Here is a 57,368-nt window from a genome sequence, read left to right as displayed (position 1 = left end):
AAAAGCCAGACCTTGTTCTGGCCGATCACTCAAATAGATCCAAACGAAAATGATCGCGGTCAAGATCTGCGCTAATAATTTCTGCCAGGCCGTTAAACCCATGTTCCGCTTTTTTAGCAGTTTGATACCATCGTCCGCAAAACCGATCGCGCCATAAAGCACGATCACCAGTACAAATAACCAAACTTGCGTCTGCAACTGATGGGTCATGGCTGCGCCCACTAACACGACGATAATGATCGCACTAAGAAAAACCAAGCCACCCATAATTGGCGTGCCGGTTTTCTTCATGTGCCATTTCGGCCCCTCACCACGAATTTGTTGGCCCTCATCGTGATCGCGCTGATAGTGAATAAACATGGGTAAGAACAAGACGGTCAATGCGAATGCACTGAGCGCGCTAAGCAATGGAAATATCATCATTTACTCTCTTCCTATTATGGCTCTGCCAATTTGATAACGATCTGTTGGCCGGCGGTGATCACCGCCCCGGCTTTCAGACTCTGACTAGTGACGTAACCATCACCGGCAAACTTAAAGTCGCCACCAGTTATCTCTGCTAATTTTAACACATCATTTTTAGACCAGCCAACTACATTTGGCATGGTCATCGCTCCCTCGGTCAGAAGCACCACCCGTTGCTTGGCGATCACCTTGGCGCCAGCCACTGGTAACTGCTGAACGATCTTCGAACCATTGCCCACTTTAGTAACGGTCAGACCTTGATCCTGAGCGTTTTTGATCGCGGTTTCGGTGGCCATCCCAGTCAACTTGCCCATCGTGATCGAATTTTCATCAATATCAGCGCTTGTGGTGCGATATTTCAGCGCGCGTTTCATCAGCGGATTGAAGATCTCCGATAAAATCGTTTCCGCTGCCGCTTTGGTAGTATCGGGCTGTTTAGCGGTCACATAAAGAATATATTCTGGATCATCCGCCGGCGCGATCCCCGCTACCGAGTAAATATAATCATTGCTGCCGGTCAAGTAACCACCCTTGCTACTGGCGATCTGAGCCGTCCCTGTTTTGACCGCGATTTGATTCTCGTACCCAGCGATCTGGTAAGCGTGACCGGTCCCATAATCTGCGGTAACGACCTCTTTCATCGCCGCGATCACTTGTTTTGCCGTGTCTGCGCTGATCGGTGTACCCAAGACTTTTTTTTGATAGCGCGTGACTTTACCTTGATTATCAACCAATTTGCTAACGATCTGTGGCTGTAACATCTGGCCTTGATTGGCGATCGCGCTGAGATAAGTCATCATCTGGACCGCAGTCACATTGACAGCCTGACCAAAAGAAGTGATTGCCCGGTCTAAGGCAGTATTGACTTGTAAATTACCACTGGCCTCGTTCGGTAAAAGGATCCCCGTTTTTTGACCGACGCGGAACTTCGTCAAATATTGCTCCCACAGATCGGCGCCTAATAATTGCTCGATGTGGACGGCACCAGTGTTACTTGAACGGGGGATCACTTGTGAGTAAGGGATCGTGCCCCACCCATTGATATTCCAGTCATGGATCGTCGCCCCGCCAACCGTGACCGCGCCTGAGCGATAAGTCGCATTCGGCGTATATTTGCCAGCATCGATCGCCGCCGCTAACAAAAGAACCTTGAAAACTGACCCGGGTTCATAGGTGTCTTCAACCAGACTATCCCGCCATTGCGCGGTCAACCCCTGTTTTGTAGCCGCATTGAAGGTGGGACGTTGTGAGGCAGCAACGATCTCGCCAGTTTTGGCATTCATCAAAATCGCGTTGAGTTCGGTCGGTTTGTATTTATCTTGAGCATCCTGCATCAATTGCTCCAAATAACTTTGTAGCCGCGAGTCCAACGTCAAATAAACATCGGCGCCATCTTGAGCCTTTTTGGTGACCCGCTTAGTCCCTGGTAACTGATAACCATAACTATTCAATTTAGCGACTTGCCGGCCGTTGGTCCCAGTCAATTGCTGATTGAAATATTTTTCGATTCCGATCAGACCGGTCAATTGTTGCGTGCTCTGCTTATCTTTTTGGTCGGTAGTCGTTTTTAGCTGAGCCAAACCAACGATATGTGACGCGAAAGTCCCATTGGGATACAGTCGTGATGGCGTTTCTGTGAAATCGATCCCCGGCAATTTCTCCGCTTCGATCTTTTGTTTCACGTCTAAACTTAAATTGCGACCTGCCGAACCAAATTCAACTTGAAAACCGTCCTTGCTTAGATATTGCTGCAATTGTTCTGTGGTCAATTTAAGATATTTACTGAGTACCTGGGCTGTTTTGGCCTTATCCTTGACGTAGAGTGGCCGCCCTGCTGTGGTGACTTGACTTTGGTCTAAGACCGCGTAGATCGTGTAGACGTTTGAATCTTCCGCAACGACATTACCGTTAATATCATAGATCGTCCCGCGTCGCGCTTTGATCACTTGGTTTTGACTATATTTCTTTTGCGTGCGCTGCGTCAGATCGACTTGGCCCACATGCCCACTACCAGCAATATAACCAAAACGGATAACAAAAAGCAGGAGAACGACTGTCATCAACGCGATCAAGACCAACCCGATCACCACTCGATTATTTTTCGTTCTCCTACTATTCGAATGTCGTTGTCCCCGCCCACTCATTTGGTCATATTCCTAACATTGGCATCATTGAAGCTCAGCCCATTCTTCTTGGCGTAAGCTGCTAAGCGATCAGAACTCCCCAGTTCCCCGATCTCCTGTTGCAGATCAACACTGCTGGTTTTAACTTGACTGATCTTAGTTTGGATATCTTGCAACTGACGCTGGTTGCTAGCGATCCCCACACTAGTGTGGACTAGAAAGATCATCAAGCTCAAGACCGCGGCACAAGCGCACACAGCCAATAACCGCTCCAAAATCGAGAAACGAACTTTGTGCGAGGATTCTGGCGCACTAACAGGCGTTTCGATGGTCGGAGTGGCGCTGGGCATTACTTCTGGTTGTAATTTTTTAACTGTATTATCATTCATTTTTTAAAACCCCAATGTTTTTATTTCAACGAGATGATCAGTTTCACGCTTTAAAAGCGGACCCTTTCGGCGATCCGTAAACGGGCGCTGTGGGCACGATGATTGGCCGCGAGTTCTTCTTGCTGTGGCACGATCGGTTTCCGATTGACTAATTTCAAAGTTGGCTGTAATTCCGGTGGGATCACAGGCAACCCTGCTGGTAACTCGACCTCCGCATATTTTTTCATGGTTTGTTTAACGATGCGATCTTCTAAAGATTGGAACGTGATCACACTCAGACGACCATGGAGATCCAATAATGCGATCGCCTGCTCAAGGCTATCCGTCAATGCCCCTAATTCGTCATTAACAGCGATCCGGATCGCCTGAAAAGTACGTTTAGCGGGATGGCCACCTGTTCGTCGAGTAGCCGCAGGGATCGCGTTTTTGACCAATTCGGCCAATTGAGTCGTAGTGGTGATCGGCGCCAATGCCCGCTCACGTTCGATCGCCCGGGCGATCGGTTTGGCAAACTTTTCATCGCCGTAACGACTGATCACCCGAACCAGATCCTGATAGGGCCATTGATTGATCACGATCGCCGCGGTCAATTCCTGACTCTGATCCATCCGCATATCCAAGGGCGCCGTTTGTTTGTAACTAAAACCCCGTTGGCCTAAATCTAATTGTGGTGATGAGACCCCCAGATCGTAGAGGATCCCGTCAACGTGAGTGATCCCATACTGTACCAGAGCCGCTTGCATTTGCCGAAAATTCGCATGGATCAAGGTGACCCGCTCTGGCTCTTGAAAAGTGGGATCTGTCTTCAAGAGTTCTTGCCCATTTGCTAGCGCCATTTCGTCTTGATCGAAAGCAAAAACGCGGCCACCATGAAACCGACTCAGCAATTCCCGGGTATGACCACCACCACCAAAAGTCGCATCGACATAGATGCCTTGATCATGCGGCGCAACGCCCGTGACGGTCTCCCGCAATAAAACAGTTTGATGTTTAAACACGATCTTCCTCCTATTGTCGATCGACTTTTTTATAGGTCAAAATCCATTAAGTTCTCTGAGATCTCATCGAAGTTTTCGCTTGCTTGTTCATTAAAGGTCGTCCAACGCGCTTCGTCCCAAATCTCGATCCGATCAGAAACACCAACGATCACACAATTCTTGGACAACTGCGCGTAAGCCAGCAGAGGTTTAGCAATGTTGATCCGACCTTGTTTATCAAACTCTTGCTCTGTCGCCGCCGCATAGAAAAAGCGGACAAACGAGCGAGCGTCTTTTTTGGTCAGGGGCAACTGATCCAGTTTGGCCTCAAGAATTTGCCACTTCGCCATTGGATAACCAAACAGACAGCCATCCATGCCGCGGGTCAAAACAAAAGCGTCGCCTAATTCAGCCCGGAATTTTGCAGGCATGATCACGCGCCCTTTGGTATCCAAGTTATGATGAAATTCACCCATCAACATTGCTTCACCCCCGATCTTTCTTAAAGTTTACCACATTCCCCCACTATTAACCACCTGGATCCACCAATCCCCCACATTTTTATGAGCACAAAAAAAGCCCTATTATCAAGGGCTTAGCAAGTTATCCGGCACTTCGTAACCGTTTTTTAATAATTTATTCAGAAACCGGTTTCATAAACCGTGCCATTCCTCGCTTAATGACTCGATACCCAGATCAAAATGAACCCATACCAAATCAAGGCGATCACCAAATAAAAGTCCCAGAGCTTACTGAAAAATTCGCGTAAAACCAAATCGTTTTTAACATAAACCAAATAAACCGCATAAAGTAACGCCCAGGTACATACAGCGATCAAACTATACGCCCAAGTCCGCGGGATCTTGATACTTTCCGCCAATAATTCCGTGGCAATGGTCAATACTGGTGGCAACAAAAAATAAAAGCGCAAACGATGATCGCCCCAGCGGCGCAAGAGGATCATTATCAGTAAACCGAGGATAACGGCGATCCAAGGTAGGGTCAAGCCTAAGGTCATAGCAAGCTTTGCAGTCATTAAAGCGGTCCTTTCGATAAACAGTCATTGAATTTTGCAGCGTTTTTAGGTAGAATAACGTTAATATGTTAGCAAATGGGGTGTCGATTTGAAAGAAAAGAAAAAGACGAGTACGTTTAGCAAAATCACCAAAGTTTTTGTTTGGTTGATGATCATCATTACACTTGCCGGTGCCGTCTTCGGTGCGATCAGCTCATTAGGGATCTTTTAGGCCAGCGGGATCATTGGTTTCATTTTACCGCAAAATCGATTTTTTCGCAGTATAATTCGAATCCCGCCTGTCTCGCTGGAACTAAGAGCGCTTTTCTTCAAGAATAGTCCCGATGGTTGCCGTCAGCGATATTTTGCCGGCGCAATGATCTTTCCCTTAGCCGCGCCACAATCCTGATCGAAAAAATAAAACGACTGCTCATCGCGCCAGCCATAATGGCGGGCAAATGAGCAGTCGTTTTTTTGATGATGCCTGATGATCCGCTCATAGCGATCGATCGGTCTGCCCTAGATCAAGCGACCCTAAAGATTACGCTGAACCAATTGTGGGATCAACCCGATCAGCAACCAGATCACGACCAACCCAAGGATCGCGTTGGCAATAAAACTACCGCCGTTGATCACCAAGGAATAGACCCAAGCTGATTGCCCCTTAGGCGCATATGACCCCCAGAAGAAAACGCCAGAAATGTAATGAACGGTGTATTTAGCGAGATCCCCGATCAAAAAGCCTAGAAAGGCCCAAGCCACCGCCATTTTTCGTTGATCATTTTTGAGGGCGCGATCAACTTGCGGTTTGACTACACCGATCAAGCCAGCCAGCGCAAAGGGGACAGGATAATCCAAAATGATCTGGATCGGGTGGAGCAAGGAACCACTACCACGCAGCCACATGTCTAAAAGCCCCCAGATCAAGCCAGCGATCATCCCAGGAACAACACCGCGGCGGTAACAATAAATCGCGATTGGGATCAGCCCATAGGCAAGTTGGATCGAAGAAACACCCAGATCATGGGGGACATAGGTCAAAGCCATTGCTAAGCCAGCAAAGATCGCCCCTTCGACCATTGTTTTGAGCCGTTCATTTTGTTGCATAAAAAAACTCCTCCTTCGAGACATGACCATCAACAAAGTGGAGTTTTCACTCCATCACAATTCCTACGCGTGTACTGACACAACAGGTTCAAGGGTCTGATCCGAAATCACTCTCAGCTAATTGAAGCTCCCCTTTGTGATGGCATATTCGATTTTTAGTTACTTTATTATTAAAACGGTTTTCCCAGCCATTGTCAAGAATCAAAGTGCGGAGCGAGCCGGGTTGCTTGTGAGCATTAGCCTAACAATTGTTTTGGAAGTGCACCTTACTTCCGGAACAATTGTGTAGCTAAGCGCAACAAGCAGGCTCGCGCAGCACGTTTCGGTCAAAGTGCACAGCACAACGGGTCACGGTTTCTCAACACATTCAGTGTCAGCGATGGTACCGGGGAATTTCTGCCGATCCGCTGCGGTGATCGCCCGCAGAACTCGACAAGGACTTCCCACCGCAACCACATCAGCAGGTAGATCCTTGGTTACCACGCTACCTGCGCCGACCACCGTGTTCGCACCGATCGTGACTCCTGGTAAAACAACCGTATTGGCGCCTAACCAGACATTCTCGCCTAAATGGATCGCCCCGTTATATTGTAACTGGTCGCGCCGTAAACTAGGGTCGATCGGATGGGTCCCGGAGCAAAGGACCACATTGGGCCCCAATAACACATAGTCTTCGATCGTGATCGGAGCATCATCGACCAAGGTCAAATTAAAGTTGGCATAGACATGCTCGCCGACCGTTACATACTTACCACCCCAATTGGCATGAAAAGGGGTCTCAAGGTAACTTGTTGAACCAAAATGGGCAAACATCTGTTGTAACAAAGCGGCTTTTTCAGTCCGCCGGCTCGGTGGTAACTGATTATATTGAAACAACTGGTCCAGACAAACCGCCTGTTCCGCAAGCAGCTGCGGGTCTTCACAAAGATAAAGCTCCCCGCTGGCCATTCGGCGTTTGATTTCCGTTAAATCCATCGTCACTTTTTAAACTCCTGTCTGATTCATCACAGCGGTCAATCGATTTTGATGGCCAGATCTTGTTTGAACCATTTCTCGCTCAAACGACTGATCGTGCCGTTCCGGCTTAGTTTAGCCAGGGCTGCATTGAGCCGTTGCCGTAATTTAGTATCGGATTGACGTAATCCGATCGCAAAAGTCTCAGCCGGATAACCACCACTGATGATCCGATATTGATTAGGATCTTTTTGCTGGCGAATATAATAACCAGCATAGATACTATCTCCGACTATACCTTGAATCCGTCCGGCCTGCAAATCCAAAAAAGCCGTATTGAAATTCTCATAAAGCACGGCGCTATGATCAGCGACGATGTTCTTCAAAACTTGAGGCTGACCATCGAACAGGGTTTGGCCTGAGGAACCATTTTGGACCCCGACTTTCTTATCTTTCATCGCCGTAAAAGTCTTGATTCCCGCCGCTCTTTCTGTCACCAAAACCTGTTGATTACGTAAGTATGGATCTGAAAACGCCACTTCTTTTTCCCGTTGCTTGGTTTTTGTATAACCGTTCCAGATCAAATCGATCGTGCCATTCTTCAATTCAGTTTCTTTCATGTTCCAGTCGATCGCTTGAAACGCTATTTTTTGATCCAATTCGCGCCCAACAGCCTTAGCCAGATCAATGTCGAACCCGGCCAAACTACCATCTTTTTTCTGAAAACCCATTGGCACGAAGGTGTCGTCTAACCCAATGATCAGGGTACTGCCAGCCTGATCGACGGCGTTGAGATCACGAACGGAACTACAACCACTTAGGCTGAGCACTGATCCTAACAGCAGCCCCATTAATAGCAATGATTTCTTCAAACGCATAATTTTCCCTCCTTGATCAAACCTGATATGGCGCTAATTGATAAGTTTGATCGGCGATCTGGCGCGCGAACGCTAGATCATGGGTCACAACGATCTGGGTCATCCCCGATGCCTTCAACTGCAAAATCAAATCGCGCACACTATCGCGTAAATTAGGGTCAAGGGCCGAAGTCGGCTCATCATAACACAAGATCCGCGGTCGTAACGCTAAGGCTCGGGCGATCCCTACCCGTTGTTTCTGGCCCCCCGACAATTGAAACGGATATTGCGCCGCTTGTTGGCTGAGATCGAGTTGCTGCAATAATTTCTGCGCTTGCTGGTCAGCCGCCGCTCCGGTTTGATTTAAGACCAAACGTGGTGCTAAGGCAACGTTTTCTAAAGTCGTTAAGTGAGGAAACAGGCGAAAGTCTTGAAAAACAACGCCGATCAGGCCCCGCTTCAAATTATCGCGGACAGGTACAAAGCGCTGACCATCAAGTTCGATCGTCCCCTGATCAAACGGGGTCAAACCAGCGATCACGCGCAACAAGGTCGTCTTGCCCGCACCACTAGGACCAACGATACAAAGGGTCTGCCCCTCCTCAACAGCTAAAGATACTTGATCGATGATCGTGCGGGCGCCCATTTTCTTAGTGATACCCTTTAATGTTAACATGTGACGTTCCTCCTATTCGTAATACGCGTAATGTTTCTCCGCTCGACGCAACGCCCAGGTCAGCACGGCGGTCAAAGTCAGATAGATCACGGCGACGGCTAGTAAAGGCACTAACGTCACATCGCGGGCCATGGCGATATTACCGGCTCGCAGCAGATCACCTAAACCGATCACATAGACCAGTGAGGAATCCTTGACTAGGTTGATCACCTCATTGCCGATCGCCGGGATCACTTTTTTATTGACTTGCGGCAAAATAATATAGCGGAACGTCTGCCGACTATTCAAGCGCAACATCTGGGCCGCTTCGACTTGCCCCTGATCAACGCTCTGCAATCCCCCACGGAAGATCTCCGCGAAATAGGCGGCATAGTTCAAAACAAAGGCGAACAAAGCCGCCGCGTAACGCTCCAAAACCAAATGGATCAGTGGTAACCCGTAGAAAACAAAAATCAGTTGGAGCAGTAAAGGCGTCCCGCGCATCAACCAAACATAGAAATCAAGTAGACCCCGCAAAGGCTTGAACCGCGACCGCAATCCTAAACTAACCAACAGACCCAGCGGGATCGCCAGTAATAAGGTCAACCCGAAAATACTCAAAGTTACCTTTGTCCCCTTCAATAACGCCGGAAAAATCTCACTTAAATATTGCCAACTCATACTTACTCCACTCCTTTTTTAAATGTGTTCGCTAACCCAGCTCCTTCCGCTTAACTACGCCAGGCTTCATGAGGCATGGATCGCCTCCAAAATCCTGTCTAGGTTAATGCTCGGGAGCTATTCAGGTCGGCCCGCACTCTTTTGAAACGTGTTCGCCGACCTAGCTTCTTCCGCTTAGCTACGCAATTGTTCCGAAAGCAAAGCCCAGCTTTCAAAACAATTGCTAGGCTAATGCTCAGAAGCTGCCCAGGTCGGCTCACACTCTTTGAATACAAAAAACGCCCTCTAAACTATTGCTAGTCTAGAGGGCGTTGATCAACACGGTCCCACCTCTGGTTTCCATTCGCTTTACAACGAATGGCTCATTCAGTCCTTGAACTGAACCAATAACGGCGGCGAACCGGGTCGACTTTGGATTACCTAGGTAAAACTGACATCGATCGCAGAATTGTTGTGCATGACCACTTACCTCTCCTTCACACCGACCAGGAGTTCTCTTAACGTAGCGGTAGTCACCGGGACAATTATTTGCTTAGAATCTATTAATTATTCATTCATACTAATCACATTTAGTAAACTTGTCAAGCTTTTTTTGAATCAAACTATCTTTTTTGGCAAAGCCCGGTCCGCGAAAGTCGCTGGCCTAATCAACGATGGAATAAACGCGCCCAAAAACCCTTGGGCGCTTCCGGCGCTATTGCTGGTTCCGGCGTTTCTTCCTGTAAAGTCATTAGCGGCACACTATCGCCTAACATTCGTCGTGCAATATTCCGATAGCCTTGGCTCGCCGGGTTATCTGGGGTCAGCGTCACTGGCGTTCCCGCATTAGCAGTGGCGATCACTGCATCATCATCAAAAACGATCCCCAGTAGCGGTACCGAAAGATGATCAGTGATCGCTTCGATGCTCATCATGTCGCCCTGATTCATCAGATTTTTGCGGATCCGGTTAATGATCAGCCGTGGCCCAAACTCCAAATGATGTGCCTCAAGGATTCCAACGATCCGATCCGCATCACTGACCGCCGCATTTTCAGGTGTGGTCACCAAAATCGCGCCATCAGCGCCAGCGACTGCGTTCTCAAAGCCTTGCTCGATCCCGGCAGGACAATCCAACAAGACGAAATCAAAACTTGCCTTCAATTGCGTGACGATCTCGCGAACGGCTTGTGGTGTCAAGGCGTTTTTATCCGAACTTTGTGCCGCTGGTAATAAAAACAACTTGTCCGGCAAACGTTCATCCTTGATCAGCGCCTGTTTCAGACTCGCCCGTCCTTGGACCACATCAACGATCGTAAAAATGATGCGATTTTCCAGACCTAGGACCACATCAAGATTTCGCAGACCTAGATCCAAGTCAACTAAACAGACCTTCTTTCCCAAAAGCGCCAAGGAGGTCCCAATATTAGCTGTCGTTGTTGTTTTGCCAACGCCGCCTTTACCTGATGTGATCACTAAAGCTGTTCCCATTACTGTTCCTCCAATTGCTGGAATAGTTTAGGCTTGATTTTCTTCAGATCCGTCAATTTAGCCGTCGCCAAATTATGTAAGTCATTGATATAACTGAATTGTTGCCCGGAGATCTCCGGCCGATCCGCCACGATCTCGACCAGATCACTGATCCGCAATTGAGCCGCTTGTTTCAGATCACCAGCGATGATCGCGTCACTATTATCGGGAAAACCCGCGTGGAGGATCCCCTGCACATTACCGACCACATAGATATTACGTGACGCCATCAAAGTCGCGCCTTGATGAACGCTCCCCAATAAGACCACATCGCCCTCATAAAAAACTTCTTGCCCACTACGAATGACCTGAGGCACGAAATGGAACGCCTTAGTTTTAAGCAACGCTGCGACTGTCTGCTGATCCATGACATCAGCGGTCACTTCCAAGATTTGAAAATGGTCAAAACGACCAACTAGATCGTTTAAACGCTGACGCTGATCGGCGGTCAAGATCCGTTGCCCCGTCCGCACTTTGAAATGGATCTCCCGAGTGCTTTGATCTTCGGCCCGAACCTTTTCTAATAATGTCGCCAGTTCTTGCAAACTCGCTTCAAAATTCCGCTCCGCCGGGATCTCGATCTCGTAGCCATCGTTACGCCCTCTTAAAAAAACATTTTCCATGTGCTTACCTCCCCCGTTTTTGGTGGATAAATTGTAAAAGCCAGCGCGCTGGAACAAAAAATATCGCAAATAAAACGACATTGAGCAGGATCGTTGGCGCCAACGCATCACTGATAAAACCGCCCAAAGACACCGTTGCTAAATTGAAGAAATCCGCTAAAAAGTAGAGGATCACTTGACCGATAAAAACCGCGATCACAAAAGTTCCCAACTGATAGATCGGTTGCTTACCAAAATACGCCAATAACGCCTTCGTCAATAAATAGGTCAAAGGGCCGATCAACGTATAAAGTCCGATCAACCCCGTATAAAACAAATCATAGGCGAGGCCACCGACTAAAGCGTACCAAAAAAGCAAATTTGATGAAGGCATCGCGAAAGTACAGACCACCAGTGCCATCAAAAACAACTGCGGGGCCATTTGGAGATTATTATCATAGAAAAAGTTTGAAAAAGCCAGCGCTAAGCTACCGTCTATGAAAAACCCTAGCAAAATAACTACCGGAAGCAACCAACGATGCTGAAATTTCTCGACTTTCATATTAGTCATCGTCGATCCCCCGATCGATCACTGTAACCACAGTGAAATTATTCAGGTTAGCCGCCGGTTTGACATAGATCGTGCTCGCCAAGCCATAATCATCATCTTTGACTTTGACCACAGTCCCGATCAATAGACCAGCCGGTGTGAGCCCGCCTAGCCCCGAAGTCACGACTTTTTGCCCCTTCTTGACTTTATCAGCCGTGACCAAACGACCCATTTTTAAAGTAGCCGTTTCCGTATCATAACCAGTGATCAAACCACTGACTGGCGTACCACCATCAATACTGACTTCGGCGGCGAAACGATTACTGGAACTGTTGTCGCTAGAGATCAATTCAACTTTAGCATTGGTTTGATTGACTTCAACAATACGCCCGATCAACCCGGAACCACTCATGACCGGCATATTTTTTTTCAAGCCAGCGGCAGAACCCCGATTGATCAATAGATAGTTTTGCCAATTGACTGGAGAGCGACTCATGACCGCCGCGCTGATCTGCGTGTAATCAGTTAAAGTCGCATTCAATTTAAGTTGCTTTTTCAAGGCGCGATTTTCATTCTTTAAAGTTTGGTTCTCAACTTTGGTCTCCGCCAGATCTTGGATCTGCGCTTTCAAGGCCTTGTTCTCATCATAAGTATTGAACAGATCCTGGATATTCGCGCTGACATTACGCACGCCATTGACAGGCGCGGTGATCACTCGACCGACGATCCCCAAAGCGTCGTTGCCAAAGCGTTGCACAAATACTGGCGCCTTACGGTTGTCGCGCAGGCCAATGGAGACAGAGAGCAAGCCAAAAACGGCGATTAAGGTGACCATCACAATGATCAATTTTTTATTGGAAAAAAACTTATTCATTAAATCCTCCACAAATCAAAAAAGCGGGCACGCCCGCATTTTCGGATTTTAATGTTTCCGTTTCATGACTTCAATACTCTTGAGGGATTCCCCAGTACCGATGGCCACACAATCAAGCGGGTCTTGGGCGATGAACACCGGAACTTTAGTGGCATCTGAGATCACTTCAGGCAGGTTCTTTAATAACGCGCCGCCGCCAGTCAAAACGATCCCGTGATCAATGACGTCAGCAGCGATTTCCGGCGAGGTCTCTTCCAAGGTCTCCTTGATCGCGGCAATGATCGCTTCGATCACTTCTTGGATCGCATGGGCGATGTCTGTCGCCGAAACCTCGATCGTCTTAGGCAAACCAGTGATCAGATCACGACCGCGGATCGTCATATCCTCAAGATCAGCAGCCTTATCGACCGATGCCGAACCGATTTGGATCTTGACTTGCTCCGAAGTCCGTTCGCCGATCAACAAGTTGAAGTGCTGGCGAATGTACGACGTGATCGATTCATCGATCTTATCTCCAGCCATCCGGATCGACCGTGAGGAGACGATCCCACCTAAGGAGATCGTCGCCACGTCGGTAGTCCCACCACCAATATCAACGACCATGCTCCCGGTTGGATCCATGATCGGGAGGCCAGCACCGACTGCCGCCGCGAACGGTTCTTCGATCACGTAAGCTTCACGAGCACCAGCCACGCGGGTCGCATCGATGACCGCACGTTTTTCAACTTCGGTCACACCGCTAGGCACACAAACCATCACATAAGGTTTGCCACCACCAACTGTTTTCTCGATAAAATATTTCATCATCGCCGCAGTCGTATCATAATCAGCAATGACCCCATCTTTCATGGGCCGAATCGCTACAATACTTGCAGGAGTTCGGCCAATCATATCACGCGCTTCAGAACCGACCGCAATGATCTCGCCGGTTTTCGAGTTTTTTGCAACGACAGAAGGTTCATTAAGGACAATGCCTTTTCCTTCACTATAAACTAACGTATTGGCAGTACCTAAATCAATACCAATATTCTTCGCACCGAATCCTAGCAATGTTTTCTCTCCTTAAATTCCAAGTTTATACTAATTGGAATTATACCATAATGGCAAAACGTTAAAAAGTATCCACTAAGAAATCTTAAAGAAATGGTCACCGTTTGATTCGGTACGCTGACCTAGACCAAAATAAACTACTTAGCAAGTCCTATTCTAACAGGAAATGACAGAAAGTGCGAACTGACCTGCATTGCTCCTGAGCATTAACCTAGCAATTGTTTTGAAAGTGCTCCTTGCTTTCGGAACAATTGCGTAGTTAGGCACAACAGGTTGACCTCGAGCAGCAATTCAGAAAACAAACACCTATTTCAAAGCAAATTTTCTTCGCGTAACGACAAATAATTATCATGACCGATGATCAAATGATCCAAACAATCGATCCCCATCAATTCGCCACATTGAACCAATCGTTTGGAAAACGCCAGATCATGGCTTGAGGGCGTCAGTTGCCCACTGGGATGATTGTGTAGGCAAATCAATCGCGCAGCTGAGAGTAGCACCGCATAATGATAGATTTCACGAGGATGGGCCACCGAACTATTCAATCCCCCCGTAAAAACGATTCGTTCTTGGATCACCTGATTTTTTGTATCCAAATAAACCACGACCAATTGTTCCTGTTGACAACCGCGAAATTTCTTGACCATTTGCTGACCTAATAACCGTGAGGAAACAACGACCCCTTGGCGCAATTGCATTTGGCGTAATGAGCGGCGACCTAATTCAAAAGCCGCCTGCAATTCGACCGCTTTTGTCGGCCCGATACCCGAAAATTGCGTCAATTCAGTCAAGCCCGCGCGTGACAAAAAAGCCAAGTTGCCAAAATGATGTAATAAAAGACTAGCTAGCTCGGACGTACTACATTTTGCTGTGCCCGTCCGCAAAATGATCTGGAGTAATTCTTGATCCGTTGCCGCCCCGACGCCATGCTGGCAAACTGTTTCCCGCGGTCGCAACGCGATCACATCATCGCTGCGACGTTCACTTTTTAATAATACATTCACTTCTTTTGTCATAAAAAATCACCCTCTCGTCTTTTAAATACGAAAGAGTGCTTTAGTTTACCTTATTGTTTATGGTAAAAATCATCAATCATGGCCATTCTGTGAACGACTAGCCTCGGGCAAGAAAAACTGACGTACTTCGCTGATCAGGTAAAAAGACCCTGCGAACAAGAACACCCCAGTTCCACCTGAATCATGCAACGCATTTTGAAAGGCTGTCTGCCAATCCGGCGCGTAATTAAAATCACCAGGTAATTGCGTAGCCAAACGCGCCTGATCCGCTGCGCGTGGATTGTGAGCAAGTGTCGTCCACGTGATCTGCCACGATGTTTTTGCTAAAAGCGCAGCAACTTCATGAATATCTTTATCTGCCATCATCGCGATCGTCAAATAGACTGGCTGCCCCGGAAAAGTTCGCTGGATCGTCTTGATCAACGCTTGGATCGCCGCGATATTGTGGGCGCCATCAAGCACGATCAGCGGTTCCTGACTAAGCAGTTCCAAGCGTCCAGGCACATGAAAGTCGGCCAAAACTTGACGGACTCGTTTACTGTCCAGATGATCGTGGTGTTGCGCAAGCCAAGCCGCCGTAGCACCCAAAGCTAAACTACAAGCCTGCAACTGCCACTGACTCCAAGCCGGCAATTGTAATTGCCGCAAATGGACCGGTGTGGCTCCTGACCACGACCAATCAAAGCGAACACCTTGCTGGGACCAGCGGACTTTCTCCGTGATCAGATCTTGACCCTCTTGATAACTCAACGCCTGTTCTTGGGCAACGCGTCGGGCCATGATCGTCTGCGTTTCCGCAGGTAATTTTCCCAGAAAAACCGTTTGCTTGGCCTTGATGATCCCCGCTTTTTCCTCAGCGATATCTTGCAGCGTCGGTCCGATCAGATCTTCATGATCTAACCCGATCGAAGTGATCACGCCAACACTGGCATTGATCACATTGGTCCGATCATGGGCGCCGCCGATACCCACTTCGATCACGCCAACATCGACTTTTTGATCGGCAAAATAGCAGAACATCAACAAAGTGACCCATTCAAACTCTGTCAATTCTAAGTGAGCCTGTTGTAAGATCGGCCGCAGACGAGTCACCAGTTTGATCAGCTCCGCATCAGGGATCTGCTGATCATCGATTTGGATCCGTTCATTGAAACGCAAAACGAAAGGTGACGTAAACAATCCCACATGATAGCCCTGCGCTACCAATAGTGAACTGATCAAATGACAAGTCGTGCCCTTACCATTGGTCCCCGTCACGTGGATCGTTGCGAACTTGTCTTGGGGATCATCAAATAACCGCAAGGCTTGACGCATCAGGTCTAATTTATCACTGCGATGCAACCTTGGCCGACTATGCAGAAAAGCCAATACTTCAGCGATCGTTACCATGATCCTCACTCCTTTCTCACCGTTATCCTTGATCTGACCGTACCTTAAAGATGCTTGGCCGCGATCTACTGATTAGCGCGCAATTCCGCGATCCGCTGCTTGACTGCCTCACGCTGGCTGAGATAATCGACCCGTTTAGACCGTTGCTCGTCAACAACATCTGTCGGTGCCTTAGCAACAAACTTTTCATTGCCCAATTTCCGATCGATCCGAACCACTTCTTGATCTAAGCGGTCCGCTTCTTTTCCTAAGCGTTTGATCTCCTGATCAAGATCGATCAGCTCCGCCAATGGTACAAAGATCTCTACTTCGCTAGTCACTTGGGACATTGCCAACTTCGGTGCTTTAACGTGTGGCCCGATCTCCAGTGCCGTCGGATTTAAGAAGCGTTCGATGAACTCCAAATTACCTTGCAAAGTTTCTTCGATCGTTCGGGTTTTTGTACGTAAGAGAATCTCCACCGGCTTGGAGATCGGCGCGTTAGCTTCCGCTCTGATCCCCCGCACACCGCGGATCACGTCGATCAACCCAGTCATTTGTTCCACCGCGACAACATCGTTAAGGTCCGCACTATATTCAGGATAGTGCGCCACCGTCAATGAGCGGCCTTGATGAGGCATGCTTAACCAGATCTTCTCCGTCACAAAAGGCATGATCGGATGCATCAAACGTAAAATTTGATCCAGCACATATAGCAAATTCTGCCGCTTATAACGTTTAGCACTTTCGTCATCGCCATTGAGCACCGCTTTACTCATTTCGATATACCAGTCACAGAAGTCATTCCAAATAAAGTTGTACAGTAAGCGACCGGACTCACCAAACTCGAACTGATCATTCAGGCGCGTCACCGAGCCGATCGTTTCGTTCAAGCGACTGAAGATCCATCGATCCGACAAATCGAAGCGATCACGGTCACGAATCACGCTGCTGGTGGTCGTATCACCTAAATTCATGATGACAAACCGACTGGCGTTCCAGATCTTGTTGATGAAGTTCCACGCGGAATCCATTTTAGTATAGCTGAAACGGGTGTCTTGTCCTGGTGTCGAGCCTGTGGACAAGAACCAGCGCAACGCGTCGGCACCGTACTTCTCGATCACGTCCATGGGGTCGATCCCATTCCCCAATGATTTACTCATCTTCCGACCCTGTTCGTCTCGGATCAAGCCGTGGATCAAGGCGTTTTCAAACGGCCGTTTACCCGTGAATTCCAGGCTTTGGAAAATCATCCGCGAAACCCAGAATGGAATAATATCATAGCCGGTCACTAAAGTGTCGGTTGGGAAGTAACGTTGATAGTCAGCGCTGTCAGTGTTGGGCCAACCCATCGTGGAGAATGGCCACAGAGCGCTGGAGAACCAAGTGTCCAAGACGTCGGTCTCTTGGTGCCAATTTTCCGCATCTGCGGGCGCGGTCATCCCCACATAAACTTCGCCAGTGTCGTTGCGGTACCAAGCGGGAATGCGATGACCCCACCATAATTGCCGGGAAATCACCCAGTCATGGATGTTTTCCATCCATTGGGTAAAGGTCTTCTCAAAACGTTCCGGTACGAAATTGATTTTGTCAGCGGTAGCCTGATTCTTCAAGGCCATTTCAGCCAAGGGTTTCATTTTGACGAACCATTGCGTCGACAGCCGCGGCTCAACTTGGACCCCAGATCGTTCCGAATGACCTACACTGTGGACGATCTTCTCCACGCGCAGTAAATAGCCTTGCGCTTGCAAATCAGCGACGATCGCTTTGCGGGCGGCGAAACGATCCATTCCCGCGTATTTGCCGGCCCGTTCATTCATCGTGCCATTATCATTCATAATATTGATCCGTTCCAGATCATGACGATTGCCGACCTCGAAATCGTTGGGGTCATGGGCGGGCGTGATTTTGACGGCGCCAGTCCCAAAGTCGATGTCCACATAATGGTCTTCGATGATCGGGATCTGGCGATCAGTCAACGGTAATTTGACCATTTTGCCCACCAGCTTGGCATAACGGGGATCGCCGGGATGAACCGCGATCGCCGTGTCACCCAGCATTGTTTCCGGCCGGGTCGTGGCGATCTCGATGTCACCAGAACCATCAGCTAAGGGATAGCGCACATGATAAAAGCCGCCCTCATCATCTTGGTGGAGCACTTCAATATCCGACAACGCTGTTTCCAATTGCGGGTCCCAGTTGATGATGTATTCGCCGCGATAGATCAGGCCCTTTTGATACATTTTGACAAAAACGGTCCGGACCGCCTCGGATAAGCCATCATCCAAGGTGAACCGCTCCCGATCGTAATCTAAAGACAGCCCCAACTTGGCCCATTGCGCCTTGATCGTGGCTGCATATTCGTCTTTCCAAGCCCAGACCTGCTCAACAAACTTCTCACGGCCTAATTGGTGACGATCTTGTCCCTGCGCCCGTAACTTGGCCTCAACTTTGGCTTGGGTCGCGATACCCGCGTGATCCATCCCAGGCAACCACAAGGTATCAAAACCTTGCATCCGCTTTTGGCGAATGATCATATCCTGTAAGGCTGTATCCCAAGCATGACCCAAGTGCAACTTCCCAGTCACATTGGGAGGTGGGATCACGATCGAATAAGGTTTCGCCTTTTTATCCCCACTAGGTTTAAAAACTTTTTCATCTAACCATTCTTGATAACGACCCGTTTCAACGCTTTTCGGATCATATTTCGGTGCCATTTCTGTTGCCATGTCATCCGCTCCTTCAACTAGATCCCGCCAATAAAAAAATCGTCCTAAAAAAATAGGACGATTTCTGATCGCGGTACCACCTAAATTGAGCATCGCTGCTCCAACTCAATGCAATAACGGCTGCTACCGACGCAAACTACTGCTTCACTTGCGCAACTCCCAAGCTACCGCTACTGACTGTCTGGGGGAATTTCACACTTAACATTCCCTCACTGACCAGCCGATCAGTACCGCTCTTGTTCAATGTCATTGGTTTAAATATTAGCCCAAAAATAAGAAATGGTCAAGTCCAAGCGTTAGAATCGATGCGACTGCAGATATCTCTTTTTTAAAATCATCATTACTGATTTACTGGATTCAAAACCTGGCCTAGCCGACCGCTCACGCCGACGCTGCTCCAATAACTAATAGCCCACTTAAGATTTGGCCGCTGCCAATTTACCGTGCTCAGACAGCAATAGAAGATTCAAAACTTCCGAAGTCAGATCCAAGTACCGCATATTAACAAATTCTGGCAAAATAACTGGTTCCGGCGCAAAACTTAAAATCGAGCGAATCCCGTTATCAACTAGCTTTGCGGCAACTTGCTGCAAAGAATGACTGGGGACTGTCGAGATCGCCGTATTGATCTGTAAGCTAGCGATCGTCGCTCCTAGTTCTGTCATTGGCTGGACGATCACTTGGTTGATCTCTTGTCCCACAAGATTAGGGTCAGCATCAAAGGCACAAATGATCGCCATATTAGGATTACGACGAAAATTATTTTTTAAAAGGGCCCGACCCAAATTACCGACGCCCACCAGCGCCAAATATTGTGGTTCATCTACCTCTAGGATCTCACCAAAAATACGGATCAGGTGAGCCACATCATAGCCATAACCACTACGACCTAATTCACCGAAATAAGAAAAATCTCGCCGGATCGTCGTTGGTTCGACCTGCGTCGCTGCCCCTAATTCCGCGGATTTGATCCGCCGGGTCCCCTCATCCGCCAAGTTGCAGAGAGTTCGATAATAAAGCGGTAGCCGCGATAAAGTCATCCGCGGGATCTTAGTCGTTATCTGATTAGTCATCATCATTCGCTCCGTTTTGTTAAGCTCGTCACATTAGTCTAAGCATACCAAAAAAAGAAAGTTCGTGCAAGCGTTAACAAAAAAGTTTTGCCCTAAATTTTCGGTAAACGGTCAAACAAATGGCCGCCCCGATCTTCACTACTACGCGTGTCGCCACAAAGGCAGATAAGGATATTCAAAAAAACCGACCACCGGTTAAGGGGTCGGTCTGAGCGTGATTATAAAATCGATTGGATCTGATCTTGGTCGGTCTGTAAAAAGTCATCATGGCTGTGGATCTCCGTGATCTTGATGCCGGCTAAAGCGCGAGCCATCAAGGTAGCCCCATCTAATTGCGCTTCATAATAACGGGCTTTATCCAAACGTGGTTTCGTTTTCGGACGTGGTGGCGCGAAGATCGTGCAACAATCTTCGAACGGTAAGATCGACAAATCGAAGGTATCGATCTCCTCGGCGATTTTAATGATCTCGTTCTTATCCATCGTTGCCACGGGCCGGATCACAGGCAAAGTGGTCACATCATTGATCGCGACCATGCTCTCTAGGGTCTGCGAGGCCACCTGGCCCACGGATTCACCATTAAAGATCGCCAAAGCCGACCGTTGCTCAGCCAAAGCCGCCGCCAAGCGCAACATGAAGCGCCGCTGGACCGTCATCAAATAACCTTCGGGCACAGACCGTTTGACTTCCTCTTGGATCTCTGTAAAAGGCACTTCGATAAAACTGATCGTCCCGACATAAGGCGCTAACTTTGCAGTCAACGCTTTGGCCTTTGCCAGCGCCCGCTCTGAAGTGTACGGTGGGCTAAAGAAGTGGACCATTTCGATCGCCACGCCACGTTTCATTGCTAAATAACCGGCGACTGGTGAATCGATCCCGCCAGACAGCATCAACATCGCTTTGCCAGCAGTACCCACTGGCAATCCGCCGGCGCCTTTGATCGTCTGTGAGGATAGATAGATCCCATCGCGGCGAACTTCCACTCGCAAAGTCACATCAGGATATTTCATCTGCGCTTTCAATTCCGGTAATTGATCATAGATATAGTCGCCTAACAATAGGTTCAATTGATTGGTATCATATTCAAAATTATGATCGGAACGCCGTGTATTGATCTTAAACGTTTTAGCGGCTGGCAAATGTTCTCGCATCATCGCCAAAGCCGTTTGTTTCAACAACTCGACGTCTTTAGGGATCGTAATACTAGGAGAAAAATTCTGGATCCCAAAAACCTGACCCAACTTAGCCATGACCGCGTCAGAATCAGTGCCATTCAAGGCAATGTGCATCCGATCCCGCTTGGGGTAAATTTTCAAATCTGGAAATTCCCGTAATGTTTTAGTGACATTACCATTGAGTCGCCCAATAAACTCGCGGCGATTCTTACCTTTCGTTGAGAGTTCGCCATAACGAACTGTGATTTCTGTATATTGCATATCAGTATCCTTCCTTAATGACTGCGACCATTCATTCGTTGAAACCGTTGATAGACCTCAGGGAAAATTTGAATGAATCGAGTGACTTCCGCATCTGTATTTTGCGCATCTAAACTGATTCGAACTGCGCTGGTCGCCAACCTTTCGGGAACTTGCATTGCCTTGAGCGTGCCAGATTCAACGCCAGAGCGTGATGAACAAGCGCTGGTCGTCGAAAGATAAATTTCCCGTTCCTCTAGAGCATGGACCATCGTCTCCCCGCGGACCCCACTAAGCGCAAAACACAAAATGTGTGGCGCAGCTGGCGTGGTGCGTGGCGAAAAAATCGTGATATCCGCAAGCGAACTAAGAAAATCAAGTAATTTTTGCCGCATCGCTTGCTCATGGCGGACTTTAGCAGATTCGTCAGATAGCGCTAGACGTAACGCCTTACTCATCGCCGCGATCCCCGGCGTATTCTCAGTGCCACTGCGATGATTCTGCTCTTGTCCACCGCCATCGATCAGATTGGTCAAGACCCGGCCGCGCTTCGCATAAATAAAGCCGACTCCACGGGGACCATGGAATTTATGTGCGGAAAAAGTCGCAAAATCAACGCGCGCTGGTAAAACTTGGTCAAACAAACCTTTGCCGACCGCTTGAACAGCGTCAACATGAAAATGGATCGTCGGTCGATCCGCCAAAATATCAGCGATCTCTTGGATCGGTTGGACCGTGCCGATCTCATTGTTCACCGCCATCACTGAAACCAGCACTGTGTCTTCCCGCAAGGCACGCCGAACGTCGTCAGGACGAACATAGCCTTGATGATCGACAGGCAGATAGGTCACGGACCAACCTAGTTTTTCTAGCGCGGCAGCCGCGTTGAGCACCGCTGGATGTTCGATACTAGAAACGATCAAATGGCGGCCAAAGTCGCGCTTGGCCAGCGCAGTGCCTTTAACGATCCAGTTGTCGCCTTCCGTTCCACCGCTAGTAAAGAAAATTTCATCCGGTTGCCGTTTGATCAAGGTCGCGATCTGCTGTCTGGCTGATTGCACCATCTGTAAAGCCTGATCACCCAAATGATGCAAGCTAGAAGGATTGCCCCAGAACTGTTCGGAAACGGTTTGATAAGTCGCCAGAACGGTTGGATCGATCTTTGTCGTTGCGCTATTGTCAAAATATATCAAAATCTGATCTCCTTTTAATAAAGAAAACACACCAAGCAGGCCAATTACGCGCACATGCGACGTAAAAGGTGACTCAGTGTGTCCCGCGCTTGTTGACACGCATAATCGTGTCAATTATAAATGAGCTTTTGCCAACAAACAAGTTATTTTTCTGTAACGGTCATGACTCGCTCGGTTCAGCAGCATAATAAGTCTGTTCGATCCGTTTAAAGGAACCAGGCTCGATCTGCTCTAAGGCAGTCGCGATCGTGTCCAATGCTTTCTTATACGCAAACTCCTGACCATAGGCATCGCGCGCTTGCGTCGCCGCGTCGGCTAAAGTCGGGTTAGCGTAAGTATAACGATTAGCATATTGCAAAGCCTGTTCCGTCAAGATCGCCGCATCACGCAGGTCCTTAGATTTTTGCGCAAGATTGTTAAGATCCTCTTGCGTCATGATCAATTGTTTGGTGATATCTTCAATATTGATCTGAACTTGATTCAAATTGTTCTCCAATTTGGTGATCTCTTCTTTGACCATATTGAAATAATCCAAATAATCCTGTGGTAGTCCTGGCAGCCGTAAGTGTTCGATCTCACGCTGAATACTTTTTAGATCTAAAACAAACTGACGGACCCCTTGTTTGGCGACCTTTTCACCTTCAAAAAGTGAGGAAACATCATTACTGATCTTGAATTGTTGCTGTTCGATCTCAGTCAAGCGTTGATTGGTTTCTTTAAACAACGCGACTGCTTTAGTGGCGATCACTTTTTTCTCAGCGATCGCTAAAACTTGCGCATCATACTGACGCTGCATCTTCTGGATTGCTGCTTGCATCGCCTGCGCATCTTCCAATTCGTGGTGCATCAGTACATAGCTTTGATTAAGATGATTCAAAGAATCGATCAATTTAGTCGTCTGAGCGCTGGCATGATTGAGAAATTCCAAGGTTGTTTTTTGCAATGGTGCTACTTGCTGCCGTGCCTTCAATTCATCTTCCAAACGTTGATAAAGTTCGTCGATCTGTTGGCTCACTTCTTGATTCCGTTCTTCCACCGTCCCGATCTGGAGTTGCGCCAGCTGTTCATTGATCTGCTGTAATCGCTGCCGTAAAATGATCAGCGTGTCGCCGATATTTGGCTCAGGGAAACAATAGTGGTCGGCCGTCATCTCTTGATAAACCGAATCGATCTCCTTCAATTGATCAGGGAATTCTGTTGCCAGTTCAGTATAACGCGGCGGGATCCGCTTCATTTGATCTTGGATCACCTGCAATCGATCCTGCGCATCCTTTAATTCCTCTTCCGCTTTAAGATGATCGCCTTGCTTAGATAACGCCTTGATCTGATCGAACCGGGTGTCAAAATCAGCCAAGTGATTCTCTAATTGATCAACGGCCGGTCCAAATTCAAAAGATTTTGTCAACAGTAACTTGCGGATCTTGCGGTATGAGGCTAAAAGATCCTTAGTCAGCGCTTGATTCTGCTCATCGCTATTCAGTAATTGCGCTAAAGCCGTCGCGACCTCATCAGTTGCTACTTGCGCGGATTCCAGTTGTTCCTCGGCCGTTTGGATCTTTTTACTCGCGGAAATGACCGCAAATTTCTGATTAGCGGCATCGGCGTCAAACATATTTTGATATAAAGCCGCGTAGACATCATTTAATAAATGATAATATTGCTGATGCCACTGCTCCAAAGAAGCCTGACTTGATCCAGATAACGCCAGATCTTCCAGCTGATCGATCGTCTTATAGATCGGTCGGTTGGTCATTTGTTCAAAACTATCATTCACTTTACCTAAGCGCTTATCATTGCGGCCCCGCTTCAGTGCTGCCAGAAGGATCAAGACAAGAATAACGATAAGAATGGCGAGTACGATTAAAAACCACTTTTGCACGATATTTACACCCCTATGACGAATCGGCTTGCATCCGTTTTCTGAATTCGTTACAATCTTATTAAATTATAGCAGATTTAGCCCGTAGTCCAACATCGAACTGTCTTAAAATTGGAATTTATTTAATTTTTTAATGGATAAAACTCAGGAACCAACAAACTTGTCAAAAAAACGCGCATTTCGTTGGCGACTGCTTTCTGGAGGAAATCATGTCTGATTTATTATTAGCCCAATATCAAGCTCTATTCGCCGATGCGGAATACGCGACCAGTGACCCTATCTCGATCCTTGCCAATTCCAGCGCTTTTATCATGGAAATGGTCCCTGACTTGAATTGGGCTGGCTTTTATTTGTGGGACCGTCAACGCCAACAATTGACAGTTGGCCCCTTTCAAGGCAAGATCGCATGCGCACTGATCGCCAGTGGTACCGGTGTCTGCGGCACTGCATTCGCTCAACAAACTGCACAACGGATCGATGATGTCCACGCTTTCGCGGGACACATTGCCTGTGATAGCGCAACAAATTCAGAAATGGTGCTCCCCTTCGCGATCGCCGGTGAACCCGCAGGTGTCTTGGATCTGGATTCGCCTAAACTAGCCCGCTTTAGTAGGGCCGATCAAGCGATCCTAGAACGATTGCTTCAATTGATCGCGAATAAATTGACCCCACTTAACTGATCCAGACCGATTCAACTCGGTGTGCGCCCTTTTTCCTTTTGATACGTCTCCACAACGTCTTTTGACCGATACCACCAAGAAAATGCACCGCTGCTACCCTTGGTTTCCCTATTTCGTGGTCAAAGTTGCGCCCATTTTTCACTTGACTTTACCCCAACTAATTGCTAGACTATCTGAGTGTGTAAAATATGCAGCACAAGGCGGCAAGCTCGTCAACATTTACCAACGTTTTACAGTTCAATTGTGTAACCCGCGGCTGCACGTGGCGAAGATTGCAATGGTAAATGCACGAATGTTAAACCTTGATCGTATATTTTACTCCAAAAAAACATTTGGAGGATTTTTTATGTCTCGATATACAGGCCCATCATGGAAAGTTTCTCGTCGCTTAGGGATCTCCCTTTCCGGCACTGGCAAGGAATTAGCACGCCGCCCTTACGCTCCTGGCGAACACGGCCCTAACAACCGCCGCAAGTTATCTGAATACGGTACGCAAATGCGTGAAAAGCAAAAATTACGCATGATGTACGGTTTGAACGAACGCCAATTCCGTAACTTGTTCGTTCGCGCCGGCAAGATCAAAGAAGGTAAGCACGGTGTTAACTTCATGATCTTACTGGAACGTCGTTTGGACAACATGGTTTACCGTCTTGGCTTAGCAACGACTCGTGCCCAAGCACGTCAGTTAGTTGCCCATGGTCATATCACGGTTGACGGCAAACGTGTGGATATCCCTTCATACGAAGTTGCTGTTGGTCAAGAGATCTCATTACGCGAACGTTCACGTAACTTGGTCATCGTTAAGAGCGCTTTGGAAAACGCGGTTGGCCGCCCTGCCTTCGTTACTTTCGATGATAATACCTTAACTGGTAAATTGGTTCGTGATCCAGAACGTGAAGAACTGGAACCAGAAATCGACGAATCATTAGTCGTTGAATTCTACAACCAAAAACTGTAATATTCAGTCTCACGAACATTGTTACCGCAATGTTTATCGAACTTGCTCAGACCGGCAGCGGTGTAAAACTGTTGATTCGTCGCACAAGTCCATTGCACGCCCAATTCTGGGCGTGTTTTTTTTGCAGTAAATTTGGGCAGTAAAAAACCGAAAATCCCCAGCGGAGATTCCCGGTTTTTCATTGGTAGCAACCACATGCCATTTTCGCAATACCTCGGTCAAGTGAGAACATTGATTAGGGTTGACTGGCCGTTTTAGTGCTGTTGCTCCCAATCGATCAGGCCGTGCTGGTAGCTTCCCTTCTCCAACAGACGGCTGAGGGGCAACTGCCCCAGTTCCGCGTTAAATGCAGCTTGCGCGCGTTGAAAAGCCTGGGTAGCCACTTCCTGACTTTGGGCGAGATGCGTCCGATCGCCGGGAAATAAGCGCGCCGCTAAATCCAAGTTAGGCAATTCCAATTGATCCGTTTGATCGATCGCCTCGCAAACATCTAATAAACTAATGGTCGCGATCGAACGCTTAAGAGCAAAACCACCGTCCTTACTGGCGCTGGAAACGATCAAGTCAGCGACAACTAATTTGCGCAATATTTTCTTTAAATAAGAATCGGAGACCTCTAAACGCTGACTGATCACGCTACTTTTCAAGGGGCGATGGTCTTGTTGAAGCGCCAACATCAGGAGAACATAAATCCCCTGCTCCACACTACGCTTGATTTTCACTGGCGGCCTCCTGTAAACCCTGTCGTAACGCGGTGATGACTGTTTCGATCCGGACAGGTTTCATTTTCGGCACGAACAGCCCACAAAAACGTAACAGCGGGATCATTTTCGCCAGTTTGTCGTGACGATCCGCGCCGTAAACGATCGTTGGCGCCACCACCGCCAAGGGCACTGAGCTGGTCTTGAGTTCTGTGATCAGGCGCTGCTTGGTAGCCAAGAAAGCGGCCGAGCCTAACCGACCACCAATGAAGCCCATCGCTTGGGCATGACGTTGTTCTGCCAGCTGGCGCATTGTCCGCGCCGGCGCGTCGTTGATTCGCGCGGATAATTGCGGATCTTTTTCCGGGCGGCCCACCAAATCGACGACATAATCGATTTGGTGGGGAACCGCCGCCAAAACCGCGGCCAGATCAGTCACGTCGACCGCGATATTATGACAATTCGCCAATGTGACTGAATTTCTCCCAGAACGGGAAAGAATCCAAAACTCGGCCGTGGGGTCAGCTTGATGCCATTGACGGGTCAACTCCCGCCCCAAATAGCCGTTACCACCAAATAAAACAATTTGCTTATTCATCCGTTTCGCCTCGTATCGTGGATGTCGTTTATCTATGGATATAGAATAACCACGGATATGAAATTTGTCAACAGTTTTCTAACAGCGACAACAAAATTTTGTACTCGCCTAGTTATCAGCAAATTTTAGCAGGAGCCATCGTGAGGTCGTACTATCAAGTTCAGCCACGGATACTCCGCCGTGACGCGCCAGTTTTACTTGCGCGGTGATTTTGAAAGATTATCTTGATGGCGCTGACCACAATCAAAACACGGTGCGCCACACTCGCCTCGATGTAAAAAAGTTGATAGGCCTTGATGAGTAGGCGCAGATTATCAAAGACCGAGTTTTGCCGCTCAGTAACTCAAATAAGCCAACTTCAACGATTTGCGTTGCGGTTGGCTTATTTATTGTCAATCTTAGTGATGGAGCCGTCAGAAAAGCCTTAATCAAGTCAACGTAACCTGCGCTATTATTGTTGACTGAGTGCTAAATTCTTACCGAACTATTACTGGCATCTCGTCACCTTGAGATCGCGAAATCATGAAATCAGTCCAACGCCATCAATTCCCGATACAACGGCGTCAAGGCCTGGATCTGGGCCAAAATCAATTGTTGGATCCGCTCAGGTTCGGTGAAACGTGGATCGGCTGCTAAGACCCAACTGCCCAGAATGAACTCGCCACTTTTGACCTGCTGATAACGGTCCAGCGCGGCTTGCAAAGTCGCTGTGGTCAAAGGCTGCGCGTTAGGACTGGTATGATCCGTGCTGATCTGCGGCACGGCCAATCCAGCTAATTGCGTTTGGTGGGCCACAAGCCACTCTGCCCGCGCGGCGCGTTGCTGCATGTCCGCCAGAAGATCTAACGTCACAAACAACCGATCAGCCCACAAGCCCACCTCGAAATGGGGCAACATTTTGTAACCGCGCTGATAGGTACTGATGGCCAACCAAGTGTCCACCGGCGGATTCTTGTGGCGCCGCAAATGCTTGGCCACGTGTAAATAAAGCGGCGCGGCGACTTGCGGCTGCATTTGCTGTAAGATCAAGCCACCCAGCGTTTCAAAATCAGGGTCGACCTCGGCACGGATCCGTTGCAAACGTCCCGATAGCGTCGGCTCCTCAAAAACAGTAAAACTTGCGCGTGATAACATTTCCCCACTCCTATTCTTGTTCCCTCTAGTGTACCACGATAGCCAATGTCGCCAACAAATTAACTAGGTCGCGCAGACTTGCCCCCCAGGTCTCAGCCAAGTATTGGGCAAAGCCGCCGCTCCCAATTCCTTACCCAAGGAAATCAGTTAGTCAAGAATCCACAAAAAGTGTCCTGACCAAACAACGCTCCCGCCGTCTGACAACTTCCTCGACGGACGAACTCGTTTTGATCAGGGCACTCATAATTTGATAACTATTTGTTACCGAAACTGGGAATGAGATATAACGTTGAGCGGCTGGAACGGAGCGCTGCGGGGTGAGATCGCCGTGAAATTAAATGAGAGCGTGGAACACAACGAGTTGCTTTTGAGCACGACTAGCAATTTCACTGGATTGATTGCATCAATCCAGTGAAATTGCGTATCGGCGCAAAAAGCAGTTGTGTGGAACGCGTTTTGGCGGTTTACCGCTTAGGACAAGGCCTGATTTTGAGACAAGCCGCGCACTTTGCGGATTGGCTCAAAACAGCGCCCACAGCGAGCTCACCCCGCAGCGCGCAGTGCAAGACGCAGTCAAGCTATGCGTTCCACCACCCCAGCCCGACCTGGAGCCCCACCACATCTGCCAACCACCAACGCCCACACCTTTTTAAAAGGTCACAGCTTGACCATTTTCAGTTACCGAATAAGTCAGCCGCTGTAAATCAGCGGTCAATTGCGCTTGCACTGTCCCGGCTTGATTTTCCCGGGTGATCACAATGCTTTGCGGTGTCGGCGTGGTTACCGTGATCGTCCCCGCTAAATCAAAAGCCGGGCTTTGATTGCGGAAAGCAAAGAGAGCCAAGAGCGCCTGGACCACTGGGCGTTGGACCTCAGTGGCAATTTCCGCATCCGTATAATAATGGCGATTGATATTGCGGCCCTCTTTGGTCGCCTCCAACAAGGCCAAATCATTTTTCCCGGCCAGAAGACCGACATAATAAACCTGCGGGATCCCGGGCGCGAACATTTGCAGCAAGCGGCTCAGGAAGTAGCGACGATCATCATCGCCTAACGCGGAATAATAAGTAGTATTCAATTGGTAAATATCCAAATTGTGATAGGCGGCGCTGGAATATTTCCGTTTCACATTGGCGCCAACCTTATACAATTCAGCCACGGTGAAATCGATCTCTGCCGGGGTCAAAATATCGCGAACATCCACAACGCCAATCCCATCATGGGTATCCAAAGTCGTGAACTGCCGCATGGGACTGGCAGCCAGCCAAGCGGCCAAGCGCGTGGTCGTGCCGCTATACAACGCGTGGAGCACCACCATTGGCAAGGCGAAGTCATACGTCCAATAACCATGGTCCGTCAATTTACGTTGGATCGAATAATGTTCGTGGATCTCGGGCAACAGTTCCGCGCCTTGTTCCCGGGCAATCGCGGCAACCTCAGCCAAAAGCATCCAGATCTCAGGCTCCACGAAGAAGTCATTGCTATCCAATTTCTTGATGGCATACGCGAACGCGTCTAACCGGATCATGCCCGAGCCACGCTGGATCAATTCAGTTAGCGTCGTTCGAATGAAGTCCATGGTCACTGGTTGCCGCACATCCAAGTCCAGCTGTTCCGGACCAAACGTGTTCCAGATCGCCGCCGTAGTGCCATCTTGAAAGGTGATCGTTTGTTCTGGCGCCCGATCTTTCCGTTTATAGATCAAGGCCACATCAGCCTCAGTCGGGCGGCCCACCGGCCAAAAGCGATCCCAACGCAAGAACAAATCCCGATAAGCGCTGGCCGCCCCCTTTTGTTGAAAATCTTGAAATTGCGGGGACTGGCGGGATAAGTGATTGATCATGAAGTCGCTCATCAACGGATAGTCCGCCGCCAAAGCAGTCACGGCTGGCCAATCGCCCAACTGGGGATCGACTTGGCGGTAATCGCTAGGCGCAAAGCCCCGATCACCTGTCGAAGGAAAATAAGGCAACAGATGCACGTTTCCGATCGCCGCTTGGAAATATTGGTTCAAATTTCGGTGAACAGCAGCGATATCGCTCCCAAGACTGTCACCATAAGTAATCAACATCACTTGATTTTTCAACTTCATTGTTGGCCTCCTTGTTGGCCTGCCTGCGTTGCAACCCGATCGACGAGTAAGTGGCTGACCGCATCAACTGGCTGGTCGTTATTTGACCGCGCCATTGCTCATCCCGGAAATAATGTTCTTTTGGAAAACCAGATAAACGATCGTGATCGTGATGATCCCGACAACATACGACGCGAAACTTGGTCCGTAATCGTTGAAATACTGGCCGGTGTAGTTGTACTGGAACAAGGGCAAGGTCCATACTTTGGAATCCTTGTTCAGAATCAGTAACGGCAACATGAAATCGTTCCAGAACCACAATGCGTTGATGATCAACGTCGTGGCATGCATTGGTTTCAACATTGGGAAAACGATTTTGAAGTAAGTGGTGAATTTGCCAGCGCCATCTAATTCCGCCGCCTCGTCCAGACTAACAGGGACGTTCATTTTGATGAAGCCAACGTACAGGAACAGTGTTTGCGGGATCGCATAGGTCAAATACAAGATGATCAAGCCCCACATGTTGGCGAGACCTAATTTGTTCATCATGACCGTGATCGGGATCATAATCACTTGGAACGGCACGAAAATCCCTAAAATCAAGAATAAATACATAAAACTGAAAGCCTTGGAACGGCTCATTTTCCGGGCTAAGGCGAAGGCCGCCATTGGAACAAAAGCCATGACCACCAACACGGACAGCACGGTGATCACCGTGGAGTTCCAGAAATAACGACCGATGCCATCGCTTAACAGCCGGGCATAGTTGTCCCAAGTGCCGGGATTAGGAAAGCCGAAGAAATTCTCCATGATGTCTTTGGTTTTCTTGAAAGAGCTGAAGATCGTGACCAATAAGGGAATCAGGATCAGGATCGCACCTGCGATCAGGAGCACGTACTTGCCGATATTATCTTTTTGTTTTGTCTCTTTCATGGTGGATCCCTCCTTAAATCTCATATTTCCGCGATAGTCTGATTTGAACCAAGGACACGATCCCGATCAAAACGAACAGCACTAAGGAAATCGCGTTGGCGTAACCATATTGGTTGTTTTTGAAGGCGTAGTTGTAAACCAACAAACCCAGTGAAGTCGTAGCATCGCTAGGACCGCCGCCAGTCAAGGCAAAGATCTGATCAAAAGCGGTCAAGCCGCCTTTCAACGCCATAATGAAGACCATCGAAATGCTCGGCAGCAAATAAGTCAATTCGATTTTCCAGAAGACTTGCTTGTTATTGGCGCCGTCCATGTGAGCCGCCTCGATGATTTCTTGGGGAATACTCTGTAACCCCGCCAAGAAAATAATGATCGGCATCGCCACACCTTGCCACAACATCACGAAGATCACCGCGATCACCGCGCCTGTGGTTGTCCCTAGCAAGCTGGTCTCCAGCGCCTTGATGCCCAGCATCGTGCCTAGCTTCGGCAAGCCGTAGTTGAAGACCTGCTTGAAGATCAAGGACACGATCAGTCCTGACAAGACTGCTGGGAAGAAGAACCAAGCTCGGAAGAAAGTCCGACCTTTGATTTTCGAATTCAGGGCCCGGGCGATCCAAATGCCCAAACCGATCTCGCCGACGATCATGCAGGCGGTGATAATCAAGGTGAATCCGATCGCCTTCATGAACTTGGGATCACTCATCAAGATTCGATAATTGTTGAGCCCGATAAAATCAAAGTTGTACGTCAGCCCAGTCCAGTTCGTCAGACTGTAGAAGGCACCTTGAAACATAGGAAAATAGAAAAAGATCAATTGTAACAGGACTGGCACGATCAAGAAAAGCCAGGCCCAATTACGGCTACAAAACGCTTTGAATTTCATGATGTTACCCCCTATTTTTTGACGTCGGCTTTCATTGGATTGAAGAAGGTGTTCAAGTCACGGACCAACTCTTGCTTATTGCCCGTGGACAAATAATTGGTCGTGGCGGTGAAGAAGTCATTTTCACTGGTCCAATCTTGCGCCAGCCAAACCATGTGCCGTTTGGTAAACGCTAAGCGCGTCAACCCAGCCAATTCCGTCGCGTTTTTCTTGGTTTTGACCCCTTTGACCGCTACCGGAGAGCCGTCCACGTCGTAATACTTCTGCATCGTGGTTGCCCGCGTGAAATACTCGACGAACTTATTGGCTGCTTTCTTGTGCTTGCTCTTCGCGGAGATCGACATGGCCAGATCGGCGGAACCGACTGTTAATTCTTTACCCGCTTCAGCGGCGGGGAAAGCGAAGGTCCCAATCTCGAATTTCGGCTCTTGTTGTTTGATCACCGGTAAGGCCCAGGAGCCATTCGGCATGATCAACGCGTTCCCTTTGGCGAAAGCCACCACCGCGTCGTTGTAGCCGGCGCCTTGCCAGTTCTTCTGCATCGCTCCAGGGCGGCGCAGGAGATCCAACCGATTGAAGTCCGCTTGCATCGCTTTACTTTTCGCGCTGATGCCATTGACCTTGGAGAAGCGCAGCAACTGGTTCGCCTGTTTGCCGCCGCCCGTGATCGTGGCCAAAGCCAACTGATGATACCCATTCAAGGTCCAGCCTTCCGTCCCCGCGATCGCGAAAGCCGTTTGCTTCTTGGCCTTGATCGTCGACACCAATTGCTCGAATTCAGCCCAAGTTTTTGGCGGTGTCAAGCCTAACTTCTTAAAGGCAGTCTTGTTATAGTAAAAACCATAAACATTGGCGCTCAATGGGACATTGTAGATCTTATCGTTGATGGCGAACTTCTCCGCGTAATTATTCTTGATCCGCTTTAAATATGATTTCTGCGTCAGGTCTTCGAAATAGCCGGCCTTGGCCCATTCTTGAAAATCAATATTTTGGGGATAGAGATTGACCACATCAGGAATATCACCAGCCAACATCCGCGTCTTCAACACGTCTCCCGGATTAGGGACATCCACGACTTTGACATGGATCTTGGGATTTTCCTTTTCGAAATCCGCCGCGATTTCTTTCAGCGTTTTGGACATTTCCTTTTTCTGGTTGAAATACTCGATGGTTTCAACCCCATTTTGGCTGGTTTGATTCTGCTGACCACAACCGACCAAAGCTAAACTTGCGCTCAATACTAGGCCTAAACCAATTTTTTTGACCCATTTCATCTGGGATCACCTCTCCTAACTCCGCTAAAAATCCTACTAAAGTGCCCGAAAATGATAACGCCACGACTGAAAATCACCGCTGGCCACTGGGCGGTACAAGCCTAAATTCATCAGCTCGTCGCCGCCATAGACTTGCCGCGTCGCTTGATCTTGATACTGGCGCTGTGGATCCAGGCCCACAAACTTGATCAACTGAAAGGCTGGTTGGGCCTGACTCAACTCGCTGAACGCAAAGGCCAACATTTCCGAGCGATCCGCCGCCACAAAGGACCAGGCGCAACCCGCTGGCGTTTCAGGTGCGCTCAGCCGATAAAAATCACCTTGTTGCACCAAAGCACGGTATTGTTGATCCGTGGCGATCTGCACTTTGACTGCCTGCTTCTCGGCCGGCGTCAATTTGGTCAGATCCAATTCATAGCCGAACATCCCACTCATCGCCACATCGCCACGCAGCGCCATTGAGGTCGTGCGTCCGGTTTGATGATTAGGGACGGCGGAAACATGGGCGGTCATCAGGGACGGCGGATAAACCAGCGACGTGCCCCACTGGATCGCCAACCGCGCCACCGAGTCAGTATTATCGCTGGTCCAGATCTGCGGCATGTAATAGGCCATGCCGGCATCAAAGCGGCCGCCACCGCCAGAACAGCCTTCCCACAGGATCTGGGGAAAATTCTGAGTCAATCGTTCCAGTAAGGCATACAGGCCCAACATGTAGCGATGACTGACCTCACCTTGACGATCCGCTGGTAAGGCGTCGGAGAACAGATCGGCGAAATGACGATTCATATCCCATTTCACATAGTCGATCTGTCCCGTTGCCAAAATCGCCGCCATTTGTTGGTAGATATTCTCGCGAACTTCCGCCCGGCCCAAGTCTAGGACGAATTGATCGCGACTTGGCGCTGGTTGGCGATCCGGTGCGGCCAACAGATAATCTGGATGGGCGTGGTACAGCGCCGAATCCCGCGAGATCATCTCAGGTTCAAACCACAGGCCGAATTTCAAGCCCTTTTGATGAACATAGTTAGTGAAATGAGTCAGCCCTTGGGGAAATTTGCGTTGGTCCACGACCCAATCGCCTAACGAGGAGCGATCGTTATCGCGATGACCAAACCAACCGTCATCGAGCACGAACATTTCTAAGCCTAATTCGGCGGCTTGATCCACGATCGGCCGCAATTTCGCTTCATCGAAATCGAAGTAAGTCGCTTCCCAATTGTTGACTAGGATCGGCCGCGGTCGATTCTGCCAAGGGCTGCGCACCAATCGCTCCTTGAGCAGATGATGATAAGCTTGACTCAAGCCATTGAGACCTTGATCACTGTAGGCGAGGATCACTTCTGGGGTCTGAAACTGCTCAAGTGGCGCCAATTGCCATGAGAAGTCAGCCTGATTGATCCCGGCCACCAACCGCAATTGGCCCAACTGATCTTGTTCCAATTCTAAGGCGTGATTACCAGAATAAACCAACTCGATACCATAAGCCGCGCCTTGATTTTCCGTCGTTGCCGGTGTGACCAAACTAATGAAGTTACTCATCTGATGACTGGTAGCGCCCCGACGACTGGCAAAACTTTTCACGCCGTAGCCGATTTTCTCCCGTTGGACTTGCCGTTCCCGAACATGGGCGCCAGGCAAGGAGATCACTTCGAGATCAGTCGCCGGAAAATCCAATTGAACCGAAGCGATTTTGTTCAGACGGACAGGCGTTTGACCTTGGTTGCGCACCAAGACCGCACGAGTAATGATCGGTCGCTGTCGATAAATCGTGTAACTTAGATCTAAGGCCACCTGACTGGCCGAATCCACCAAGGTGATCACCAAAGTTGCCGCCTCAGCCTGATCCTGAACAAAGGTCGCGGGCAAGCCGGCTAATTGCGGTTTCCCCGCCAGGATCTGATACCCTTGATAAACAAAGTCCGTCGCCTTACTGCCATTGGCTTGGTAGATCTCTGCGGCGGGGATTCGATAATCACCAGCACCACTACTACTGAATTCTTGGGGCAAGGTATCTGGGGAAAAGCGCCGATCTTCTGCGCCAGGTAAATTCCCGGAAAAGCCGCGATCGCGGCGGGGATAACGGCGTTGACCATGATACTGGGCCACTGCCGGACCAAAGTATAAATGACTGAGGAGGCCAAAATCCTCGATTGCCATTAAGTACGAAATTTGTTGATTGTGTAAGTGGAACAGACCCTGCGTCTCATCAAACTCGATCAAATCGTTCATGTTTATCCTCCAAAATAGCTGTAAGCGTTTCATTCATTGGCTTAAAGATAACATCTTTCCTTGGTCAGACCCATAGCAATTCTTGCTGAAAATATGGCATAATGTAGACAAGACATTTTGCCATGGATTGGAGCTAAAACGTGATGAACATTGATTATCGTCAAATAAATCTTGAACATTTTACCTGCAATATCGACTTTTATGGGCAAGAGCAAACTTTGCCGAATTACGCTTATTCTGGTAATAATATCCGTCAGGATTTTGTTTTACACTATGTCTTGTCTGGTAGTGGCCAATTTGCCAGCGCCGGTCAGCGGACTGTCAAGTTACAGGCTGGCGATATTTTCTTACTTCCGCAAAAGATCCCTTGTTTTTATCAGGCCGCCCCGGAGGACCCCTGGCACTATTTCTGGATCGGTTTCTCTGGCGTCAATGTGGCCGAGATCTTCAGCCAAAGCGGTTTGGCTGACCGTTATTACCTGCGCCAAACGCAAACAACTAACTTTCAAAAATCATTGAACGCCCTTTTTGCGACTTTACATCAGCCCCAATCTTTGAAAAATCGTTTGGCCGCCGAAAGTTTGATGTTCCAAACTTTTTCTGACTTGTTGACCGACTTTCCTAGCAAACAGGCGGCGCTGAAAACCACCGCTTGGCTGAAATTTGGCGCGGCCCGGGACTACATCGACCAAAATTTGGCTCAAGGCTACAATATCACCGATGTTTGCAACGCGCTACACCTATCCCGTAGCTATTTGTACACGCTTTTTCAACAATATTTGACACTCAGTCCGCAGCAATATCTGGTGCAAGCGCGGACCAACGCGGCCAAGAACCTATTATTGACAAGCGACTATTCCTTAGCCTTGATTGCTGAGGCAGTGGGTTATAAAGATCAATTCGTTTTTTCCCGCGCCTTTAAACGGGCGACTGGGCTCAGTCCCCAAAAATTCCGGCAGCAACGACAAACCTGAGGTAACTGGACCGCGCGCAAATCAGTTAGATCGTGGCACGGCGACCGTGCCTCGTTGGATCAATTTAAAAGGCACCAACTCGGATGTGATCACCGTTTTAGTCTGCAGACTGGTGATCATTTTTTGCGCGGCGATCTGACCCATTTGATAGAAAGGTTGCGCCACAGTGCTCAATGCCGGCGTAGCCATCGCCGCGATCGCGGAATTGTCGTAGCCAAGAACAGACAGCTCACGGGGGATCTCGATCCCGGCCTGATAGCAGATGGAGATCACGCCTAAAGCGGTTTCGTCACTGACCGCGAAAACTGCAGTCGGGGCCACTTCAGGTCTCGCAATGATCGCCTGCATCGCCTGCTGACCGGCCGCAAAGGTATAGTCCCCTGTAAAAATCAAATTTCGATCTGGTCGCAACTGCGCTGCCGTGAGCGCCGCTTCATAACCGGCGATCCGCGGTTGCCCGGCGACGAGATCACTAGGATCGACACCGGCCAAGGCAATCCGTTGATGACCTTGCTTGATCAAAAAGCGAGTGGCGGCATAGGCGGCCTGATAGTCATCGACCTTAACATAAGGGAGCTGATCGTCAGGAGCTTGTGCAGACAACAGTAATAATGGCACGGCCAAAGCCTTGATCTGGGTCAAGTCAGTTTGATTTAAATTGATCGAGACCCCGATAATACCTTCAACACGCCGTTCGACCATAAAATTCAGACTTTCCAATAACCGAATATTACTGCTCCCTGCGTGGGTCAAGATCACACTATAACCAGCCTGATAGGCGCTATCTTCAATACCATTGATGATTTGGGCATAAAAAGATGTTGTCACTGTCGGCATGACGATCCCGATCGTTCGGGTCGCTTGTTTGACTAAGCTCACCGCGCTGTCATTGCGACGATAACCGATTGCTTTAGCCACGGCCAAAACTTTTGTCGCGACCTCAGGCCCATAGCCGCCCAATTGGTTAAGTACACGCGAGACCGTAGCGGTAGAAACGCCACTGATCCGGGCAACATCTTTGATCGTTGCGCGCAAATTATCACCTCCACGTAATTGTTTTCGTTAACATGCTTGCCTATCCTAATGGTTTTTAAAACAATTAAGGTAAACGTTTACGTAAAAAGCGTATCACGCTGTTTGCTCCTTGTCAACGATTATTTTAAGCGTTTTCACAGTGGTGCCTATCCTTATTTCATTAAAACCCCGGCAGATTTTCATTCGTGCTCTCGTAAAACAGATAGGTCCTGCTGTCAGCAAACTATTGAAACATGGTATACTAGAAAGCAAGTATTTAACGTGAACTTTTTTGATTGTGAGGTCATTCGATGAGTGAGAGTCAAGATGTCAATCAGCGTCTCAGTGACGCGATCTACGGGACGCCGCAAACTTTGCCAGATCAACGGCGTCAATATATGGGTTCTTTGCGCGAACGTGTTCTGCTCGAGATCAAAGCCAGTGATCTATCAGATGAACGCACTTTGAAACTCTTTCAAACACATTTGGCTGATTTTGCCGATGAGGACACTAGCGCATTGGTCAATGGCAAACTAGATCATCAATTGGTCGGTCCTTATCTGAAAGAGCTGGCCATCGCGAATTTCCCTTTTACCTTGGTCAATAAACCGGAGACCCCTGCCGATGAGAAAAGTGAAGCTGTCTTACTTGTGACTAGGTCCGCAGTCAATCGCGAAACGGTTGATATCCTAGCGCTTTACCCATTAAAGCCGTTCACCCCAACACCCAAGCCAGCAAAACCAACGAAAAAATCTGGTTTTTTCAAGCGCCTTTTTTAAACAGGACCAGCAGTTAACACTGGTCATTTTCAAAGTAGTTACAATTTTGTGACACGGTATTTTAGCAAGGAGGCGAGAACGTGGCGCAACAGCCCCTAGCCTGGCGAATGCGACCTCGTGATCTTAGCGAAGTCGTCGGTCAGCAACATCTGGTGGCTCCAGGCAAGATCATTGCCCGAATGGTCGTCAGTAAACAATTAAGCTCCATGATCCTTTATGGTCCACCGGGAACAGGCAAGACCAGCATCGCCAGCGCGATCGCCGGCAGCACCAAATACGCTTTTCGTAAACTCAATGCGGCGACCGATTCCAAGAAGGAGCTCCAAGCAGTTGCCGCCGAAGGTAAAATGAGCGGTACCGTGATCCTACTTTTGGATGAGATCCATCGTCTGGATAAAACCAAACAGGATTTTTTGTTGCCTGAACTTGAAAGTGGCCGGATCATTTTGATCGGCGCCACGACCGAGAATCCTTATATGACGATCAATCCAGCGATCCGCAGTCGGTGTCAGATCTTCGAAGTCGATCCACTCAGCCCCGATGACATCAAGATCGCCTTAAAACGTGCTTTAACTGATCGGGAGCGGGGACTGGGCGAGTTGCCGCTCAAGATTTCCGAGGCCACCTTGACTTTTGTGGCACAACGAACCAACGGCGATCTCCGCTCAGCTTTGAATGGCTTAGAATTGGCCGCCAAGTCGACGCCAGCCGATCCGAAAACCGGTGTGATCGACCTGACAATGACTGATTTGGAAGAATCGATCCAAAAGAAAAGTTTCTCCCATGATAAAGATGGTGACGCTCATTACGATGTGATCTCCGCTTTTCAAAAATCGATCCGCGGTAGTGATACCGATGCGGCGCTCCACTATTTAGCTCGGTTAGTCACCGCAGGCGATCTACCGATCATCATGCGCCGCTTGATGGTGATCGCTTATGAAGATATCGGGCTTGCTAATCCTGGCGCGGCGGCACGAACGGTCACCGCTTGTCAAGCCGCCGAACGCCTAGGTCTGCCTGAGGCCCGGATCCCACTGGCGGATGCTGTGATCGAGCTCTGTCTTTCACCGAAATCAAATTCCGGGATCACTGCCATCGACGCGGCGATGGCTGATATCGCCGCAGGTAAAGGCGGTCAGGTCCCCCGTCATTTACAAGACGCTCATTATGCCGGCGCCAAAAAGTTGGGCCATGGTGATGGCTACCAGTACCCTCATGACGCACCAAATGATTGGTTGCCCCAACAATATCTACCCGACACTTTAGTCAACGATCAGTATTATCGACCCAAAGCGAACGGCAAGATCGAAACGGCGCTGGGCGAGCAATATTATCGTCTGCGAAAGGCGCAACAGCAAGTCTTGCATGCAATCAAGCCTAAAAAATGAACCGCTTTCTAATTGCATTTACCGCTTAAACATGGTAGTCTTAATTATGGAATTTCTAAGGTGTTCGATTGATTCAACTTTATGTTGACCGATCAAGTAATTAGACATTAAAGCGGCAAATAACTATTCGGTGTGCCGGCCACTTGTTGGTTAGCCTTGACTGTTAGTGCTGCCGCTGACGCGTTACACACGTAGCGGGTTCAACTATTCGAATCAGCCTCCGGCACCACTAGATTTTCTCAAAGTATTGCTTACTTTGTTGGAGACCAGCTCAGCTGGTCTCTTTTTTGTTACAAAAATTTGTCGCCGTTAGCTAGACAACCTGCTATACTACTACTATTGAAGTTATTTTCTAATCATCAGACAGCGTTCAACCGAACCAAGCCGACCGACTGACTGGATTCACTGATTATCAGGTCATTATGGTCGGCCCATGTGCGTGGTGTACGCTGCACTGAACGATCATATTCAAAAAGATCAAGGAGAAATCATGCAAATCGTAATGATCGTGGCAATGGCGATCTTCATCGCCCTGTTACTTGTCTTAGCAATCTATTTATTATCCCATCTCAATAAAGAGTTTTTGATCTATAAGCCAGTAAGCAGTCCCCGGATCCACCAAGCCATGTTGGTCACCGGGATCTTATTACTTTTGATCAGCGCGATCGGTGTTGTGATCCTTTTCGTCGCCAGCGCTAAAACTAATTTGATCACCTTGGTCGCCGCTAGTTTGGTCGTAGCTGGCTTCGCGCTTAGCCTAGCCCTCGGTAACGACTAACTGCTAGTCGGCACCTCACTGCGACGCTGATTCTGTTGAAATAAGTCCGCCGACCTAGTCGCTGCCGCTTCGCCCATAATTTTTTTCAGAAGCGAGATTTTCTTCTGGGTTCTTTGTTACGTTATATCTGAAAGCTGTGCTGATCAGCGCAAAGACCGGTGATTTTAATCAATGCTTTTTTTGGATAAATGCGTTAAACTAGAGTTAACAAGTAAAGTGTCAACGAAGGGAGTGCGGGATCATGTTGCAACAATATCACCGAATCCAAGTCGCAATCGATGGGTCAGCAGAAGCTGAATTGGCTTTCCAAAAAGCGGTCGAGATCGCCAAACGGAATCAAGCCGAGCTCATGTTGGTCCACGTTATTGATACGCGGGCGTTTCAAAATGTATCAAGTTTCGATTCAGCTATGGTTGAAGAAGTTTCAGAAACAGCTAAAAAGACAATGGCGGAATATGTTACCACTGCTCAAGAAAATGGTCTTGAGCAGGTCAAATTCTTCATTGAATACGGTTCACCTAAAACGATCCTAGGTCGTGAATTTCCTAAGCGTGAGCAAGTTGATCTGATCTTGATCGGCGCGACCGGTCTCAACGCTGTTGAGCGGATCCTCTTAGGCTCAGTTACTGAATTTGTGACACGCAATGCTAGCTGTGATGTATTGGTAGTGCGCACCGATTTAAACAATCGGCCCATGGTCACTCCGAAAAAGTAAATCGATCAAATTAAAAAAGCTGGTCATGATCGTGACCGGCTTTTTTGTGTGCTGATTATGATTTGACAACGAGCTCATAAGCTAATCGGGGCGCGTCTGCGGCCACCCAGATCTGACCACAAGCTTGATAACCCATTTTTTTGATCAAGGCGCGCATCGCTTGATTTTGCGCGTGCGTATCGATCCGAATGGATCCTAGTTTTAAGCGCTGAGCTTGGCGCTTGGCAAAGTCAAAACCTGCCGCAGCGACCCCTTGATGCGCCGCTTGTGGGCTCACGGCGATTCGGTGGATCACCAGATAATCATTGGTCGAAGTCAACCAAGCGCCGGCGATCTTTTGATAATGTGGATCTGGTCCTGCTAATAAAGTCAAGGTCAACAATACTTGATCGTCAGCGTTGACGGCGACCCAAGCGGCCTGCTGACGCAGATCCTCACCTAAGACCGTCGCGTCTGGATAACCATCTTGCCACTGCGGGATCCCCTGCTGTCCCAATCGTTGCTGGGCGGCCTGAATGATTGCCAACATCGCGGGTAGATCACTTGTTTGCGCTTGCCGAAATCTAATTGGAGCCCCTGATATTGCCTTCATAAATAACCCCATTCCAATTCATTTTATGAATTTGTTGAGCACATGGCCTATTGTAAAGAACGAACGTATTTGACCAGTTTTTCCGGCGCGTCTGCGACCTGCAATAAACCAGAAAAATAATGGGAACGATTGTACCACTGCGACCAAAAACGGTAATCACCTGAGTCTGGATTTTCTGGTAGCCGTTTTACCCAAGCGTGTAATAGGCCTAGTAGATAGTCTAAATAAAAATTCTCCTTTTCGACCAACGCCACAGTCGCCATCGCAAAACGCTGGTCCTCACCAAAAGCAAAGGGCGCGGCAGCCTCTTGATAGCCCACCAAACAGGCCGTCAACAAGAATAACTTTTGCGCGCGCGTCAGTCGACTATTGGCAGTTTCTGCTAAGACATTGCCCAAATGGGTAAACGCGTGGGCCCATCCTTTTTCAGGTACATAACCCCGGGGATCGTGCTCCAAAAGCGCGTAGGTGGCCACCTGCTGGATCACTTGCCAATATTGTGTCTTCGTCAACACGCCGCCATAGATCCGGTCGGCCACCAACAAAATCGAGATCAACAAAACCGCTAACGAGCGACCAAAGACTGCATCGTTCTCAGGCTCTAAAATATGATTGAATAGGATCTCGTCTTGACTCAAATAAGCCAAGCAATCCCAGATCTGTTCCTTGGCGAATACTTCCCGACTCATTAAGCCGCTAAAGGTGAAAAAGATCCCGCGATCGCGGATCTGTTCATCGAGGATGCCGATATTCTCTAGCATGATCCCCAGTTCTTCATCACCGATCGTGGCATCTTGACCCTGATCGATCACCCGGCTGGTGACCGCCTTGATCGTTTTTTTGATCTCCGCTGGATCGGCATCAGTCTGCAATCGCAACGGGCTACGTCGTTGACGATATTGGACTGAACCTTTCAGATCCAATAACTGATCACCTAACTGCTCGAAATTTAGGCCTTGATTAAATTGTTGAAAAATATCATTTAGGGCCAATTTGACCCGTGCTACTTCTGAAATCGCCACTCATGTCCCCTACTTTTCTTGCGTTTGTGTGACTAATCGTTCAAAATCCAAATATTGCTGGCAAAAACTCGTCAAGCGTGCCAAATCACCGCGGTCAGCATCCTGATCGATCTTTAAGACAGCCGTCGCCCGGAGCGCGCCTAAGTGATTGAAGACCTGATCAAAATAATCCAGCGCACGACCAAAGTGTTGGTGCTTGATCGAGCCAGAACCAGTGACCGCATAAACTTTTCCCCGCAGATCTGCTGTCTGCAATTCATCAAAGAACGTCAGGGCCTCATCTGGGATCTGGCCATCATGAAAAGTGTAACTGATCATGATAAAACCTGATAATTTTTCCAAGTCGCTGATCTGGACCTGTTCCACATTGATCAAGGACACGGTCTGACCTAAAGTGGTAAATTGTTGCTGCAAATATTCCGCGATACGGCGATTATGACCAGTGCGACTAGCGTAGATCAAGCCTATTTTTTCCATACTGACTCCTCCTCGAAATAAGTTATGGGTCGATCGATCAAGATAAACATCGTGAGTCTATTTTAACACGAAGCGCGCGAACATAATAGCGCGGCAACAGTCAATAGGTTGACGCTCAGTGAAAAGAAATTTGGGATGATCAGAAAAAAATCAAATTTGTTCTTCCCTTTTTCTTATTTTCTGGTAGAATAAATAGTGTTGTTGCCGCTGTGGCGGAATTGGCAGACGCGCAGCGTTCAGGTCGCTGTATCCTCACGGGTGTACAGGTTCGACTCCTGCCAGCGGCATTTTCAACGATATTTTAGGTAGATTTAGCAAATCAATTTTTGCTTAAAGCTTATTATATCAGCATTTGTAGGACTTCTAATTAATTTTAGAAGTCCTTTGTTTTTTTCTCAGTTGGACAAAAATTGGACAAATTTCATTTGATGAATTCGCAAACAGAATATTATTTTGAATAAAACAGTCGCCGTCTTACCCTTTGTCTATTAACGATTCTCTCTCAGAGCTTGTTTTTTAAGTAATAAAAAAACATAAGTCGGATTTTCCATGTAACCAGAATTGGACAAAAATAAGCCCACCTCAAAATGAGATGGGCTTTTTTTCGATTAATCGTGGTCAATTACTGGAACCAGACTTGCAGTCGATCTAATGGTTCGCCATAAAGACCGGCATAGTCATTAAGATTTCGAACTGTGTCTAGCCACCCAGAACGCATCGTAGTCTGAGATCGATAGTTCACTGTTTTGCCGTTAGCGCTAATCTGAACGCCATCGATCGCCTTACCAGGCAATCCTGCGCAACCATTGACCGTGTCGTTTTTGTTGCTACCAGTAACCCAAGGGAGCCAGCCACCCCCAAGGATGTGTACACGATATTTGCCACCGGTTGAAAGCTTAAGCGTGAGCAAATCGTGTTGATGATTTGGCAGACCTGCAAAGCCCTCACTGTTGCTATTATTGGCGTTGGTCACGTCTGCCAACCAGCTTCCACCTAGAACATGTAGACTGTATATGGTATTTGACGTCGATGCTGGCTTAGGTGCTGGTTTAGCAGGTACCGTCGGCTTTGCTGCAGTAGACCCTATGCCATTTTTGATATCGGCTGCGAACTGAGCCTGATTGATACCAATACCGGCCAGATATGCGTACGGGTCTTGATGGTCAGTGCCACCATAATTGGCCGAGACCCATTTGTGGGTTTTAATCCCTTTTGTGTTGCCATCGTCCAAGTTAAGTGGAATGTCGTATTTGACCGCGTACTCGCGGATTGCTGAAATATAATTTTTGTAGGCTGCCAACGCTTTAGTCTTATCAGTATATTCAGCGAGCTCGATCTGGAAAGGCGAATACGGATTAGCGTTCACACCGGCGCCCCAGGCAATATAAGGCGGCTCGCCAATAATGTACACACGATCAATATCGGCGATTGCATGTGTATATGCATTGCCGAAGTGACCATGCATATAAATCGCTTCATTTTTACCTGTAGCGTCAGGATTTGCCGTTGAATGTGCAATGATGATTCGTTTGACGGCAAGCCGAGTTGAGCCTTGTCCATTGCCCAACTGGTAAGATCTGTCGTAATTAACCATACTAATTGCCTCCTATAATTGATTTGACGGCGTCATATCCGCCGGCGGCCACCAGTCCGGCAATCATGCCATCTAGCCCTGCAATCCAGACGTTTTCGAAGGCGCCTGGCCACGCAAAACTAACGAAAAGTCCGACAAAAGCACCCACTAACATGGCAATCAGCGGCAACCAACGATTGTCTAGTTTGGTCTGTTTGACTGCCCAAACGATTAGGCCAACCAAAATCGCAATCATGACGATGGCCGAAGCGTTTGCTCCTTGAATTATTTCTATCATTGTTACTCCTTGTCCCCCGGTTTACGCCGGGTTAAATTATTTTTATCATATAAAAACTGGAGCTCGGCATCATGCCGCTCCAAGCGGATGTCATGGCGATCCAGTCGGTCGTCAAAGCGGCTGTGATCAGTCTTGCTAGACTCGTGCAAGCTGTTGATTGACCGGCTGAGATTGCTGAGCTCATCACGTAGCGGCTTGACTGCCACCTTGTAAATCGCCGTGATCAGTGCGCTACCGATGGCGATAATGCCACCCCATTCGGCAATCGTGAAGCCCAAAAACAAATGCAATACTCATCAACTCCTTCCCCAGATATCAATTTCATTATTGAGCTTCAATCAGGTTGTTTTTTTGAGTCTCGGTCATCATTCCTGCCGAAACAAAAATATCTAGCTGATTTTTTTGGTAAAGACCCATCTTATAATACTGTGCAATGTACTGATACATATTAATTGCCCCCTTTTAGTGTTGCCACCTGTAACAACATTTGAGAATTAAACACGGCCTGATCAGACTTGTCCTGCGCTATTTGTGCCAAAACACTCGCATTGATCTGATCTTGCGTGGTTGGATCTGGTGTGGACTCAGGCCGACCATCATTATTTCCAATCCATCCAGAATCCGTCCAAACGTGATTGTAAAAGCCGTCATTCTCCCAACCGTTTTTGTATTCCGCAGTTTCACCAATATCATCAGCGACAAGCTGTGTTTCACCAGTCGGATTCCCGACCTCATCAATTTTGTACTGTAATTTCATTCCTTTTCTCCTTATGCTGTTTGCCAAAAAAAGTTGATTGCAAATTCATCCGCGACAGCATTTGACAATAAAATGATCATCCTAGTTTTATCTTTTTTGATCTGAAACCGACATCTTGTATCAGTTGTCGGCGAAAATGCCGAAAAGAATCGGTATTGACCATCATCCTGAATCGAATACATAGTCGCGGGAATCGTGAAAAAATCAACCGCTTTTGACGGTACGACAGTGGCCGTGAAGTGAACAGTCCCGACAATGTTGACAAGATTGCCAAACTTCCTTGCATACAGGTTTCCAACGGCATTTGTGGTCGATAATTTGACCCAACCTGTGTCCGCTAATGCTGTCTGCTTTCCCGTGTTCAGATTTGCAAAATTGCTGTCGATTGCCTCCGGTCCTTTTTCCATACCCGAAAATATTTTTGTTAATGCCATTTGTTTGCCTCCTCAATTACCCAAAATAAATAGCCTTAGCACCGCTAAACGCGCCAAAACTACCATCTTCTAACTTATTTAACATTGTGCCATCCGCAAAGTTTGCATCGCTGCTCGTCAACTCGACAATGCTACTGCCATTGGCCGATGTAATTACCTTCGCAGATAGATTTTTCTTGTTTCCACCGCCGAACATACCAGCGGGCTCTTTGCCGATTGCCAACAAGCCTAAGCTATACTCTTGATAGCGCAGTGTGATCACCGCGCCAACTGTTAGCATTTGGGGAATCTTGAACTGAATTCCCCGCGTGGTCACAGCTAGACTGACTTTTGGCGATTCACGCACGCCGTTAGACGCGACAACTCCAAAAGTGTAGCTGGTCAGCGGCTTCAGGTCAGTTGCAGTGTAGGTCGCGACGTTACTGACCGTTGCCAGAACTGTTGACCCGTTGTAAATCTTGAATTGCATAGGAACACCTCCTATGCAGTCGTCCAATTAAGCACAATGCTTGTTGTTGTAACCGCACCTTTAGTCAACGTCTTAATCGATTTAAGTGCCTCATAAACCGTAACGGTAATTGCGGTGGATGTGACTGTACCGAGTGTTGCGGTAATCTTGGTTGTCCCAACACCAACAGCAGTTACGGTCTTACCGGAAATGGTAGCCACTTTGGTATCGCTCGAGGCAATGGTAGGCGTACCGCTTGTCTGATTTGTTGGAGTCACAGTCAAGGTCAGCGCACCAGTATCGCCAACTTCCAACGCAGTCTTATCGAGCGACAGAGTAAGACCTGTCACTGGGATAGCAGACGTCGCCACAGTCAATAATGTTGACTTGGCAGACTCACGCAAACCATTCCATGCTGTCACCGAAAAGTAATACGTTGTGTTCGGCTTCAGACCCGTTACTGTATACGTCAATGTATCAGTAACAGTCCCTATTTTCTTGACATCACTATTATCCGATTTTGTAGCTTGATAAATATAATAATCCATAATTTCCTCCTTGCGGTTATGCACCTGTCTGCCAGTCAAGCTGACCTGTTGTCTCAGTTAGTTGTGTAAAAGACACCTCATTTGGGGTGGCGGGTACATCGTTGATGCCGCCACTAGTCGATCCACCTGATGTGTCAGGATTGTCTGTATCAGTCACACCCAAATCAAAGCGTAGTGTCCGATAGCCATCGATGATATACCAACGGTTATCTGCTGGCTGATAAACTGGATCTCCTATCAGCTTAAATCCAATTGGCAAATCAATCTTGACCTTATCGGCATCTGGATAACTCACAGTTGACTCAATTGTCTTGCTGGGTGTTCCACCAAAGGTGCCATCTGGGCCAGTTCCCAAGCCATTTAGCTCAGTGCCTAGAGCGTATTCATAATAAACAACTGTTACGGTCGGATTTCGACCTAAGCCATGATTGATTGTGACTGTATATCCAGCCGGAGCTAATAGTGCCAGTGCCTGTTCGATATTTTCCAACCGTAAATCCAGAACTCCAAATGGGCCATAAATACTTGAGTCACGCGCGTTAATGACTTCGCTGTCCTGAGTAGCTTTAGTAATTACATCGATAAACTGCTTCTCTAGGCCTGTTTGGCGTTTCTCAACGTCGCTTTGCCGTTGTGCGACTGCAGTTTGCTTGCCTGTCAGGTCAATTTTGAAGGCTTGCTGATCATCGCGAAGAAATTCTAGTGCGGCTAAATTAATTTCAACCCAACGCGCCAAAGTTTCGCGCACATCAACGCCGTACATTTTCGAGCGGATAAAGGCCGCTAACTGTTCGGCTAGCGGCTCAATATTACCGGGATCATATTCCTGTTTTTCCGGGATGTGCTCCGGATCGCGATAATCTGCCTGGCCTTTCACCTCTGCCATTTACTCACCTCATTTCTTTAGATATTGTTCTTTAAAGCGTGTACTTGGATTAGTATTCATGTCTAATCCTAACGTTGTAATGCCAGCCAGCTTGCCACGACTCGTATATTGCCACAAGTCATATGGATAGGACGGCTTATAGTTGGTCGGAATATTGCCGTCATTGGCGCCATAAGTTGGCAGCCAAATCGAACCTGCCCGCGAAACATTAAGATTAAAGCTGCTGTATAAGTTGTTGGCGATATACAGGACGATCTTGCTATCCGGTATCCCCAACGCATTGAGCTTGTTCATGTATGCTTCAACGCCGCCCCTCATCAGACTAGCATTGCCACCCATTTCAATAGTTTCGACATCGATGGCATAAAATCGTGGTTGTACTTTCCCAGCAACCGCCTGTTGCGTACGATTATAGAAATTAATTGCCTCTTGTTCAGAATCAGCAATCGATTGACCACGGAAGAAAGCATATACAGCATAATTAATTCCTAAGCTAGTAATGTCAGCCAAATAGGTCTTGTAGTTAGGATCAATGAACGTTGATCCATCTTGCACTCGAACAATTGCCAATGCTAACCCTGCATTTTTGGCGGCCGACCAATCAATTACATCTTGATAATAGCTCACGTCGATAATTGCGCCTTCGTAATAGCCGCCCGTTATTGCGCTAGTGTTTTCAAGAATCTTTATCCTGGCAAGCAAATCTGCTACGGTTTTATTATTACTTGCTTGATATTGCTCGCTCTCACTAGTTATCATCAACAACCTTGCATTTTGTCGTTTTACCACATTTTGAATGTTTGAAAGTGATTTAATGTTGTTGTTTATTGTATTGTTATAATTTTCCTGTCCAACAACACGATCTCCAATAGTTATCGTGTTTTGATCTGGATTATTAAGATTTAACGTTTGTTGGCTAATTCGCCAATTACCCTTAACGGACATGTATGGAATGTCAACCATATACGAATTTCCATACCACAAATCATCGATACCACCATTAGCGAGAGTTAAGTCAATTACCGATAACTGGAGGTGGATTGTTGCAATTTGCTGTGCTAATAAATATTTTTCGCCCAATTTTTTCAACTCACTTGGAGTTTTAGCATCATCAAACTGCTTAGTTTTAACTTGAATACCAAATTGGTCAATCAATCTTTGATTACGCAAATAAAGACTGCCATCATTGACAGAAGAAATATTCATATTTGGTGTGATTTTATCGCCATTCGAGCTATCAATAACTGGTCCAAGTGGCTTAAGAACAGTAAATAATGCCGTAGGGTCGATTGAGCGCGCGGCAGCCAATAAGTTATGATCAATACTGATTATTTGTGAAGAATTCCCACCAAATGACTGCTGTACATCAAGAAAAAGAAAACCATGGTTATTTCGAATCTTTGACTCGAACCCAGACATAACCAATGAGCTTATATTGTTATATGTATCATCGTTCTCATCCGTATAACAATATTCAATAGGTTTGTCCTGACCAAAATCAACATTTCCCAACCTAATATTTTTATAGCTTTCAACCTGATTGTTATGGTTATCAATCAGCGCTTTTAATATCTGTCGCCTTGATTGGTTAGTGAACTCCTGAAAAGGCTGGCTGCTGTCATGCAAAAAAGCCAAATATGACTCGCAAGTAATACTCTTGTACAGCATCCCTGTATTATCCAAACTATCACTTGGTAACAAGACTCGCCCTTCAAAAATGTTAGTTTTTTTATGAGTATTAACAACTCTAATTAGAGTCGTTAAATAATTGAGTTGTCCATATCCAGGATTGAGTGGATAAATATTAAAAGTGAATGTGTTAATGTCTGCAGTATCCAGCGTTACTACAGCCTCACCAAGTTTTAAACTATTTGTTTTAGCGCTGTGAATTAGTTGCTCTTTTCCTGTCCAAGATTGACGAATCCAAACTTGATACACTAAATCACCTCCCGATGCCATCTAATATCAATGTTGGCCTCACCCAAAACGCTAATACTATTTTCACCGGGAACAAGTACAAACTCCGTGTTTTCATTTCTTCCAAGCGTTATTGGGTATTCTTCATCGTTAATTTTGATTGTAGCAGTAGCATCTGAAATAACTTGAAAAACAACATCAGCAACACCGGTATTAATAAGTATCGTTGATGAATGTTTTTTTGATAGATGTGTATTCTGCGCAACGTCAATTTCAAAATTGAATGTATCCCAAACATCATCAAATTCTGCTCTATCTTTAATTCGAAATGGGTAACACTGCCATGCTACTTGTATTGTTGCTTGATGGTAACCTTCTTTAAAGATTGGTGCCTCCTGAACCTCTGCTAAATAATGCCAATCATCCATAACATCATCCCACAATGGTAATTTTGATTTAGGTTGCATCAACCAGTTGATAACCTTTGTCCACATGATGTACTGTCTTTCTGGTGTCCACATCCCAGTATCAACCAAAAAAGTTTTATTAATCACTCTTTCAGAAAATGTCGGACCGTACAAGTTGGAGAGATCAATTATTCTGTTCGATCCAATAGGCGTAAATATTGTTTTATTCTTAGTTGGCATCCCAATTGAATCATCAGTTGATTCAAGTAGTCCAAATTCTGTTGTATGATGTCCATTAAAGGTCATCCCACGATAAGTTCTAGATACTACGTTCAATACTCAGCCCCCTTTCTACTAATCCTTGACGTCTTAATTGTTGAGTGGAGATACCTGGAAGAAGTTTTGCAATTAGTTGTTGAACGTTGATTTCATCGCCTTTTCCGGCTAACGCTTGCAAAATTGCAGTCGTATTTCCAACCAGATTACCCACCAGACCAATTAATTGGCTCACTTGGTTTTCAAGTTCAGTATCATGGTCATTACCACTAACGTTAATCTGGCTCTGATTTTGCCGATTGATATGGTTCACTGCCTGACCCAACAGTTGCCATGATCGTGATGCCTTTGAAACACTTAAAGGCATTATCATCTCTGGGCCTGCCTCACCGCCAATATGCATTGTCTTTCCAGTTATGCCTAACAAAGTTGGTCTATCTAATAATCCCCCATTTGCATGCCACTCGACAGAAACATGTGGTGTTTCATGTTTTTTAATCCAATCAATTGGATTAGCGCTACCCGAAATGGAAAAATGCGGTAAAGGGATATGTGGCCAAGAAATTTTAAAATCAAATAGTCCCTTTATTTTTGCAATTGCTGTAGCAACCGCACTACGCGCTTTTTCCATTGGACTAGAGATTGCATCATGTACTCCCTGAAAGACGCTCGAGGTTGTCGTTTTAATTCCAGACCAACCATTCTTGAACTTTAACGCAACCCAATTTACACCTGATTCAGTTACAGATTTCACTTTACTCATTCCAGATGAAGCCTTGTCATGAACTCCTGACCAAAAACTCCCCCAGCCTTTATTAATTTTAGACCAGAAACTATTCCATGCCTTTTGTGCTTCTCTGTTTGCTTTAATCTGTTCATTTTGTTGCTTCTTTTGCTCTGCCACATTCATTTTTCGAACGCTATCCCACCATCTGCCAATCTTTGTTGACATTTTATGGGCATCCCAGCCTAGACCTGCTAACCAGTCCTCTGGCTTCTTTTTAGTTGATTTATTCCAACCGTCCATAAATTTCTTTGAACCTTGGCCACCCCATTTTCCAATAAGACCACCAATTTTTGTACCAACGGCTGCGCCTAGCGGACCACCAAAGAACAGTCCAATGCCACCACCAATTGCTTTGCCAATACCCGAACCATATTTCTCAAATTTTTCTGTTTTATTTTTTGAAGTAATGGCCGTATATATATCAACGCCCGCATCCACTGCTATTCCGGCACCTGCTAATCCAGTACCAATTTTCCCGGCTGTTGACAACCCTTTTAGCCCGCCAGCCGACTTAATTGATTGCCCAATACCCTTGAATGAATCTCCAGATGTCAAACTTCCAAGATTATCCTTTAGTCCACTGAGATCAAGACCCGTCATCTTCTTTAGATTAGTGTATACACTGTGAATTGCACTACCAAATCCAACCACCTTTTTTGTCATCCAAAGTCCGGCCAAGACTGAACCAAACGCCCTTATTCCAGATTTGTGCTCAACCATCCAGTCCAGGATATCCTTAATCTGTTTAAGGGGATCACGGGCTTCTTTGCCGCTTTTCGAGGTATTGCCAAGCAACTGATTGATTGTTGACAGAGTCGCCTTGAACACATCCCAAACACCAGACCCCAGTGCTTTAACAATTTCCCAACTATCCGAACCGATTCTCTTGATATCAGAGGCATGATCACGTAAATACGTAAACATAATGTCGATGCCCGAATTAAGCTTCTCGATTGATGCGTTCAGTGAGTTAACAACACTGTTTGCAGCACCCTTACCATCGCCCATGAAGGCGTTAATCGTCCCATTCAAACCATCCGAAAAGGTCTTGCCCAGAGTCTTAAACATGCCCGACGTTTTGCTGCTAGTAACCCAGCCTGAGATTGTTGCCATCACTGGGTTTTGCGCATTCAGTAATGGCTTGGTGATTTCTCCCATTAACACTGGCATTTGACTCTTGATAGTTCTTGTCATACCAGGAATTGTTTTCCCAAAGTTCTCGGTCGCGGCACCATACTGTTTTGCTGTATCTTGCAGTACCTTTGACATAACTTCACTGCTAATCTTTCCGGCACTCATCAGATCATTCATTTGCTTCATAGACATCTTATGATTACCGGTTATCTGCTGCTCTGTTTTCAATAAATTTGTTCTCAACACCGGAAAAGTATTAACAAAAGACATCATGTCCTGCGCGCCGACTTTACCATTGGCCAACATCTGGGCAAATTGGGTTGAAAAATTCATAACGGCATCATCAGATTGTCCAAATGCATCTTGCAAAGTCAGGACGGACTGCGTTAATTCTTTAGTTTTATCTGCATTCTTATTAATTGCAAAGAATTTCTGATTCATACTGTCAACCATGTCAGTTGAGTTGGCAGCTGATACCGCCATTTGGTTGGTCATATCAACCATCTTCTGACCTTGCTTTGCATTTCCGGTCAGTGTTAACCAGGTAGCATTCATGGTTTGCTGGGCAGTGGCGTATGCCATCGCGCTATCCTTTGCGCTACCGATTGCGCCCGTTAACTTTGACCAACCCGACTGAATAACATTCGTAATGAGATTTGCGCTAAGAACTGATTTGAATAGTGAGTGGGTTTTTGCACCCTCCTTATTCATTCCGGTAATAGCAGTCTTCATGCGAGTGAATATCGACGGATTAGCCTTTTTCATTTCATCATTGAGGTTATCCATGTTATTTCTTGCTTTGGCCAAACTTGCGGCTGTTTCGTTAACACGTACCTTTTGCTTGGCGTAAGCACTACTAGTCTGACCAGATTCGGTGGCCACCCTTGATAATTCTTTTTCTTGTAGTTGCAACTGCTTCGTCAAGTTTGTAATCGAATTCTTATATCCACTTATTCTTGCCTTATTTGCCTCGGCGGTTTTCCCTTCGGCTTGCAAGCGTTCGACATATGATTGACTGACCCGACTCGTTTCACGATAACTGGATTGCAACTTGGCCAACCCGCTATTCTGATACTCCATTGCGGATTTTGCTCGTTCTTGCTGACCTTGCATCGATGCGAGCTGTGTCTTGGCCTTATCAATTTGTTCTTGATACTTTAGATAAGCCTGAGCAGTTTCTTTGGTGTTTCCTTGCAGCTCTGACTGTCGCTTTTTAAGCAACTCGATTTTCTGTTCCTGATTACCAATTGCCTTTCCAAGACCGTCATATCTCGTTTCGGCCGCCTTAACACTTTCACCAGTGCTCTTAAACATCGCTTCCTGAGATTTCCACGCCGATTGTGAGCTTTTAACGGCGCTGGTCAATCCCTTGATCGATTGAGTTGCTCCCATTAAATCCAAGGCGATCTTCGTACTCATCTCTGCCTGTATTTTCTTGACCATTCATTTCGCCCCTTTTGTTCACAAAAAAAGGGATAGGCGACTTTGGTTGTCGTCTATCCCTTCTGCACCTGCTTCATTAATTCTAATGGATCTAACTGTCGATCTTTCTTCTCTTTTGCATTAAACACTTGCATCAATCGATAATAATCTGTCTCATCAAATTGCTCAGTCGTCCAATGCAAATTAATAATGACATCTTTCGCATATAGATCAAAGTCTTCAAGCTGGTTCTGCAGTTCCCAAATCACCTGACCTGGCGCTACTTTTTTGGGCATCGACTTCTTGTGCCTTCTTCAAGTCCTCATCTGACATGCCATTCATTCTGGCAATGATGTAATTAGTTATTTCGATTGTTTCTTGATATTCCAATTCTTGTAATTTCTCATTTTCTTTATCCGTTAATTTCAATATTTCCCGAATAAAATCAAGCATCATATCGAGTGTGGCCAGTACCTGTTTATTTTGTTCGATCCAGGATGTGTCCTCGTCCATGTCATCAAACTTAGCCAAACTTAGTTGTGTTTCCAATGCACTTCGCATATTTCGATTAGATAGTTTCACTTGATAACTTTTATTACCTAATTGCTTTACCTTAATTTTCATTATTCTTCTCCTCTACTTTTTGATAATACCAGCTGTGAGAATCGAACTCACATTAAACCATTGCTGGCACAGTCTTTACTTAGTTACATCGCCATCACTTGATTCAGTTGTGGCGACATATCCGCCAAATACCTCCTTCAGCATCATCGCTTTGTCAAACTTGTCATCAATATCCGAGTAAATTTTATAGGGAACATTGCCAAAGGCCACGCAATCCAGCGCAGTATATGTCGGAGAATCGTCGACTCGGTGTTCATTGTCATCATCTGTCTGTAGGTTTTTTTCAGTCTCTTTCCAAAATCCATTACCAAATGCGTACCAGACACTATGCTTACGATCAATTGTCTGACTTTCAAGCAACATTGCCACATGCTGCTTGATTTTTTGATCTGTCCAGCCACCATGCTCATCACTGACTAGCCCTTTTAGTCGTTGACTGATGATAAAGTCGAGATTATTGATATCCAGCGCAACGCTCGGTGCAGGAGTACCGGTTGAAATATCTTGAGTTGTATTATTGCCATAGATCTTAGTCGTGCCACCAGTAAGTCCAGTAATATTTGCTTGCTTAGTACCCAAATCCTTATTATTGATGTAATATAATCCATCATCGGAGAGACCTTGTTCTCCCTTCAAGAGTTGTTGTCGCTCATCGACCAATGCAACAGTCACAAGCTTAATACCTACAATTGCCATTCCATCATCCTCCTATTGTTCTAATTTGGCTGAAATAGATTGTGTTTGCGAGTTGAAAAGTGTCAGGATCAACTATTCGTCGTCGCTTAACATCAACTAACCATTTTGCCTGATGCATCGCCTTTAATATAGCAATCTCAATTTGCTCTGGATCAATGGTCAAATCGCGCGCGTACCAAATCTGCAGCTCAACACCTCGATTGATGCCATAAAAATCGTTATTGCCATATTCGTCAGGTCCCAACCCATTGTCCGTTAATAATACAACCGTGCGATTGACGTTACTCTTTTCTTCCTCAGGCAAATTATTCGTGTGGATCTCGTCAATTCCATTGATCATTGCGATTTTCAAAATATGCTGGACATCTTGGACAGCAGTCATCCATTACCCCCCTCTGCCTTTTTAAGAATTTGTTGATATCTATCGGCTTGTGCCTTGAAAACCTCATTTCTAGATTCCTCACGGGCATCATCGACAAAGTGGTCACCTGACCGAAATTTAGTGCCATCATTTAGCATTCTAGCCACAAAGGCCTTTTTGTTGAATCCAACGACACTACTCCCATCTTTTTCACCATCAATATTTGCCCCATTAAAGCCAATATTATCCGATAAATGACCATACTTTCCACCGCTGTTTTTTCGATTTGGATGTGTCAATTTAGTTTTCTCTCGCAACTTATCCGCATAGACTTTTGCTCCAGCGACGGTTATTTTGGCCTGATCAGCTCGCGACATTTGCGCAATTCTTTCAACCTGACCAAGCCAATCACCGAGTGCATCATCAAGGTTAGTCATGAATCGCACCAGCCTTTAGTACCCGTTTTAGCGTGAGGTAATCATACCTGATTGCTTCGTTCGAATCATCGACTGAGCACGCTAACACACTGTACAGCAACCCTTTGACGCGCACTCGTGCGACTAATTCATTACGCGCGTCATGACGAGTTATGATGACAACTGTGTCCTCATACTGAGTCCCCACAATCATATACTGCTGATTGAATGTGCGTTTTTGCTGAGCATAATGCAATTTGTAATCGGCAACGAATGTCGGCAAGTTAACACCGTTATTATTGCTAGCTGATTTACTGTGGCCAAACTCTGCAATGTGGCTAAATTCAGATGGCTTAAACCTCTTTCCCATTCTGGTCGTCCCCCTGACCTGCCTGCAAATGAGTCAGCATCATAATTAACCCCTTACTCATTCCGTTTTCGCCTTGTCGATCGTAGTACAACTGCGTTGCTTGGGTCTTAACTGCACGCCAGTATATTTCGCTCGACCCATCGACCATTCCCACCGAAGCATTAACCAACGAAATGCTGTCGATAACCAAGTTGGCAATCGTCTGCTGTTCGGCCTGGTCAAGATTGAGTTCGGTCAATAAATCTGCGACTAGCTTCTTTTGATCCATTTGACCCTCCACAATTTATCTAGGCATTTGCAACAACAGGCGCGCTAAATGTCAACA

63 protein-coding genes, 1 tRNA gene and 1 other annotated feature (2 of these 65 cut by a window edge) are annotated in these 57,368 nt (G+C 47.1%); of the genes, 9 read left to right on the top strand and 55 right to left on the bottom strand.

What is annotated here, in order from left to right:
- From mraY to OCU21_RS01515, 6 genes are all read right to left on the bottom strand, one after another.
- Window positions 1-423, bottom strand: the start of a protein-coding gene (gene mraY, locus OCU21_RS01540; protein ID WP_261805734.1) for a phospho-N-acetylmuramoyl-pentapeptide-transferase. 543 nt of this gene lie to the left of the window's left edge; the window shows 423 of its 966 coding nt (coding positions 1-423); the start codon lies at window positions 421-423; the stop codon falls past the left edge of the window.
- A gap of 14 nt (window positions 424-437) precedes the next feature.
- Window positions 438-2,609 (bottom strand): penicillin-binding protein, encoded by a 2,172-nt coding sequence (locus tag OCU21_RS01535; RefSeq protein ID WP_261805733.1) that lies wholly within the window; start codon window positions 2,607-2,609, stop codon window positions 438-440.
- A complete protein-coding gene (gene ftsL / locus OCU21_RS01530; RefSeq protein WP_261805732.1) occupies window positions 2,606-2,977 on the bottom strand; it encodes a cell division protein FtsL in 372 nt (123 codons plus the stop codon). The genes OCU21_RS01535 and ftsL overlap by 4 nt, the downstream gene beginning before the upstream one ends.
- Window positions 2,978-3,027: 50 nt before the next feature.
- On the bottom strand, window positions 3,028-3,975 hold the full coding sequence (gene rsmH / locus OCU21_RS01525; RefSeq protein ID WP_261805731.1) for a 16S rRNA (cytosine(1402)-N(4))-methyltransferase RsmH: 948 nt from the start codon (window positions 3,973-3,975) through the stop codon (window positions 3,028-3,030).
- Between the two features lie 29 nt (window positions 3,976-4,004).
- Complete coding sequence (mraZ, locus tag OCU21_RS01520; RefSeq protein ID WP_261805730.1) at window positions 4,005-4,436, bottom strand: division/cell wall cluster transcriptional repressor MraZ; 432 nt, start codon at window positions 4,434-4,436, stop codon at window positions 4,005-4,007.
- Between the two features lie 194 nt (window positions 4,437-4,630).
- The gene (locus tag OCU21_RS01515; protein WP_261805729.1) at window positions 4,631-4,990 is read right to left on the bottom strand and encodes a DUF3397 family protein; all 360 of its coding nucleotides are present in this window, start codon (window positions 4,988-4,990) and stop codon (window positions 4,631-4,633) included.
- 88 nt (window positions 4,991-5,078) lie between these two features.
- On the opposite strand from OCU21_RS01515, the gene OCU21_RS01510 reads away from it, so the two are divergent.
- The gene (locus tag OCU21_RS01510; protein ID WP_261805728.1) at window positions 5,079-5,201 is read left to right on the top strand and encodes a DUF4044 domain-containing protein; all 123 of its coding nucleotides are present in this window, start codon (window positions 5,079-5,081) and stop codon (window positions 5,199-5,201) included.
- Between the two features lie 302 nt (window positions 5,202-5,503).
- Here the strand turns inward: OCU21_RS01510 and thiT are convergent, their stop codons facing one another.
- The 17 genes from thiT to OCU21_RS01425 all read right to left on the bottom strand — a co-directional run bounded on the left by thiT (window position 5,504) and on the right by OCU21_RS01425 (window position 24,483).
- Entirely contained in the window at window positions 5,504-6,076 is a 573-nt protein-coding gene (gene thiT, locus OCU21_RS01505; RefSeq protein WP_261805727.1) for an energy-coupled thiamine transporter ThiT, read from the bottom strand.
- 348 nt (window positions 6,077-6,424) lie between these two features.
- On the bottom strand, window positions 6,425-7,051 hold the full coding sequence (locus OCU21_RS01500; RefSeq protein WP_261805796.1) for a sugar O-acetyltransferase: 627 nt from the start codon (window positions 7,049-7,051) through the stop codon (window positions 6,425-6,427).
- Between the two features lie 38 nt (window positions 7,052-7,089).
- Window positions 7,090-7,908, bottom strand: coding sequence for an amino acid ABC transporter substrate-binding protein (locus OCU21_RS01495; protein ID WP_261805726.1), 819 nt, complete (start codon window positions 7,906-7,908; stop codon window positions 7,090-7,092).
- Between the two features lie 16 nt (window positions 7,909-7,924).
- Window positions 7,925-8,563, bottom strand: a complete 639-nt coding sequence (locus tag OCU21_RS01490; RefSeq protein WP_261805725.1) for an amino acid ABC transporter ATP-binding protein — start codon at window positions 8,561-8,563, stop codon at window positions 7,925-7,927.
- A 12-nt stretch (window positions 8,564-8,575) separates the two neighbouring features.
- A complete protein-coding gene (locus OCU21_RS01485; protein ID WP_261805724.1) occupies window positions 8,576-9,223 on the bottom strand; it encodes an amino acid ABC transporter permease in 648 nt (215 codons plus the stop codon).
- Between the two features lie 647 nt (window positions 9,224-9,870).
- Window positions 9,871-10,692, bottom strand: a complete 822-nt coding sequence (gene minD, locus OCU21_RS01480; RefSeq protein WP_261805723.1) for a septum site-determining protein MinD — start codon at window positions 10,690-10,692, stop codon at window positions 9,871-9,873.
- Window positions 10,692-11,354: a septum site-determining protein MinC gene (locus OCU21_RS01475; protein WP_261805722.1), complete on the bottom strand. Its 663-nt coding sequence runs from the start codon at window positions 11,352-11,354 to the stop codon at window positions 10,692-10,694. The genes minD and OCU21_RS01475 overlap by 1 nt, the downstream gene beginning before the upstream one ends.
- A 4-nt stretch (window positions 11,355-11,358) precedes the next feature.
- On the bottom strand, window positions 11,359-11,904 hold the full coding sequence (mreD, locus tag OCU21_RS01470; RefSeq protein ID WP_261805721.1) for a rod shape-determining protein MreD: 546 nt from the start codon (window positions 11,902-11,904) through the stop codon (window positions 11,359-11,361).
- The gene (gene mreC / locus OCU21_RS01465; protein ID WP_261805720.1) at window positions 11,897-12,757 is read right to left on the bottom strand and encodes a rod shape-determining protein MreC; all 861 of its coding nucleotides are present in this window, start codon (window positions 12,755-12,757) and stop codon (window positions 11,897-11,899) included. The genes mreD and mreC overlap by 8 nt, the downstream gene beginning before the upstream one ends.
- 48 nt (window positions 12,758-12,805) lie before the next feature.
- Window positions 12,806-13,807 (bottom strand): rod shape-determining protein, encoded by a 1,002-nt coding sequence (locus OCU21_RS01460; RefSeq protein ID WP_261805719.1) that lies wholly within the window; start codon window positions 13,805-13,807, stop codon window positions 12,806-12,808.
- Between the two features lie 311 nt (window positions 13,808-14,118).
- Window positions 14,119-14,826: a RadC family protein gene (gene radC / locus OCU21_RS01455; RefSeq protein WP_261805718.1), complete on the bottom strand. Its 708-nt coding sequence runs from the start codon at window positions 14,824-14,826 to the stop codon at window positions 14,119-14,121.
- 72 nt (window positions 14,827-14,898) lie between these two features.
- Window positions 14,899-16,215 (bottom strand): bifunctional folylpolyglutamate synthase/dihydrofolate synthase, encoded by a 1,317-nt coding sequence (locus OCU21_RS01450; protein WP_261805717.1) that lies wholly within the window; start codon window positions 16,213-16,215, stop codon window positions 14,899-14,901.
- Between the two features lie 65 nt (window positions 16,216-16,280).
- Window positions 16,281-18,923 (bottom strand): valine--tRNA ligase, encoded by a 2,643-nt coding sequence (locus OCU21_RS01445; RefSeq protein ID WP_261805716.1) that lies wholly within the window; start codon window positions 18,921-18,923, stop codon window positions 16,281-16,283.
- Between the two features lie 50 nt (window positions 18,924-18,973).
- Window positions 18,974-19,176: a binding site (T-box leader), on the bottom strand.
- 163 nt (window positions 19,177-19,339) lie between these two features.
- A complete protein-coding gene (locus OCU21_RS01440; RefSeq protein WP_261805715.1) occupies window positions 19,340-19,996 on the bottom strand; it encodes a redox-sensing transcriptional repressor Rex in 657 nt (218 codons plus the stop codon).
- 218 nt (window positions 19,997-20,214) lie between these two features.
- The gene (gene thiI / locus OCU21_RS01435) at window positions 20,215-21,432 is read right to left on the bottom strand and encodes a tRNA uracil 4-sulfurtransferase ThiI (protein WP_261805714.1); all 1,218 of its coding nucleotides are present in this window, start codon (window positions 21,430-21,432) and stop codon (window positions 20,215-20,217) included.
- Window positions 21,433-21,446: 14 nt separating this feature from the next.
- A complete protein-coding gene (locus tag OCU21_RS01430) occupies window positions 21,447-22,604 on the bottom strand; it encodes a cysteine desulfurase family protein (RefSeq protein WP_261805713.1) in 1,158 nt (385 codons plus the stop codon).
- 160 nt (window positions 22,605-22,764) lie between these two features.
- Complete coding sequence (locus OCU21_RS01425) at window positions 22,765-24,483, bottom strand: septation ring formation regulator EzrA (protein ID WP_261805712.1); 1,719 nt, start codon at window positions 24,481-24,483, stop codon at window positions 22,765-22,767.
- Window positions 24,484-24,692: 209 nt separating this feature from the next.
- Here OCU21_RS01425 and msrC point away from each other — a divergent pair, with 209 nt between their 5' ends.
- Window positions 24,693-25,163, top strand: coding sequence for a free L-methionine (R)-S-oxide reductase MsrC (msrC, locus tag OCU21_RS01420; RefSeq protein ID WP_261805711.1), 471 nt, complete (start codon window positions 24,693-24,695; stop codon window positions 25,161-25,163).
- A 346-nt stretch (window positions 25,164-25,509) separates the two neighbouring features.
- Window positions 25,510-26,121 carry a 30S ribosomal protein S4 gene (gene rpsD / locus OCU21_RS01415; protein WP_125599148.1) on the top strand — a complete coding sequence of 204 codons (612 nt, stop codon included), beginning with the start codon at window positions 25,510-25,512 and terminating at the stop codon, window positions 26,119-26,121.
- Here the strand turns inward: rpsD and OCU21_RS01410 are convergent.
- From OCU21_RS01410 to OCU21_RS01370, 9 genes are all read right to left on the bottom strand, one after another.
- Window positions 26,103-26,303, bottom strand: coding sequence for a hypothetical protein (locus OCU21_RS01410; RefSeq protein ID WP_261805710.1), 201 nt, complete (start codon window positions 26,301-26,303; stop codon window positions 26,103-26,105). The two genes, rpsD and OCU21_RS01410, sit on opposite strands and share 19 nt — an antisense overlap.
- A 72-nt stretch (window positions 26,304-26,375) precedes the next feature.
- On the bottom strand, window positions 26,376-26,843 hold the full coding sequence (locus tag OCU21_RS01405) for an RrF2 family transcriptional regulator (protein ID WP_261805709.1): 468 nt from the start codon (window positions 26,841-26,843) through the stop codon (window positions 26,376-26,378).
- Window positions 26,827-27,420 (bottom strand): NAD-dependent epimerase/dehydratase family protein, encoded by a 594-nt coding sequence (locus OCU21_RS01400; RefSeq protein ID WP_261805708.1) that lies wholly within the window; start codon window positions 27,418-27,420, stop codon window positions 26,827-26,829. Before OCU21_RS01400 ends, OCU21_RS01405 begins: the two co-directional genes overlap by 17 nt.
- Before the next feature lie 528 nt (window positions 27,421-27,948).
- A complete protein-coding gene (locus OCU21_RS01395) occupies window positions 27,949-28,554 on the bottom strand; it encodes a DUF1054 family protein (protein ID WP_261805707.1) in 606 nt (201 codons plus the stop codon).
- A 649-nt stretch (window positions 28,555-29,203) separates the two neighbouring features.
- Entirely contained in the window at window positions 29,204-30,646 is a 1,443-nt protein-coding gene (gene gtfA, locus OCU21_RS01390) for a sucrose phosphorylase (protein ID WP_261805706.1), read from the bottom strand.
- A gap of 78 nt (window positions 30,647-30,724) precedes the next feature.
- Complete coding sequence (locus OCU21_RS01385) at window positions 30,725-31,558, bottom strand: carbohydrate ABC transporter permease (RefSeq protein ID WP_261805705.1); 834 nt, start codon at window positions 31,556-31,558, stop codon at window positions 30,725-30,727.
- 13 nt (window positions 31,559-31,571) lie between these two features.
- On the bottom strand, window positions 31,572-32,444 hold the full coding sequence (locus OCU21_RS01380) for a carbohydrate ABC transporter permease (protein ID WP_125599133.1): 873 nt from the start codon (window positions 32,442-32,444) through the stop codon (window positions 31,572-31,574).
- An 11-nt stretch (window positions 32,445-32,455) separates the two neighbouring features.
- Window positions 32,456-33,718 (bottom strand): extracellular solute-binding protein, encoded by a 1,263-nt coding sequence (locus OCU21_RS01375; protein ID WP_261805704.1) that lies wholly within the window; start codon window positions 33,716-33,718, stop codon window positions 32,456-32,458.
- 36 nt (window positions 33,719-33,754) lie between these two features.
- A complete protein-coding gene (locus tag OCU21_RS01370; protein WP_261805703.1) occupies window positions 33,755-35,950 on the bottom strand; it encodes an alpha-galactosidase in 2,196 nt (731 codons plus the stop codon).
- Between the two features lie 143 nt (window positions 35,951-36,093).
- Here OCU21_RS01370 and OCU21_RS01365 point away from each other — a divergent pair, with 143 nt between their 5' ends.
- Entirely contained in the window at window positions 36,094-36,924 is an 831-nt protein-coding gene (locus tag OCU21_RS01365; RefSeq protein WP_261805702.1) for an AraC family transcriptional regulator, read from the top strand.
- A gap of 21 nt (window positions 36,925-36,945) precedes the next feature.
- Here the strand turns inward: OCU21_RS01365 and OCU21_RS01360 are convergent, their stop codons facing one another.
- Window positions 36,946-37,959: a LacI family DNA-binding transcriptional regulator gene (locus OCU21_RS01360; protein ID WP_261805701.1), complete on the bottom strand. Its 1,014-nt coding sequence runs from the start codon at window positions 37,957-37,959 to the stop codon at window positions 36,946-36,948.
- 290 nt (window positions 37,960-38,249) lie between these two features.
- On the opposite strand from OCU21_RS01360, the gene OCU21_RS01355 reads away from it, so the two are divergent.
- The 4 genes from OCU21_RS01355 (at window position 38,250) to OCU21_RS01340 (ending at window position 41,598) form a co-directional block, all read left to right on the top strand.
- Complete coding sequence (locus OCU21_RS01355) at window positions 38,250-38,717, top strand: DUF1694 domain-containing protein (protein WP_261805700.1); 468 nt, start codon at window positions 38,250-38,252, stop codon at window positions 38,715-38,717.
- Window positions 38,718-38,824: 107 nt separating this feature from the next.
- Window positions 38,825-40,105, top strand: a complete 1,281-nt coding sequence (locus OCU21_RS01350; protein ID WP_261805795.1) for a replication-associated recombination protein A — start codon at window positions 38,825-38,827, stop codon at window positions 40,103-40,105.
- 490 nt (window positions 40,106-40,595) lie between these two features.
- Window positions 40,596-40,883: a hypothetical protein gene (locus tag OCU21_RS01345; protein WP_261805699.1), complete on the top strand. Its 288-nt coding sequence runs from the start codon at window positions 40,596-40,598 to the stop codon at window positions 40,881-40,883.
- A gap of 241 nt (window positions 40,884-41,124) precedes the next feature.
- Window positions 41,125-41,598: a universal stress protein gene (locus OCU21_RS01340; protein ID WP_261805698.1), complete on the top strand. Its 474-nt coding sequence runs from the start codon at window positions 41,125-41,127 to the stop codon at window positions 41,596-41,598.
- Window positions 41,599-41,653: 55 nt separating this feature from the next.
- Here the strand turns inward: OCU21_RS01340 and OCU21_RS01335 are convergent, their stop codons facing one another.
- Genes OCU21_RS01335 through OCU21_RS01325 form a run of 3 tightly spaced genes read right to left on the bottom strand, consistent with a single transcriptional unit; the run spans window position 41,654 to window position 43,689 of the window.
- A complete protein-coding gene (locus tag OCU21_RS01335; protein ID WP_261805697.1) occupies window positions 41,654-42,190 on the bottom strand; it encodes a GNAT family N-acetyltransferase in 537 nt (178 codons plus the stop codon).
- Window positions 42,191-42,237: 47 nt separating this feature from the next.
- Entirely contained in the window at window positions 42,238-43,212 is a 975-nt protein-coding gene (locus OCU21_RS01330; RefSeq protein WP_261805696.1) for a DUF2785 domain-containing protein, read from the bottom strand.
- 9 nt (window positions 43,213-43,221) lie between these two features.
- A complete protein-coding gene (locus OCU21_RS01325; RefSeq protein WP_261805695.1) occupies window positions 43,222-43,689 on the bottom strand; it encodes a flavodoxin domain-containing protein in 468 nt (155 codons plus the stop codon).
- Window positions 43,690-43,892: 203 nt separating this feature from the next.
- On the opposite strand from OCU21_RS01325, the gene OCU21_RS01320 reads away from it, so the two are divergent.
- Window positions 43,893-43,976: transfer RNA gene (locus OCU21_RS01320), tRNA-Leu, on the top strand.
- A 335-nt stretch (window positions 43,977-44,311) separates the two neighbouring features.
- On the opposite strand, the gene OCU21_RS01315 is transcribed toward OCU21_RS01320, so the two are convergent.
- The 19 genes from OCU21_RS01315 to OCU21_RS01225 all read right to left on the bottom strand — a co-directional run.
- The gene (locus OCU21_RS01315; protein ID WP_261805694.1) at window positions 44,312-45,283 is read right to left on the bottom strand and encodes an N-acetylmuramoyl-L-alanine amidase; all 972 of its coding nucleotides are present in this window, start codon (window positions 45,281-45,283) and stop codon (window positions 44,312-44,314) included.
- A gap of 1 nt (window position 45,284) precedes the next feature.
- Entirely contained in the window at window positions 45,285-45,560 is a 276-nt protein-coding gene (locus OCU21_RS01310; protein WP_261805693.1) for a phage holin family protein, read from the bottom strand.
- A gap of 2 nt (window positions 45,561-45,562) precedes the next feature.
- Window positions 45,563-45,850, bottom strand: a complete 288-nt coding sequence (locus OCU21_RS01305) for a hypothetical protein (RefSeq protein ID WP_261805692.1) — start codon at window positions 45,848-45,850, stop codon at window positions 45,563-45,565.
- Between the two features lie 34 nt (window positions 45,851-45,884).
- The gene (locus OCU21_RS01300) at window positions 45,885-46,007 is read right to left on the bottom strand and encodes an XkdX family protein (RefSeq protein ID WP_261805691.1); all 123 of its coding nucleotides are present in this window, start codon (window positions 46,005-46,007) and stop codon (window positions 45,885-45,887) included.
- Between the two features lies 1 nt (window position 46,008).
- On the bottom strand, window positions 46,009-46,317 hold the full coding sequence (locus tag OCU21_RS01295; RefSeq protein WP_261805690.1) for a hypothetical protein: 309 nt from the start codon (window positions 46,315-46,317) through the stop codon (window positions 46,009-46,011).
- Window positions 46,318-46,328: 11 nt separating this feature from the next.
- Window positions 46,329-46,751 (bottom strand): hypothetical protein, encoded by a 423-nt coding sequence (locus OCU21_RS01290; RefSeq protein ID WP_261805689.1) that lies wholly within the window; start codon window positions 46,749-46,751, stop codon window positions 46,329-46,331.
- A 16-nt stretch (window positions 46,752-46,767) separates the two neighbouring features.
- Window positions 46,768-47,220 carry a fibronectin type III domain-containing protein gene (locus tag OCU21_RS01285; RefSeq protein WP_261805688.1) on the bottom strand — a complete coding sequence of 151 codons (453 nt, stop codon included), beginning with the start codon at window positions 47,218-47,220 and terminating at the stop codon, window positions 46,768-46,770.
- An 11-nt stretch (window positions 47,221-47,231) separates the two neighbouring features.
- Window positions 47,232-47,747, bottom strand: a complete 516-nt coding sequence (locus OCU21_RS01280) for an Ig-like domain-containing protein (RefSeq protein WP_373875446.1) — start codon at window positions 47,745-47,747, stop codon at window positions 47,232-47,234.
- 16 nt (window positions 47,748-47,763) lie between these two features.
- Complete coding sequence (locus OCU21_RS01275; protein ID WP_261805687.1) at window positions 47,764-48,633, bottom strand: hypothetical protein; 870 nt, start codon at window positions 48,631-48,633, stop codon at window positions 47,764-47,766.
- A gap of 9 nt (window positions 48,634-48,642) precedes the next feature.
- The gene (locus tag OCU21_RS01270; protein WP_261805686.1) at window positions 48,643-50,571 is read right to left on the bottom strand and encodes a GH25 family lysozyme; all 1,929 of its coding nucleotides are present in this window, start codon (window positions 50,569-50,571) and stop codon (window positions 48,643-48,645) included.
- Window positions 50,571-51,293: a hypothetical protein gene (locus OCU21_RS01265; protein WP_261805685.1), complete on the bottom strand. Its 723-nt coding sequence runs from the start codon at window positions 51,291-51,293 to the stop codon at window positions 50,571-50,573. The genes OCU21_RS01270 and OCU21_RS01265 overlap by 1 nt, the downstream gene beginning before the upstream one ends.
- Complete coding sequence (locus OCU21_RS01260) at window positions 51,277-54,597, bottom strand: tape measure protein (RefSeq protein WP_261805684.1); 3,321 nt, start codon at window positions 54,595-54,597, stop codon at window positions 51,277-51,279. Before OCU21_RS01260 ends, OCU21_RS01265 begins: the two co-directional genes overlap by 17 nt.
- A 219-nt stretch (window positions 54,598-54,816) precedes the next feature.
- Entirely contained in the window at window positions 54,817-55,200 is a 384-nt protein-coding gene (locus OCU21_RS01255; protein WP_261805683.1) for a phage tail tube assembly chaperone, read from the bottom strand.
- Window positions 55,201-55,275: 75 nt separating this feature from the next.
- Window positions 55,276-55,896, bottom strand: a complete 621-nt coding sequence (locus OCU21_RS01250) for a phage tail protein (protein WP_261805682.1) — start codon at window positions 55,894-55,896, stop codon at window positions 55,276-55,278.
- A 4-nt stretch (window positions 55,897-55,900) separates the two neighbouring features.
- Window positions 55,901-56,278 (bottom strand): DUF806 family protein, encoded by a 378-nt coding sequence (locus OCU21_RS01245; protein WP_261805681.1) that lies wholly within the window; start codon window positions 56,276-56,278, stop codon window positions 55,901-55,903.
- On the bottom strand, window positions 56,275-56,694 hold the full coding sequence (locus OCU21_RS01240) for an HK97-gp10 family putative phage morphogenesis protein (protein ID WP_261805680.1): 420 nt from the start codon (window positions 56,692-56,694) through the stop codon (window positions 56,275-56,277). The genes OCU21_RS01245 and OCU21_RS01240 overlap by 4 nt, the downstream gene beginning before the upstream one ends.
- Window positions 56,687-57,043, bottom strand: a complete 357-nt coding sequence (locus tag OCU21_RS01235; RefSeq protein WP_261805679.1) for a phage head closure protein — start codon at window positions 57,041-57,043, stop codon at window positions 56,687-56,689. The genes OCU21_RS01240 and OCU21_RS01235 overlap by 8 nt, the downstream gene beginning before the upstream one ends.
- Window positions 57,027-57,311: a hypothetical protein gene (locus tag OCU21_RS01230; RefSeq protein WP_261805678.1), complete on the bottom strand. Its 285-nt coding sequence runs from the start codon at window positions 57,309-57,311 to the stop codon at window positions 57,027-57,029. Before OCU21_RS01230 ends, OCU21_RS01235 begins: the two co-directional genes overlap by 17 nt.
- A gap of 19 nt (window positions 57,312-57,330) precedes the next feature.
- Window positions 57,331-57,368, bottom strand: partial view of a phage major capsid protein gene (locus OCU21_RS01225; protein WP_261805677.1) — the 3' end only. 1,654 nt of this gene lie beyond the right edge of the window; only the last 38 of its 1,692 coding nucleotides appear in the window; its start codon lies beyond the right edge, outside the window — the gene reads right to left on this strand; the stop codon is at window positions 57,331-57,333.

This window comes from Lapidilactobacillus luobeiensis (genome assembly GCF_024345205.1).
In the GTDB taxonomy this organism is placed as follows: Bacteria; Bacillota; Bacilli; order Lactobacillales; family Lactobacillaceae; genus Lapidilactobacillus; species Lapidilactobacillus luobeiensis.
This window is presented reverse-complemented; position numbering and strand designations above follow the sequence as displayed.

Coding starts and splice junctions, on each gene's coding strand:
- OCU21_RS01375 (WP_261805704.1), bottom strand. CDS start 33,718: ATGAAATGGGTCAAAAAAATTGGTTTAGGCCTAGTATTGAGCGCAAGT.
- OCU21_RS01315 (WP_261805694.1), bottom strand. CDS start 45,283: ATGGTTAATTACGACAGATCTTACCAGTTGGGCAATGGACAAGGCTCA.
- OCU21_RS01400 (WP_261805708.1), bottom strand. CDS start 27,420: ATGAATAAGCAAATTGTTTTATTTGGTGGTAACGGCTATTTGGGGCGG.
- msrC (WP_261805711.1), top strand. CDS start 24,693: ATGTCTGATTTATTATTAGCCCAATATCAAGCTCTATTCGCCGATGCG.
- OCU21_RS01325 (WP_261805695.1), bottom strand. CDS start 43,689: ATGGAAAAAATAGGCTTGATCTACGCTAGTCGCACTGGTCATAATCGC.
- OCU21_RS01335 (WP_261805697.1), bottom strand. CDS start 42,190: ATGAAGGCAATATCAGGGGCTCCAATTAGATTTCGGCAAGCGCAAACA.
- radC (WP_261805718.1), bottom strand. CDS start 14,826: ATGACAAAAGAAGTGAATGTATTATTAAAAAGTGAACGTCGCAGCGAT.
- OCU21_RS01475 (WP_261805722.1), bottom strand. CDS start 11,354: ATGGAAAATGTTTTTTTAAGAGGGCGTAACGATGGCTACGAGATCGAG.
- OCU21_RS01350 (WP_261805795.1), top strand. CDS start 38,825: ATGCGACCTCGTGATCTTAGCGAAGTCGTCGGTCAGCAACATCTGGTG.
- OCU21_RS01365 (WP_261805702.1), top strand. CDS start 36,094: ATGAACATTGATTATCGTCAAATAAATCTTGAACATTTTACCTGCAAT.
- OCU21_RS01370 (WP_261805703.1), bottom strand. CDS start 35,950: ATGAACGATTTGATCGAGTTTGATGAGACGCAGGGTCTGTTCCACTTA.
- OCU21_RS01495 (WP_261805726.1), bottom strand. CDS start 7,908: ATGCGTTTGAAGAAATCATTGCTATTAATGGGGCTGCTGTTAGGATCA.
- OCU21_RS01295 (WP_261805690.1), bottom strand. CDS start 46,317: ATGAAATTACAGTACAAAATTGATGAGGTCGGGAATCCGACTGGTGAA.
- mreC (WP_261805720.1), bottom strand. CDS start 12,757: ATGAATAAGTTTTTTTCCAATAAAAAATTGATCATTGTGATGGTCACC.
- OCU21_RS01280 (WP_373875446.1), bottom strand. CDS start 47,747: ATGGATTATTATATTTATCAAGCTACAAAATCGGATAATAGTGATGTC.
- OCU21_RS01345 (WP_261805699.1), top strand. CDS start 40,596: ATGCAAATCGTAATGATCGTGGCAATGGCGATCTTCATCGCCCTGTTA.
- OCU21_RS01275 (WP_261805687.1), bottom strand. CDS start 48,633: ATGGCAGAGGTGAAAGGCCAGGCAGATTATCGCGATCCGGAGCACATC.
- OCU21_RS01245 (WP_261805681.1), bottom strand. CDS start 56,278: ATGACTGCTGTCCAAGATGTCCAGCATATTTTGAAAATCGCAATGATC.
- OCU21_RS01260 (WP_261805684.1), bottom strand. CDS start 54,597: ATGGTCAAGAAAATACAGGCAGAGATGAGTACGAAGATCGCCTTGGAT.
- minD (WP_261805723.1), bottom strand. CDS start 10,692: ATGGGAACAGCTTTAGTGATCACATCAGGTAAAGGCGGCGTTGGCAAA.
- OCU21_RS01240 (WP_261805680.1), bottom strand. CDS start 56,694: ATGACTAACCTTGATGATGCACTCGGTGATTGGCTTGGTCAGGTTGAA.
- mraZ (WP_261805730.1), bottom strand. CDS start 4,436: ATGTTGATGGGTGAATTTCATCATAACTTGGATACCAAAGGGCGCGTG.
- OCU21_RS01450 (WP_261805717.1), bottom strand. CDS start 16,215: ATGGTAACGATCGCTGAAGTATTGGCTTTTCTGCATAGTCGGCCAAGG.
- OCU21_RS01310 (WP_261805693.1), bottom strand. CDS start 45,560: ATGATAGAAATAATTCAAGGAGCAAACGCTTCGGCCATCGTCATGATT.
- OCU21_RS01300 (WP_261805691.1), bottom strand. CDS start 46,007: ATGTATCAGTACATTGCACAGTATTATAAGATGGGTCTTTACCAAAAA.
- OCU21_RS01490 (WP_261805725.1), bottom strand. CDS start 8,563: ATGTTAACATTAAAGGGTATCACTAAGAAAATGGGCGCCCGCACGATC.
- OCU21_RS01485 (WP_261805724.1), bottom strand. CDS start 9,223: ATGAGTTGGCAATATTTAAGTGAGATTTTTCCGGCGTTATTGAAGGGG.
- OCU21_RS01440 (WP_261805715.1), bottom strand. CDS start 19,996: ATGACTAATCAGATAACGACTAAGATCCCGCGGATGACTTTATCGCGG.
- OCU21_RS01235 (WP_261805679.1), bottom strand. CDS start 57,043: ATGGGAAAGAGGTTTAAGCCATCTGAATTTAGCCACATTGCAGAGTTT.
- OCU21_RS01290 (WP_261805689.1), bottom strand. CDS start 46,751: ATGGCATTAACAAAAATATTTTCGGGTATGGAAAAAGGACCGGAGGCA.
- OCU21_RS01250 (WP_261805682.1), bottom strand. CDS start 55,896: ATGGCAATTGTAGGTATTAAGCTTGTGACTGTTGCATTGGTCGATGAG.
- gtfA (WP_261805706.1), bottom strand. CDS start 30,646: ATGAAGTTGAAAAATCAAGTGATGTTGATTACTTATGGTGACAGTCTT.
- rpsD (WP_125599148.1), top strand. CDS start 25,510: ATGTCTCGATATACAGGCCCATCATGGAAAGTTTCTCGTCGCTTAGGG.
- thiT (WP_261805727.1), bottom strand. CDS start 6,076: ATGCAACAAAATGAACGGCTCAAAACAATGGTCGAAGGGGCGATCTTT.
- OCU21_RS01515 (WP_261805729.1), bottom strand. CDS start 4,990: ATGACTGCAAAGCTTGCTATGACCTTAGGCTTGACCCTACCTTGGATC.
- mreD (WP_261805721.1), bottom strand. CDS start 11,904: ATGACTAATATGAAAGTCGAGAAATTTCAGCATCGTTGGTTGCTTCCG.
- OCU21_RS01380 (WP_125599133.1), bottom strand. CDS start 32,444: ATGAAATTCAAAGCGTTTTGTAGCCGTAATTGGGCCTGGCTTTTCTTG.
- OCU21_RS01395 (WP_261805707.1), bottom strand. CDS start 28,554: ATGTTATCACGCGCAAGTTTTACTGTTTTTGAGGAGCCGACGCTATCG.
- OCU21_RS01285 (WP_261805688.1), bottom strand. CDS start 47,220: ATGCAATTCAAGATTTACAACGGGTCAACAGTTCTGGCAACGGTCAGT.
- OCU21_RS01385 (WP_261805705.1), bottom strand. CDS start 31,558: ATGAAAGAGACAAAACAAAAAGATAATATCGGCAAGTACGTGCTCCTG.
- OCU21_RS01410 (WP_261805710.1), bottom strand. CDS start 26,303: ATGAAAAACCGGGAATCTCCGCTGGGGATTTTCGGTTTTTTACTGCCC.
- OCU21_RS01500 (WP_261805796.1), bottom strand. CDS start 7,051: ATGGATTTAACGGAAATCAAACGCCGAATGGCCAGCGGGGAGCTTTAT.
- thiI (WP_261805714.1), bottom strand. CDS start 21,432: ATGCAATATACAGAAATCACAGTTCGTTATGGCGAACTCTCAACGAAA.
- OCU21_RS01340 (WP_261805698.1), top strand. CDS start 41,125: ATGTTGCAACAATATCACCGAATCCAAGTCGCAATCGATGGGTCAGCA.
- OCU21_RS01230 (WP_261805678.1), bottom strand. CDS start 57,311: ATGGATCAAAAGAAGCTAGTCGCAGATTTATTGACCGAACTCAATCTT.
- OCU21_RS01535 (WP_261805733.1), bottom strand. CDS start 2,609: ATGAGTGGGCGGGGACAACGACATTCGAATAGTAGGAGAACGAAAAAT.
- OCU21_RS01445 (WP_261805716.1), bottom strand. CDS start 18,923: ATGGCAACAGAAATGGCACCGAAATATGATCCGAAAAGCGTTGAAACG.
- OCU21_RS01355 (WP_261805700.1), top strand. CDS start 38,250: ATGAGTGAGAGTCAAGATGTCAATCAGCGTCTCAGTGACGCGATCTAC.
- OCU21_RS01255 (WP_261805683.1), bottom strand. CDS start 55,200: ATGAAAATTAAGGTAAAGCAATTAGGTAATAAAAGTTATCAAGTGAAA.
- ftsL (WP_261805732.1), bottom strand. CDS start 2,977: ATGAATGATAATACAGTTAAAAAATTACAACCAGAAGTAATGCCCAGC.